This is a genomic window from Pseudomonas shirazica, from assembly GCF_015168335.1.
GTDB classification, from domain to species: domain Bacteria; phylum Pseudomonadota; class Gammaproteobacteria; order Pseudomonadales; family Pseudomonadaceae; genus Aquipseudomonas; species Aquipseudomonas asiatica.
Genome location: NZ_CP063456.1, coordinates 4,962,633 through 5,018,561 on the forward strand (window position 1 = coordinate 4,962,633; position 55,929 = coordinate 5,018,561).

Annotated in this window: 52 protein-coding genes and 2 tRNA genes (2 of these 54 running past the window's edge); 33 read left to right on the forward strand and 21 right to left on the reverse strand. The window is 63.1% G+C overall.

The annotated features are described in order from the left end of the window. The 3 genes from IMX18_RS22915 to choV all read left to right on the forward strand — a co-directional run. A protein-coding gene (locus IMX18_RS22915) for a choline ABC transporter substrate-binding protein (RefSeq protein ID WP_015268637.1) crosses the window boundary here: on the forward strand, window positions 1–314 show its final stretch. 634 nt of this gene lie to the left of the window's left edge; 314 of the gene's 948 nt are visible here — the last part of the coding sequence; its start codon lies off the left edge, out of view; it ends in the stop codon at window positions 312–314. 81 nt (window positions 315–395) lie between these two features. Further along, the gene (gene choW / locus IMX18_RS22920; protein ID WP_169774667.1) at window positions 396–1,244 is read left to right on the forward strand and encodes a choline ABC transporter permease subunit; all 849 of its coding nucleotides are present in this window, start codon (window positions 396–398) and stop codon (window positions 1,242–1,244) included. Then, the gene (choV, locus tag IMX18_RS22925) at window positions 1,241–2,419 is read left to right on the forward strand and encodes a choline ABC transporter ATP-binding protein (RefSeq protein ID WP_003257485.1); all 1,179 of its coding nucleotides are present in this window, start codon (window positions 1,241–1,243) and stop codon (window positions 2,417–2,419) included. The genes choW and choV overlap by 4 nt, the downstream gene beginning before the upstream one ends. 120 nt (window positions 2,420–2,539) lie before the next feature. Here choV and hisF read toward each other — a convergent pair whose 3' ends face one another. The 6 genes from hisF to IMX18_RS22955 form a co-directional block, all read right to left on the reverse strand. Beyond that, window positions 2,540–3,310 carry an imidazole glycerol phosphate synthase subunit HisF gene (gene hisF / locus IMX18_RS22930; RefSeq protein ID WP_013970495.1) on the reverse strand — a complete coding sequence of 257 codons (771 nt, stop codon included), beginning with the start codon at window positions 3,308–3,310 and terminating at the stop codon, window positions 2,540–2,542. Between the two features lie 10 nt (window positions 3,311–3,320). Next, window positions 3,321–4,058 (reverse strand): 1-(5-phosphoribosyl)-5-[(5-phosphoribosylamino)methylideneamino]imidazole-4-carboxamide isomerase, encoded by a 738-nt coding sequence (gene hisA, locus IMX18_RS22935; protein WP_015268636.1) that lies wholly within the window; start codon window positions 4,056–4,058, stop codon window positions 3,321–3,323. 27 nt (window positions 4,059–4,085) lie between these two features. Next, window positions 4,086–4,346, reverse strand: coding sequence for a DUF2164 domain-containing protein (locus IMX18_RS22940; protein WP_003257483.1), 261 nt, complete (start codon window positions 4,344–4,346; stop codon window positions 4,086–4,088). Beyond that, the gene (gene hisH / locus IMX18_RS22945) at window positions 4,347–4,985 is read right to left on the reverse strand and encodes an imidazole glycerol phosphate synthase subunit HisH (protein ID WP_013970493.1); all 639 of its coding nucleotides are present in this window, start codon (window positions 4,983–4,985) and stop codon (window positions 4,347–4,349) included. Next, window positions 4,986–5,579 (reverse strand): imidazoleglycerol-phosphate dehydratase HisB, encoded by a 594-nt coding sequence (gene hisB / locus IMX18_RS22950; protein ID WP_003255736.1) that lies wholly within the window; start codon window positions 5,577–5,579, stop codon window positions 4,986–4,988. A gap of 283 nt (window positions 5,580–5,862) precedes the next feature. Continuing rightward, complete coding sequence (locus tag IMX18_RS22955) at window positions 5,863–7,524, reverse strand: OFA family MFS transporter (protein ID WP_061303823.1); 1,662 nt, start codon at window positions 7,522–7,524, stop codon at window positions 5,863–5,865. Window positions 7,525–7,829: 305 nt separating this feature from the next. On the opposite strand from IMX18_RS22955, the gene IMX18_RS22960 reads away from it, so the two are divergent. The 4 genes from IMX18_RS22960 to IMX18_RS22975 all read left to right on the forward strand — a co-directional run bounded on the left by IMX18_RS22960 (window position 7,830) and on the right by IMX18_RS22975 (window position 11,575). After that, entirely contained in the window at window positions 7,830–10,076 is a 2,247-nt protein-coding gene (locus IMX18_RS22960; RefSeq protein ID WP_191472015.1) for an AsmA family protein, read from the forward strand. Then, complete coding sequence (gene mutY, locus IMX18_RS22965) at window positions 10,073–11,140, forward strand: A/G-specific adenine glycosylase (RefSeq protein WP_015268633.1); 1,068 nt, start codon at window positions 10,073–10,075, stop codon at window positions 11,138–11,140. The genes IMX18_RS22960 and mutY overlap by 4 nt, the downstream gene beginning before the upstream one ends. Next, window positions 11,137–11,409, forward strand: coding sequence for an oxidative damage protection protein (locus tag IMX18_RS22970; RefSeq protein ID WP_003257478.1), 273 nt, complete (start codon window positions 11,137–11,139; stop codon window positions 11,407–11,409). Before mutY ends, IMX18_RS22970 begins: the two co-directional genes overlap by 4 nt. 90 nt (window positions 11,410–11,499) lie before the next feature. Further along, window positions 11,500–11,575 (forward strand) — tRNA-Phe (locus IMX18_RS22975). A 138-nt stretch (window positions 11,576–11,713) separates the two neighbouring features. Here IMX18_RS22975 and IMX18_RS22980 read toward each other — a convergent pair. After that, a complete protein-coding gene (locus IMX18_RS22980) occupies window positions 11,714–12,016 on the reverse strand; it encodes an addiction module antidote protein (RefSeq protein ID WP_015268632.1) in 303 nt (100 codons plus the stop codon). Window positions 12,017–12,259: 243 nt separating this feature from the next. Between IMX18_RS22980 and ppk2 the strand changes: the two genes are divergently transcribed. Continuing rightward, window positions 12,260–13,240 (forward strand): polyphosphate kinase 2, encoded by a 981-nt coding sequence (ppk2, locus tag IMX18_RS22985; RefSeq protein ID WP_015268631.1) that lies wholly within the window; start codon window positions 12,260–12,262, stop codon window positions 13,238–13,240. A gap of 57 nt (window positions 13,241–13,297) precedes the next feature. After that, window positions 13,298–13,741: a hypothetical protein gene (locus IMX18_RS22990; RefSeq protein WP_013970488.1), complete on the forward strand. Its 444-nt coding sequence runs from the start codon at window positions 13,298–13,300 to the stop codon at window positions 13,739–13,741. Between the two features lie 179 nt (window positions 13,742–13,920). Here the strand turns inward: IMX18_RS22990 and gabP are convergent, their stop codons facing one another. Next, window positions 13,921–15,306, reverse strand: a complete 1,386-nt coding sequence (gene gabP, locus IMX18_RS22995; RefSeq protein ID WP_013970487.1) for a GABA permease — start codon at window positions 15,304–15,306, stop codon at window positions 13,921–13,923. 664 nt (window positions 15,307–15,970) lie between these two features. On the opposite strand from gabP, the gene IMX18_RS23000 reads away from it, so the two are divergent. The 5 genes from IMX18_RS23000 to IMX18_RS23020 all read left to right on the forward strand — a co-directional run bounded on the left by IMX18_RS23000 (window position 15,971) and on the right by IMX18_RS23020 (window position 20,281). After that, entirely contained in the window at window positions 15,971–16,744 is a 774-nt protein-coding gene (locus IMX18_RS23000; RefSeq protein ID WP_003257472.1) for an ABC transporter ATP-binding protein, read from the forward strand. Window positions 16,745–16,755: 11 nt separating this feature from the next. Next, window positions 16,756–17,511, forward strand: coding sequence for an ABC transporter substrate-binding protein (locus IMX18_RS23005; protein WP_015268630.1), 756 nt, complete (start codon window positions 16,756–16,758; stop codon window positions 17,509–17,511). A 54-nt stretch (window positions 17,512–17,565) separates the two neighbouring features. Further along, window positions 17,566–18,258, forward strand: a complete 693-nt coding sequence (locus IMX18_RS23010) for an ABC transporter permease (protein WP_015268629.1) — start codon at window positions 17,566–17,568, stop codon at window positions 18,256–18,258. Next, window positions 18,258–18,947, forward strand: coding sequence for an ABC transporter permease (locus IMX18_RS23015; RefSeq protein WP_015268628.1), 690 nt, complete (start codon window positions 18,258–18,260; stop codon window positions 18,945–18,947). Before IMX18_RS23010 ends, IMX18_RS23015 begins: the two co-directional genes overlap by 1 nt. Window positions 18,948–19,075: 128 nt before the next feature. Next, the gene (locus IMX18_RS23020; protein ID WP_217190241.1) at window positions 19,076–20,281 is read left to right on the forward strand and encodes a methyltransferase; all 1,206 of its coding nucleotides are present in this window, start codon (window positions 19,076–19,078) and stop codon (window positions 20,279–20,281) included. A 351-nt stretch (window positions 20,282–20,632) separates the two neighbouring features. On the opposite strand, the gene IMX18_RS23025 is transcribed toward IMX18_RS23020, so the two are convergent. Beyond that, window positions 20,633–20,908, reverse strand: coding sequence for a DUF3077 domain-containing protein (locus IMX18_RS23025; protein ID WP_015268626.1), 276 nt, complete (start codon window positions 20,906–20,908; stop codon window positions 20,633–20,635). 564 nt (window positions 20,909–21,472) lie between these two features. Between IMX18_RS23025 and IMX18_RS23030 the strand changes: the two genes are divergently transcribed. From IMX18_RS23030 to IMX18_RS23040, 3 genes are all read left to right on the forward strand, one after another. Next, entirely contained in the window at window positions 21,473–21,721 is a 249-nt protein-coding gene (locus tag IMX18_RS23030) for a hypothetical protein (protein WP_015268625.1), read from the forward strand. Window positions 21,722–21,819: 98 nt separating this feature from the next. Further along, a tRNA-Thr gene (locus tag IMX18_RS23035) sits at window positions 21,820–21,895 on the forward strand. 152 nt (window positions 21,896–22,047) lie between these two features. Next, on the forward strand, window positions 22,048–22,254 hold the full coding sequence (locus IMX18_RS23040; protein ID WP_015268624.1) for a DUF3079 domain-containing protein: 207 nt from the start codon (window positions 22,048–22,050) through the stop codon (window positions 22,252–22,254). A gap of 281 nt (window positions 22,255–22,535) precedes the next feature. Here IMX18_RS23040 and IMX18_RS23045 read toward each other — a convergent pair whose 3' ends face one another. Further along, the gene (locus IMX18_RS23045; protein ID WP_217190243.1) at window positions 22,536–24,833 is read right to left on the reverse strand and encodes a TonB-dependent siderophore receptor; all 2,298 of its coding nucleotides are present in this window, start codon (window positions 24,831–24,833) and stop codon (window positions 22,536–22,538) included. Window positions 24,834–24,973: 140 nt separating this feature from the next. On the opposite strand from IMX18_RS23045, the gene IMX18_RS23050 reads away from it, so the two are divergent. The 3 genes from IMX18_RS23050 to IMX18_RS23060 all read left to right on the forward strand — a co-directional run bounded on the left by IMX18_RS23050 (window position 24,974) and on the right by IMX18_RS23060 (window position 28,970). Further along, window positions 24,974–25,693 carry a response regulator gene (locus IMX18_RS23050; RefSeq protein WP_054573664.1) on the forward strand — a complete coding sequence of 240 codons (720 nt, stop codon included), beginning with the start codon at window positions 24,974–24,976 and terminating at the stop codon, window positions 25,691–25,693. Between the two features lies 1 nt (window position 25,694). Continuing rightward, a complete protein-coding gene (locus IMX18_RS23055; RefSeq protein ID WP_100413109.1) occupies window positions 25,695–27,062 on the forward strand; it encodes an ATP-binding protein in 1,368 nt (455 codons plus the stop codon). Window positions 27,063–27,302: 240 nt separating this feature from the next. Next, window positions 27,303–28,970 carry an FMN-binding glutamate synthase family protein gene (locus tag IMX18_RS23060; protein WP_054573663.1) on the forward strand — a complete coding sequence of 556 codons (1,668 nt, stop codon included), beginning with the start codon at window positions 27,303–27,305 and terminating at the stop codon, window positions 28,968–28,970. A gap of 117 nt (window positions 28,971–29,087) precedes the next feature. On the opposite strand, the gene IMX18_RS23065 is transcribed toward IMX18_RS23060, so the two are convergent. Then, window positions 29,088–30,407 carry an OprD family porin gene (locus tag IMX18_RS23065; RefSeq protein WP_015268619.1) on the reverse strand — a complete coding sequence of 440 codons (1,320 nt, stop codon included), beginning with the start codon at window positions 30,405–30,407 and terminating at the stop codon, window positions 29,088–29,090. Between the two features lie 502 nt (window positions 30,408–30,909). Between IMX18_RS23065 and IMX18_RS23070 the strand changes: the two genes are divergently transcribed. Further along, complete coding sequence (locus IMX18_RS23070) at window positions 30,910–32,988, forward strand: TonB-dependent receptor (protein ID WP_217190245.1); 2,079 nt, start codon at window positions 30,910–30,912, stop codon at window positions 32,986–32,988. 516 nt (window positions 32,989–33,504) lie between these two features. Here the strand turns inward: IMX18_RS23070 and aguA are convergent. After that, complete coding sequence (gene aguA, locus IMX18_RS23075) at window positions 33,505–34,611, reverse strand: agmatine deiminase (protein ID WP_054573395.1); 1,107 nt, start codon at window positions 34,609–34,611, stop codon at window positions 33,505–33,507. A 279-nt stretch (window positions 34,612–34,890) separates the two neighbouring features. Between aguA and rfbC the strand changes: the two genes are divergently transcribed. The 4 genes from rfbC to IMX18_RS23095 are packed head-to-tail and all read left to right on the forward strand — an operon-like array spanning window position 34,891 to window position 39,151. Beyond that, window positions 34,891–35,436 carry a dTDP-4-dehydrorhamnose 3,5-epimerase gene (gene rfbC / locus IMX18_RS23080; RefSeq protein ID WP_015268616.1) on the forward strand — a complete coding sequence of 182 codons (546 nt, stop codon included), beginning with the start codon at window positions 34,891–34,893 and terminating at the stop codon, window positions 35,434–35,436. Window positions 35,437–35,478: 42 nt separating this feature from the next. After that, a complete protein-coding gene (locus tag IMX18_RS23085) occupies window positions 35,479–37,293 on the forward strand; it encodes a sensor histidine kinase (protein ID WP_054573394.1) in 1,815 nt (604 codons plus the stop codon). Beyond that, window positions 37,290–38,696: a sigma-54-dependent transcriptional regulator gene (locus tag IMX18_RS23090; protein ID WP_015268614.1), complete on the forward strand. Its 1,407-nt coding sequence runs from the start codon at window positions 37,290–37,292 to the stop codon at window positions 38,694–38,696. Before IMX18_RS23085 ends, IMX18_RS23090 begins: the two co-directional genes overlap by 4 nt. Beyond that, the gene (locus tag IMX18_RS23095) at window positions 38,696–39,151 is read left to right on the forward strand and encodes a thioesterase domain-containing protein (RefSeq protein WP_217190246.1); all 456 of its coding nucleotides are present in this window, start codon (window positions 38,696–38,698) and stop codon (window positions 39,149–39,151) included. The genes IMX18_RS23090 and IMX18_RS23095 overlap by 1 nt, the downstream gene beginning before the upstream one ends. Window positions 39,152–39,364: 213 nt before the next feature. On the opposite strand, the gene cysQ is transcribed toward IMX18_RS23095, so the two are convergent. Both cysQ and nudE read right to left on the reverse strand, forming a co-directional pair. Continuing rightward, a complete protein-coding gene (gene cysQ / locus IMX18_RS23100) occupies window positions 39,365–40,183 on the reverse strand; it encodes a 3'(2'),5'-bisphosphate nucleotidase CysQ (RefSeq protein WP_100413088.1) in 819 nt (272 codons plus the stop codon). Further along, entirely contained in the window at window positions 40,180–40,746 is a 567-nt protein-coding gene (gene nudE / locus IMX18_RS23105; protein WP_015268611.1) for an ADP compounds hydrolase NudE, read from the reverse strand. The genes cysQ and nudE overlap by 4 nt, the downstream gene beginning before the upstream one ends. Before the next feature lie 64 nt (window positions 40,747–40,810). On the opposite strand from nudE, the gene yrfG reads away from it, so the two are divergent. Continuing rightward, window positions 40,811–41,473, forward strand: a complete 663-nt coding sequence (gene yrfG / locus IMX18_RS23110) for a GMP/IMP nucleotidase (protein ID WP_003257447.1) — start codon at window positions 40,811–40,813, stop codon at window positions 41,471–41,473. Between the two features lie 112 nt (window positions 41,474–41,585). Here yrfG and lysM read toward each other — a convergent pair whose 3' ends face one another. Continuing rightward, window positions 41,586–42,026 carry a peptidoglycan-binding protein LysM gene (lysM, locus tag IMX18_RS23115; protein WP_100413090.1) on the reverse strand — a complete coding sequence of 147 codons (441 nt, stop codon included), beginning with the start codon at window positions 42,024–42,026 and terminating at the stop codon, window positions 41,586–41,588. A gap of 185 nt (window positions 42,027–42,211) precedes the next feature. Here lysM and fdhD point away from each other — a divergent pair, with 185 nt between their 5' ends. The 3 genes from fdhD (at window position 42,212) to IMX18_RS23130 (ending at window position 46,193) form a co-directional block, all read left to right on the forward strand. Further along, window positions 42,212–43,042, forward strand: coding sequence for a formate dehydrogenase accessory sulfurtransferase FdhD (gene fdhD / locus IMX18_RS23120; RefSeq protein ID WP_015268609.1), 831 nt, complete (start codon window positions 42,212–42,214; stop codon window positions 43,040–43,042). A 5-nt stretch (window positions 43,043–43,047) separates the two neighbouring features. After that, window positions 43,048–45,393, forward strand: a complete 2,346-nt coding sequence (locus IMX18_RS23125; protein ID WP_015268608.1) for an FdhF/YdeP family oxidoreductase — start codon at window positions 43,048–43,050, stop codon at window positions 45,391–45,393. Between the two features lie 317 nt (window positions 45,394–45,710). Further along, window positions 45,711–46,193, forward strand: a complete 483-nt coding sequence (locus IMX18_RS23130; RefSeq protein ID WP_015268607.1) for a glycine zipper domain-containing protein — start codon at window positions 45,711–45,713, stop codon at window positions 46,191–46,193. A 55-nt stretch (window positions 46,194–46,248) separates the two neighbouring features. Here the strand turns inward: IMX18_RS23130 and IMX18_RS23135 are convergent, their stop codons facing one another. The 3 genes from IMX18_RS23135 to hslO all read right to left on the reverse strand — a co-directional run bounded on the left by IMX18_RS23135 (window position 46,249) and on the right by hslO (window position 49,486). After that, window positions 46,249–46,689 carry an acyl-CoA thioesterase gene (locus tag IMX18_RS23135; protein ID WP_015268606.1) on the reverse strand — a complete coding sequence of 147 codons (441 nt, stop codon included), beginning with the start codon at window positions 46,687–46,689 and terminating at the stop codon, window positions 46,249–46,251. 176 nt (window positions 46,690–46,865) lie between these two features. Beyond that, the gene (locus IMX18_RS23140; protein WP_015268605.1) at window positions 46,866–48,407 is read right to left on the reverse strand and encodes a phosphoenolpyruvate carboxykinase; all 1,542 of its coding nucleotides are present in this window, start codon (window positions 48,405–48,407) and stop codon (window positions 46,866–46,868) included. A gap of 179 nt (window positions 48,408–48,586) precedes the next feature. After that, window positions 48,587–49,486 (reverse strand): Hsp33 family molecular chaperone HslO, encoded by a 900-nt coding sequence (gene hslO, locus IMX18_RS23145; RefSeq protein ID WP_015268604.1) that lies wholly within the window; start codon window positions 49,484–49,486, stop codon window positions 48,587–48,589. 122 nt (window positions 49,487–49,608) lie between these two features. Between hslO and IMX18_RS23150 the strand changes: the two genes are divergently transcribed. After that, window positions 49,609–50,403 (forward strand): phosphatase PAP2 family protein, encoded by a 795-nt coding sequence (locus IMX18_RS23150; RefSeq protein ID WP_015268603.1) that lies wholly within the window; start codon window positions 49,609–49,611, stop codon window positions 50,401–50,403. 194 nt (window positions 50,404–50,597) lie between these two features. Here the strand turns inward: IMX18_RS23150 and IMX18_RS23155 are convergent, their stop codons facing one another. Beyond that, the gene (locus tag IMX18_RS23155; RefSeq protein WP_013970457.1) at window positions 50,598–50,999 is read right to left on the reverse strand and encodes an RNA-binding S4 domain-containing protein; all 402 of its coding nucleotides are present in this window, start codon (window positions 50,997–50,999) and stop codon (window positions 50,598–50,600) included. A gap of 109 nt (window positions 51,000–51,108) precedes the next feature. Here IMX18_RS23155 and rimB point away from each other — a divergent pair, with 109 nt between their 5' ends. Beyond that, a complete protein-coding gene (gene rimB / locus IMX18_RS23160; protein ID WP_003257436.1) occupies window positions 51,109–51,591 on the forward strand; it encodes a retropepsin-like aspartic endopeptidase RimB in 483 nt (160 codons plus the stop codon). Continuing rightward, window positions 51,588–52,493, forward strand: a complete 906-nt coding sequence (rimK, locus tag IMX18_RS23165; RefSeq protein ID WP_013970455.1) for a 30S ribosomal protein S6--L-glutamate ligase — start codon at window positions 51,588–51,590, stop codon at window positions 52,491–52,493. Before rimB ends, rimK begins: the two co-directional genes overlap by 4 nt. 114 nt (window positions 52,494–52,607) lie before the next feature. Here rimK and IMX18_RS23170 read toward each other — a convergent pair whose 3' ends face one another. After that, entirely contained in the window at window positions 52,608–53,921 is a 1,314-nt protein-coding gene (locus IMX18_RS23170) for an ATP-binding protein (RefSeq protein ID WP_013970454.1), read from the reverse strand. Window positions 53,922–53,934: 13 nt separating this feature from the next. Further along, window positions 53,935–54,675 (reverse strand): osmolarity response regulator transcription factor OmpR, encoded by a 741-nt coding sequence (gene ompR, locus IMX18_RS23175; RefSeq protein WP_012270052.1) that lies wholly within the window; start codon window positions 54,673–54,675, stop codon window positions 53,935–53,937. A 217-nt stretch (window positions 54,676–54,892) separates the two neighbouring features. Between ompR and IMX18_RS23180 the strand changes: the two genes are divergently transcribed. Next, window positions 54,893–55,929: the 5' portion of a Tex family protein gene (locus IMX18_RS23180; protein ID WP_217190248.1), read on the forward strand. Its footprint extends 1,288 nt past the window's final position; the window shows 1,037 of its 2,325 coding nt (coding positions 1–1,037); it begins with the start codon at window positions 54,893–54,895; the stop codon falls past the right edge of the window.

Consider the following 55,929-nt stretch of genomic DNA (forward strand, 5'->3'; position numbering starts at 1 on the left):
AGATGCAGTACCTGACCGGCGGAGACGAATTCTTCGGCCCCGACTTCGGCAAGGCGACCGTATTGACCAACACCCGCAAGGGCTATGTGCAGGAATGCAGCAACGTTGGCCAGCTGTTGAAGAACCTGTCGTTCGAGCTCAAGGATGAAAGCACCATGATGGGCTATGTCCTGGACGACAAGATGAAACCCGAGGCGGCTGCCAAGAAGTGGCTCAAGGACAACCCTGGCAAACTGGATGCCTGGCTGGCCGGCGTAACCACCGTGGATGGCAAACCCGGCCTTGAGGCGGCCAAGGCCAAGCTGACGCAATAACGAAATACGCAATAGCGCTACCTCGGGGCAGGACCGTGCCTGCCCCGGGTTGAGTTCAATCTATGCAGGTGGAAGCTCGCTATCATGCTTATCGATCAGAAAATACCCCTGGGCCAGTACATCGCGTCGTTCGTCGAGTGGCTGACCCAGAACGGCGCGAATTACTTCGACGCCATCGCGCAAGGCCTGGAGTTCATGATCCATGGCGTAACCAGTGCCCTGACTTTCTTCAATCCGTTCGTGCTCATCGCTCTGTTCGCCGCCCTGGCGCATTTCATCCAGCGCAAGTGGGCGCTGACCGCATTCGTCGCCCTGTCGTTCCTGCTGATCCTCAACCTGGGTTACTGGCAGGAAACCATGGAAACCCTGGCGCAGGTCACCTTCGCCACGGTGGTTTGCGTGGCCATCGGCGTGCCACTGGGCATCGTCGCCGCGCACAAACCGATGTTCTATACCGCCATGCGCCCGGTACTCGACCTGATGCAGACGGTACCTACCTTCGTCTACCTGATCCCCACCCTGACCCTGTTCGGCCTGGGTGTGGTGCCGGGGCTGATCTCGACAGTGGTGTTTGCCATCGCCGCGCCAATCCGTCTCACCTATCTGGGCATCTGCGACGTCCCGCAGGAGCTGATGGATGCCGGCAAGGCCTTTGGCTGCTCACGGCGCCAGCTGCTCACCCGTATCGAACTGCCGCACGCGATGCCAAGCATCGCCGCCGGCGTTACCCAGTGCATCATGCTGTCGCTATCGATGGTGGTGATCGCCGCCCTGGTCGGCGCTGACGGCCTGGGCAAACCTGTGGTCAACGCACTGAACACCGCCGATATTTCCCTGGGCTTCGAAGCGGGCCTGGCAATCGTGCTGCTGGCGATCATGCTCGACCGTATCTGCAAGCAACCGGACCTGCCGGTAAGGGGTGAAGCATGAGCATCATTCGTTTCGAAGACGTCGACGTCATCTTCTCCAACAAGCCGCGCGAAGCGCTGGCACTGCTCGACCAAGGCCAGACCCGCGAGCAGATTCTCAAGCAGACCGGCCTGGTGGTGGGTGTCGAGAAGGCCAACCTGGATATCCAGAAGGGCGAGATCTGCGTGCTGATGGGCCTGTCCGGCTCGGGCAAGTCGAGTTTGCTGCGCTGCATCAACGGCCTCAACACCGTCAGCCGCGGCAAGCTGTTCGTCGAGCACGAAGGCAAGCACATCGATATTGCCCACTGCACCCCGGCCGAACTGAAGATGATGCGCACCAAGCGCATTGCCATGGTGTTCCAGAAATTCGCCCTGATGCCCTGGCTGACGGTGCGCGAGAACATCAGCTTTGGCCTGGAAATGCAGGGCCGCCCCGAGAAGGAACGACGCAAGCTGGTAGACGAGAAGCTCGAACTGGTGGGCCTGACCCAGTGGCGCAACAAGAAGCCGGACGAACTGTCTGGCGGCATGCAGCAGCGCGTGGGCCTGGCCCGGGCGCTGGCGATGGATGCCGACATCCTGCTGATGGACGAACCGTTCTCGGCACTGGACCCGCTGATCCGCCAGGGCCTGCAAGACGAGTTGCTGGGCCTGCAGGCCAAGCTGAGCAAGACCATCGTGTTCGTCAGCCACGACCTGGACGAGGCGCTGAAACTGGGTAGCCGCATCGCCATCATGAAGGACGGGCGGATCATCCAGTACAGCAAGCCGGAAGAGATCGTGCTCAACCCGGCCGACGAGTATGTGCGTACATTTGTCGCCCATACCAACCCACTGAACGTGCTGTGCGGGCGCAGCCTGATGCGCAGCCTGGACAACTGCAAGCGGGTGAACGGTTCGGTGTGCCTGGACCCGGGCATCGACTCGTGGCTGGACCTTGGCGAAGGTGGCTCGATCAAGCGCGCACGCCAGGGGCAGAACGGGCTTGACCTGCAGAACTGGGCACCAGGGCAGGATGTGGAGCTGCTGGGCCGCCGCCCAACGTTGGTAAATGCCGATATCGGAATGCGCGAGGCGCTACAGATTCGTTATCAGACCGGCAACAAGCTGGTGTTGCAGGATAACGACAAGGTGGTGGGGATACTTGGGGATACCGAGCTTTATCACGCATTGCTCGGCAAGAACCACGGCTGATGCCATTGGGGCCGCTTTGCGGCCCTTTCGCGACACAAGGCCGCTCCTACAGGGGAACGCATATCCCTGTAGGGGCGGCCTTGTGTCGCGAAAGGAGGGCAAAGCCCTCCCAACAATGGGTCAGCGAACGACGATCCCGCGCGAAGCCATGTAGGCCTTGGCTTCCGGCACCGTGTACTCACCGAAGTGGAAGATACTGGCAGCCAGCACCGCACTGGCATGCCCTTCCAGAATGCCGTCAGCCAAGTGCTGCAGGTTACCCACACCGCCCGAAGCAATCACCGGAATACCCAGCGCATCACTGATCGCACGGGTAACACCCAGGTCGAAGCCGTTCTTCATGCCGTCCTGATCCATGCTGGTCAGCAGGATCTCGCCAGCACCCAGGCCTTCCATCTTCTTCGCCCATTCAACGGCATCCAGCCCGGTCGGCTTGCGCCCGCCGTGGGTGAAGATTTCCCAGCGTGGTTCTTCGCCAGGCCCGGACACCTTCTTGGCATCAATGGCGACGACGATGCACTGCGAACCGAAACGGTCCGCGGCCTCGCCGACAAACTCTGGGTTGAACACCGCGGCCGTGTTGATCGAGACCTTGTCGGCACCGGCATTGAGCAGGTTGCGGATGTCCTGCACGGTGCGCACGCCACCGCCCACGGTCAGCGGGATGAACACCTGGCTGGCCATGCGCTCGACGGTATGCAGGGTAGTGTCGCGGCCGTCGACGCTGGCAGTGATGTCGAGGAAGGTGATTTCGTCGGCACCTTGCTCGTCGTAGCGACGGGCGATTTCCACCGGGTCGCCAGCATCACGGATGTTCTCGAACTTGACGCCCTTGACCACCCGGCCGTTGTCCACGTCCAGGCAAGGGATGATGCGCTTGGCCAGTGCCATGGTTCAGTCCTCAGCCTTGGTAGTTGTCGCAGAAGGTCTGGGCCTCGGCGACATCGAGGGTGCCTTCGTAGATGGCACGGCCGGTGATGGCGCCGATGATGCCCGGGGCCTTGGCGTCCAGCAGGGCCTTGATGTCGCCCAGATTGTGGATGCCGCCCGAGGCGATCACCGGGATCGAAGTGGCTTCTGCCAGCGCCTTGGTGAACGGCACGTTGCAGCCTTGCATCATGCCGTCCTTGGCGATGTCGGTGTAGACGATCGCCGAGACGCCATCGGCCTCGAAACGCTTGGCCAGGTCGATGACCTGAACCGAGCTCACTTCAGCCCAGCCGTCGGTGGCGACAAAGCCGTCCTTGGCGTCCAGGCCAACGATGACCTTGCCCGGGAAGGCCTTGCACGCTTCGGCAACGAACTCTGGCTGCTTGACCGCCTTGGTGCCGATGATCACGTAGCTGACGCCAGCCTTGACGTAGTGCTCGATGGTTTCCAGCGAGCGGATGCCACCGCCGATCTGGATCGGCAGGGTCGGGTAGCGCTTGGCAATGGCGGTGACCACTTCACCGTTGACCGGCTGGCCTTCGAAGGCGCCGTTGAGGTCGACCAGGTGCAGGCGGCGGCAGCCACCCTCGACCCACTTGGCGGCCATGCTCACCGGGTCGTCGGAAAATACCGTGGAGTCTTCCATGCGGCCCTGGCGCAGGCGCACGCAGGCACCGTCCTTCAGATCGATAGCGGGGATAATCAGCATCTTGGGAACCTGTCTGTTCTTGGGGTTTCAGGGCTTCTCGAGCGCCCACAGATCGCTTTCGATGCTCTCGAACCGCTCCTTGAGGTGCAGCTGAACATCGGCAATCGCCCTGTTGTAGTAAAGGGGTGCAATTTCTTTGCTGAACAGTTCGAGGACTTCGGCCACTTCGAACGACCCCAGCTCCAGCTCGAAACGATCTTCGAGGAAGCGCTTGAGCGTGTGCAGCGCTTCGCGCTCCTGCTCGGGGGCCAGGGTGATGACCGGGGCCTTGGTCTTCGACCTGCTCATTTACCAGCGCCCGTCCCAGGCGACGAAGTTCTGCAGCAGCTGCAGGCCATGGGTATGGCTCTTCTCCGGGTGGAACTGCACGGCAAAGCGCGAGCCATCGGCCAGTGCAGCGGCGAAATCGACACCGTAATGGCCGCGGCCGACCACCTGGGCCGGCTTGCCGGCATTGATGTAATAGCTGTGCACGAAGTAGAACCGCGCACGGTCGGGGATGTCGTGCCACAGCGGGTGGTCGTTGGTCTGGCCGACTTCGTTCCAGCCCATGTGCGGCACCTTCAGGTGCTCGCCGTCTTCCTGCAGGTCTTTGCCGAAGAAGCGAACCTGGCCGGGGAACAGGCCGATACAGTCGACACCGTCGTTTTCTTCGCTGTGGTCGAGCAGTGCCTGCATACCCACGCAGATGCCGAGGAACGGGCGGTCCTGGCTGACTTCACGCACCAGGCTGTCGAAGCCCAGGCGGCGGATTTCTGCCATGCAGTCGCGAATCGCGCCCACGCCCGGGAATACCACGCGGTCGGCTTCGCGGATGACCGTGGCATCACTGGTGACCAGTACCTTGCCGGCACCTACATGCTCGAGCGCCTTGGCCACCGAGTGCAGGTTGCCCATGCCATAGTCGATTACGGCTACCGTCTGCATTTACAGGCACCCTTTGGTGGAAGGCATCTGCCCGGCCATGCGCTCGTCGAGGGTAATGGCCATGCGCAGGGCGCGGCCGAAAGCCTTGAACACGGTCTCGATCTGGTGGTGGGTGTTGTGGCCACGCAGGTTGTCGATGTGCAGGGTGACCAGGGCGTGGTTGACGAAGCCCTGGAAGAACTCCTGGAACAGGTCGACATCGAAGCCACCGACGCTGGCGCGGGTGTACGGCACATGCATCTGCAGGCCCGGGCGACCGGAGAAGTCGATGACCACGCGCGACAGCGCTTCGTCCAGCGGCACATAGGCGTGGCCGTAGCGGAAGATGCCCTTCTTGTCACCGATGGCCTGGGCAAATGCCATGCCCAGGGTGATGCCGACGTCTTCGACGGTATGGTGATCGTCGATATGCGTGTCACCCTTGCACTCGATATCCAGATCGATCAGCCCATGGCGGGCAATCTGGTCCAGCATGTGTTCAAGGAAAGGCACACCGATATCGAATCGGGCCTTGCCACTGCCATCGAGGTTGATCGAGCACTTGACCTGGGTTTCCAGGGTATTGCGCTCGACGGAAGCCTTACGTTCGACCATCACCAGCTCCGCAAAATCATTAGGCGAAAAGGGCTTCATTATAGGCCTAGAACGCGCCGGCTTGAAACGCGGATGACATATGGCAAAACGCGGAATTACGCAGGCTGGATACCGTTACAGGTCTATACAACCGCATGGCTTGGGGCTGCTTTGCAGCCCATCGCCGGCAAGCCAGCTCCCACAGGGGCCTCACAATCTTCCAGGCCTGTAGCATACCTGTGGGAGCTGGCTTGCCGGCGATAGGGCTAGTACAGCCAGCAAAGTCAGCCGGTTTTACCACTGATCAATGGAACAGCACAGCCGTCTTCTGCAGGGTAATCCAAACGCCCCAGGCCAACGGCACGACCACCACTGCCCAGGCCAGCAGCACCAGCGGCAGGCTACCCGGCGCCGCCTTCCACTCCAGCGAGCGCGCCCCGTCGGCGCCCTTGTCATGGCTCAACGCCCGCTCGGCAGCCAGTTCGGCATCGCTCATGAAATGCTTGTCGGCCACCGGTCGCACCAGCATGTTGCAGACAAAGCCCAGCACCAGCAGGCCGGCGAGGATGTACAGGGTCATGTCATAAGCAGCCGCACGCTCCACCCCGGCCGCCAACTGGTACTCGCGCAGGTAGGTGATAAGCACCGGCCCCAGCACCCCCGCCGCCGCCCAGGCGGTCAGCAGGCGGCCATGAATGGCGCCGACCATCTGCGTGCCGAACAGGTCGGCCAGGTAGGCCGGTACCGTGGCAAAACCACCACCGTACATCGACAGGATGATGCAGAACGCCGCCACGAACAGCGCCACGTTACCCAGGTGCCCCATGTTCGGCACCAGGCTGTACAAGCCCACGCCCAGGGCAAAGAAGGCGAAATAGGTGTTCTTGCGGCCAATGTAGTCCGAGAACGACGCCCAGAAGAACCGGCCGCCGATGTTGAACAGGCTCAGCAGGCCGGTGAAGCCGGCGGCGATCGCGGCAATCTGCGCCAGCTGGGCGCTGTTCAGCTCGCTGAAGCTCAGCCCGTTGCCCAGCAGCTTGCCGGCGAACACTTCCTGCAGCAACGGCGAAGCCATGCCGAGGATGCCGATACCCGCTGACACGTTCAGGCACAGCACCAGCCAGATCAGCGCGAACTGCGGGGTCTTCCAGGCCACGCTGACGTGCACGTGGCGGTCGGTGACCATGGTGTTGCCAGCTTTCTTCACTGGGGCGCTCCAGCCTTCGGGCTTCCAGCCGGTTGGCGGTACGCGATACGCCAGGGCACCGGCGGTCATGAACACGAAGTAGATCGCCGCCATGACGACGAAGCTCTGCCACACGCCCACTTCCTGCGCATTGCCGAAATGGCCCATCAGCGCGGTGGCCAGTGGTGCACCGACCATGGCCCCGCCACCGAAGCCCATGATCGCCATGCCGGTGGCCATGCCGCGCTTGTCCGGGAACCACTTGATCAAGGTCGACACCGGCGAGATGTAGCCCAGGCCCAGGCCGATACCCCCGATTACGCCGGAACCCAGCCACATCAGCCACAGCTGATGGGTTTTCACGCCAATCGCCGAAATCAGCATGCCACCGCACCAGCACAGCGCCGACACCAGGCCGGCCTTGCGCGGGCCGGCGTGTTCCAGCCAACCACCCAGCACGGCCGCCGAGCAACCGAGGAAGACGAAGAACAGGGTGTAGATCCAGCTCAGCATGGAAATCGGCCAATCGCATTCGGCGCTGAACATACGGGCCATGAAGCCCATGTCCGCCGCGCAGACGACCGGGGCGGTGATGCCTAGGGCTTGCGACAGCGGCAGCCAGAACACCGAGAAGCCATAGGCCATGCCGATGCACAGGTGGATGGCAAGGGCGGCCGGTGGGACCAGCCAGCGGTTGAAGCCCGGACGGGCGATGATGCGCTCCTTCGACAGGAAGCCTGGCGCACTGGCCAAGGTCCCCGCCGCGACGGTACTGCTCATGGATCAGATCCTTCTTATAGGGAGGGTGCAGGCAAAGCGGCGCAAGGGTAGCAGTATCAAATAGCGTGAAAGCAATCTGATATCGTTAATTTTTGCTCGGCTGAAACGGTCATGTTGCCTATACCGGCGATAGGGCCAGTACAGGCCACACATTCGGAACTGACAAAATCATGGCTGTCGAAAGCCGTACCATCTGCTGTACGCGTAGGAAATGCCCCGTATCTCTAGTCGAATACGCAGGGGTAACCACTGCGGCGCTATACTCTGGCGCTTGAATTTAAAAAACGGACTACAAGGACTCGCCCATGAAAGCGTTCGGCAAAATCCTGGGACTTGGGCTTCTCGGGTTGCTGCTGATCATCGTGGCGCTGGGCTTCGCCCTGACCCACCTCTTCGATCCCAACGACTACAAAGACGAGATTCGCCAGCTGGCACGTGACAAGGCTCACGTCGAGCTGACCCTCAACGGTGACATTGGCTGGAGTCTGTTCCCGTGGCTGGGCCTGGAGTTGCACGATGCGAGCATCGCCACCTTGAACAAACCCAAGGAGCCCTTCGCCGACCTGCAGATGCTCGGGCTTTCTGTACGTGTGCTGCCACTGCTGCGCCGCGAAGTGCAGATGAGCGACGTGCGCGTCGAGGGCCTGAACCTGACCCTGGCCCGTGACGAACAGGGCCATGGCAACTGGGAAGACATCGGCAAGCCGCTGCCCACGCAGAACGGCGCCAGTGCCGATGGGCAGGCCAGTGCTCCAGCCCAGGCACCGGCCGAACAGGCGTCGGCACCAGTCGCCAGCAATGAACGCGCCGTCAAGCTGGACATCGACAGCCTGACCGTGAACAACGCCCGCGTGCAATACACCGATGCCAAGACCGGCCAGAGCTACAGCGCCGAAAGCATCCAGCTGAGCACCGGCCCGGTCCACGAAGGGGCGAACATTCCACTCAAGGCCAGCGCCTTCCTCAGCGCCAGCCAGCCGAACATCAAGGCCCGCACCGAACTGGCCGGCGAGCTGCGCTTCGACCGCAAGCTCAAGCGCTACAACTTCGAAGACATGCGCCTGTCGGGCGAAACCTCGGGTGAGCCCACCGGCGGCAAGACCGTGACCTTCGCCGCCCAAGGCCAATTGCTGGTCGACCTGGCCGCCAATGTCGCCTCGTGGAACGGCCTGAAAGTCTCGGCCAACCAGCTGCGCGCCCTGGGCGAGCTGAACCTGCGAGACCTGGACAAGGCACCGCAGCTGAGCGGCGGCCTGTCCATCGCCCAGTTCGACCTGCGCACCTTCCTCGACAGCATCGGCCGCCCGCTGCCGGCCACCAACGACCCGGCGGCCTTCGCCAAGCTGGAACTGGTCACCCGCCTGCAGGGCACGCCGAACAGCCTGGCCCTGGAAGACCTGGCGGTGAAGCTGGACGACAGCACCTTCACTGGCCGCGTGGCCGTCGAAGACTTCGCCAAACAGGCCCTGCGCCTGCAGCTCAAGGGTGACACCTTCAACGCCGACCGCTACCTGCCGGCCAAGAGTGAAGAGGCCAAGGGCGCCACCGCCGCGCGTCAGGCCGAGGTCAAGCAACAGGAAGCCACCGCGGTCGCCGGCCCTGGCACCACGCCACTCCCCAACGCCCCGACCCAGGTCGCCTGGAGCGACGACAAGCTGCTGCCGGTCGACCGCCTGCGCGTCCTCGACCTGCAAGCCGACCTGGCCTTCGGTTCGCTGACCCTGGACAAACTGCCGATCGAAGACGCCCAGCTCAAGGCGATCGGCCAGGGCGGCCTGCTGACCCTGCAAACCCTGCGCGGTGAACTGTACAACGGCACCTTCGAGGCCAAGGGCACGGTCGATGTGCGCCCTGCCGTGCCGCAACTGGGCGTCAACACCAGCATCCAACGGGTGCCGGTGGAACACTTCATCAAGACCGAGGGCAAAGAGCAGACGCCACCGGTCAAAGGCCTGCTGACCCTGACCAGCGACCTGACCGCCACCGGCAACAGCCAGAAGGCCCTGGTCGACACCCTCAACGGCAACGCCAACTTTGTCATCAATGATGGCGTGCTGGTCAATGCCAACCTGGAACAGCAACTGTGCCAGGCCATCGCCACACTGAACCGCAAGCCCCTCAGTGGCGAGCCACGTGGCAAGGACACCCCCTTCCAGGAACTGCGAGGCAGCCTGGTGGTACGCAATGGCGTTGCCAGCAACCCGGACCTCAAGGCGCGTATCCCGGGCCTGACCGTCAACGGCCATGGTGACCTCGACCTGCGTGTACTGGGCATGGACTACAACGTCGGCGTGATCGTCGAGGGCGACCAGCGCGCCATGCCGGACCCGGCCTGCCAGGTCAATGAGCGCTTTGCCGGTGTCGAGATTCCGTTGCGCTGCCGCGGGCCGCTCGAGCTGGGCGCCAAGGCATGCCGCATGGACCGTGACGGCCTGGGCAAGGTAGCCGCCAAGCTTGCAGGCAACCGCCTGCAAGAAAAGATCGATGAGAAACTCGGAGACAAAGTGAATCCCGAACTGAAAGATGCGCTCAAGGGGCTGTTCAAGCGATGAGCCCCGAGCAGTTCTCCAGCGCTGTGCTGGATTGGTATGACGAACACGGCCGGCACGACCTGCCCTGGCAACAGGGCATCAACCCGTACCGGGTGTGGGTGTCGGAAATCATGTTGCAGCAGACCCAGGTCAGCACCGTACTCAACTACTTCGACCGCTTCATGCAGGCCCTGCCGACCGTGCAGGCCCTTGCCGAAGCGCCGGAGGACGAAGTGCTGCACCTGTGGACAGGCCTGGGTTATTACACCCGGGCACGCAACCTGCAAAAGGCCGCCAAGATCGTGGTCGCACAGCATGGCGGCGAATTCCCGCGGAGTGTCGAGCAGCTCACCGAGCTGCCCGGCATCGGCCGCTCCACCGCCGGCGCCATCGCCAGTATCAGCATGGGCATCCGCGCACCGATCCTCGACGGCAACGTCAAGCGCGTGCTCGCCCGCTACACCGCCCAGGCCGGCTACCCCGGCGAGCCCAAGGTGGCCAACCAGCTGTGGGCCACGGCCGAACGCTTTACCCCACAGCAGCGCGCCAACCACTACACCCAGGCGATGATGGACATGGGTGCCACGCTGTGCACCCGCAGCAAGCCCAGCTGCCTGATCTGCCCGCTGCAGCGCGGCTGCGAAGCGCACCTGCACGGTGAAGAAACCCGCTACCCCGAGCCCAAGCCGCGCAAGGCACTGCCGCAACGCCGCACGCTGATGCCGCTGCTGGCCAACAACGAAGGCGCCATCCTGCTTTACCGTCGCCCGTCCAGCGGCCTGTGGGGTGGTTTGTGGAGCCTGCCGGAACTGGACGACATTGCCCAGCTCGACGACCTGGCCTACCAGCACGGCCTGCGCCTGGCTGACAGCCGCGCCATGGACGGCCTGACCCATACCTTCAGCCACTTCCAGCTGGCGATCGAACCCTGGCTGGTGCGCGTCGACCCGGTCGGCCAGCACGTGGCCGAGGCCGACTGGCTCTGGTATAACCTCGCCACCCCGCCGCGCCTGGGCCTCGCCGCCCCGGTGAAAAAGCTGCTCAAACGCGCGGCCGACGAACTGATTGCAGGAGATGCCCGATGACCCGCACCGTGATGTGCCGCAAGTACAAAGAAGAACTGCCAGGCCTGGAGCGCCCGCCCTACCCCGGCGCCAAGGGCCAGGACATCTTCGAACACATCTCGCAGAAAGCCTGGGCCGACTGGCAGAAGCACCAGACCATGCTGATCAACGAAAAGCGCCTGAACATGATGAACGCCGAGGACCGCAAATTCCTCCAGGGCGAGATGGACAAGTTTTTCGCCGGCGAAGAATACGCCCAGGCGGAAGGCTACGTTCCACCCTCGGAATGACCCCACGGAACGTAAGCGACGGAATTAATTTAAAATTTTTTCAAAAAGTCGTTGACGAGCGGTCTGAAAGTCTATTTAATTCACCTCGTCGCCCAGATAGCTCAGTCGGTAGAGCAGAGGATTGAAAATCCTCGTGTCGGCGGTTCGACTCCGTCTCTGGGCACCACCTTCAAGCTTCTGGTGGTTGCAAAGTTACCCGAAGCGACAACAAGAAACCCGCCTAGTGCGGGTTTTTTGTTGTCTGTCATTTTTGCTGGAGGCTTGGCAGTTACCTGCCGTTACTGCCCTTCCCGATCGCTAAACCTTACCCCGCCGCGCGCGGCAGCACCTCGGCATGAAGCCTGACCCCGAGGGCCGCCATCACCTTCATGATGGTCGCCAAACTCGGGTTACCCTCCGCAGACAACGCCTTATACAGCCCTTCTCGTGTCAGGCCGGTATCACGCGCCAACTGAGCCATACCCCGGGCACGAGCGATATCACCAAGGGCAGCAGCAAGCAGTGCTGGATCGTTTTCTTCAAGACAGGCCTCAAGGTAGAGGGCCATGTCTTCCTCTGTCTTCAAATGGTCTACAGCGTCCCATTTGGTCAGCTTGATATTTGTCATGGCGGCCTCCTAAAGGTCGCGTGCCAGCTTGAGGGCAGATTTGATATCGCTGGCCTGGCTGGTTTTATCGCCACCCGCCAGGAGGGTGTGCACATAAAAAAATGTGAACCACAGTTCACACTACATTCAATTTTTCGCTGTTTCGAACTGTTTGTGGAAGCGCCGTTGACCGATATCAAAGTGCCGCCAATCGCTCGACTTAAAATGCCAGATGGACATCCGACCCGACCCGCAAGGACCTCCATGAGCGAAGAATCCCCCCTCCTACTCCCCGCCCCCAGCGAGCCCGCCATCACCCCAGCCCGCACGCGCCGCCCACGCCAGCGCAAGCCGGAGCCGACGATCACCAGCATCAGCCAGCAACCTGCTGCACTGGAAGTCGCCACCGCCCCCAAGGGCAGCAACGAAGACAGCACCTCGGCCCGCTTGCCCACCAGCTACCCGTACCGCACCCGCATGCGTCGCCAGGACTACGAGAAGGCCAAGCATGCGCTGCAGATTGAGCTGCTCAAGGTACAGAGCTGGGTGAAGGAAACCGGCCAACGCGTGGTGATCCTGTTCGAAGGGCGCGATGCCGCAGGCAAGGGCGGCACCATCAAGCGGTTCATGGAGCACCTCAACCCACGCGGCGCGCGCATCGTGGCCCTGGAGAAGCCTTCCGAGCAGGAAAAAGGACAGTGGTACTTCCAGCGCTACATCCAACATCTGCCCACGGCAGGTGAAATGGTGTTCTTCGACCGCTCCTGGTACAACCGCGCCGGTGTCGAGAAGGTGATGGATTTCTGCTCGCCACTGCAATACCTGGAGTTCATGCGCCAGGCGCCGGAGTTGGAGCGCATGCTGTGCAACAGCGGCATCCTGTTGTTCAAGTACTGGTTCTCGGTGAACCGAGAAGAGCAGCTGCGCCGCTTCATCTCGCGCCGGGACGACCCGCTCAAACACTGGAAGCTGTCCCCCATCGACATCAAGTCGCTGGACAAGTGGGAGGACTACACCGCAGCCAAGGAGGCGATGTTCTTCCATACCGACACGGCCGATGCACCTTGGACGGTGATCAAGTCCGATGACAAGAAGCGTGCGCGGATCAATTGCATCCGGCACTTCCTGCATTCGCTGGACTACCCGGGCAAGGACCGCAGCGTGGCGCATGCGCCGGATGCGCTACTGGTCGGGCGAGCGTCCCACGGCTTCGAGGAAGATGAGGCAGAGCCGCAGGCCAGTTGAATCGGCGTGCCTGCTGCGCTTCAATACGCGCAATTTCCGCCCCACCAAGGATTCACCATGGCCACCCCAACCAAGCAACAGAAACGCGCCAAGCGCGCCGCCAGCAAGGCCAAGCAGAACCGCATGGTACGCAGCGGCCAGGCGGTCAAGGCCAGTGCCGGTGACAGCGCCAGCATCGAGCAGGTGTACAACAAGGCCATGGAGTCGGGCAGCTACGACCCGCTGTTCAAGAAGATGAAGGAAGCCCAGGAAGGCGGCCTGGTACCGATGATTTCGGTGTTCCTGGTAGACCCTCTGCTGGCCCTGGTGCTCAAGGGGCACAAGGAAGAGCACGCCACCGATTACATCGTGCTGGTGTTCAATGCCTACCGCAAATGGCTGGATGGGGCCGACGAAGAAGCCACCATGGCCTGGCTGGAGAGCGATGAGTTCCAGGCCGCCTACGTGGCGGCTTCGGAGCTGGTTGCCAAGCAGCAACAGCAGCAGAAGCAATTTGGCTGACAGGGCTGTGTAGCCTGCCCGGGCCCTATCGCCGGCAAGCCGGCTCCCACAGGTACACCCCAGGCTTAAAGGCAATGCCGTCCCTGTGGGAGCGGGCAAGCCCGCGAAAGAGCCGGAACAGGCAACAAAAAGGCCGCGCCCTTCACAGGACGCGGCCTTTTCATTTCAGCCAGCGCGGGTCAGTTATCCAGCGCCACCCGCCCGGCAGCTTCACGCTTGCGGTGCACCAGCAAGCCAGCCGCCACCACACCAATGCTCAGCAGCGCGGTCGCGATGATTTCGGCGCGGTGGTCCTCACGCAGCGCCATTACCACCAGAATGGCAATGATGAAGGCAATGGTCGCCCAGGTAAGGCCCGGGAACAGCCACATCTTGAAGGTGATCTTCTCGCCGCGTGCCTCACGCTGGGCGCGCATGCGCAGCTGCGATACGGCAATCACCAGGTACACCAGCAGCGCAATGGCACCAGAGCTGGCCAGCAGGAACTCGAACACCTGGGCCGGGGCCACGAAGTTGGCGAACACACAAAGGAACGCTGCTGCGGTAGACAGCAGAACCGCCACATGCGGGGTAGCCGACTTGGTGGTGCGCTGGGCAATGGCCGGGGCGTCACCACGCTTGCTCAGCGAGAACAGCATGCGCGACGAGGTGTACAGCGCCGAGTTCAGGCAGCTGGTCACGGCGATCAGCACGACGATGTCGACAATCAGCTTGGCATTCGGCACGCCGATGCGGCTCAGCACGGTCTGGTAGGAACCGGTCTCGGCCAGGGCCGGGTCGTTCCACGGTACCAGGGCCACGACCAGAAAGATCGACACCAGGTAGAACAGGCAGATACGCCAGATCACCGAGTTGGTGGCGCGGCTGATCTGCTTGCCCGGGTCCTTCGACTCGGCAGCGGCAATGGTAACGATTTCGGTACCCATGAACGAGAACATGGTGGTCAGCATGGCTGCCAGCACCGCGCCCAGGCCGTTAGGCATGAAGCCCTGGGTGTCGAACAGGTGGCTGGCACCGCTTACCTGGCTACTCGGCACAAAGCCGAACAAGGCAGCACAACCCACAGCGATGAAGCCGATGATCGCCAGAACCTTGAGCAGAGCGAACCAGAACTCGAACTCGCCGTAGTTCTTCACGCTGCACAGGTTGGTCAGGGTCAGCGCCAAGGTGATGACCAGGGAGAACGCCCACAGGTCGACCGCAGGGAACCAGGCATGCAGGATGGCCGCTGCGGCGTTGGCCTCCAGCGGAATTACCAGCACCCAGAACCACCAGTACAGCCAGCCAATGGTGAAACCGGCCCAGCGCCCGATGGCGCGGTCGGCATATGTAGAGAACGAACCGGTGTCAGGCGAGGCGACAGCCATTTCACCCAACATGCGCATCACCAGCACGACCAGCGTACCGGCGGCAGCGTAAGCCAGCAGCACGGCTGGGCCGGCAGCAGCGATGGCGTGGCCGGAGCCAACGAACAGGCCGGCACCGATGACGCCAGCGATGGACAGCATGGTCACATGCCGTTGTTTGAGCCCCTGAGCGAGGTCATTGGAATTGTTACCGCTCATTAAAACTACCTTTGTAAGGAGTGGACCACTCCGACTGCGGTTACGGAGCGCGCCTGGGGTTGACCCGGGCGTCGCTGCAATCGGCGGTTTCCTGCTGGCAATAAGCGCGCCATGTGCAGAATACATTCGTCAGAAATGCCGACAGGCCTTTTACCGCGCGGTTTGGAGGGCTTTCGGCCAATGGCTGACCGAAAGGCCACCAAATCATCGGATTACTGAAATACCCACTTACAAACGCACCAAAGGCGCTCCCCGGTAACACCTGTGCACCGCTGCAATGCAAAAAAGTGCAACCTGGAGGTACAACCTAAAGACCTGACCGCACCCGTTCGCGGGCATGCCCGCTCCCACAGGTCAGGTGCAACCATTTGAGCTTTTCAAAGAACCTGTGGGAGTGGGCGTGCCCGCGAAAGGTCTAAAACCGCTTCCATGAGCGGGCCAAAGCTGGCACCATCGCGCCTTTTTTCATCAAGGCTCTGGTGCTGGGCGACACCTTCGCGGACATCCGCGCGACGTTGCGCTGCAACGATGCGACAAACTGCCCCACCAGCGCCCCGAGTCCCCAGCGACCCTGTTGGCCGTGATAATGCCGCTATGCTAGCGTGGCGCACGCCAGGAAGGCCGCCAACAGCTGGGAACGCACCCGTACACATGAGGACCGCACATGGCTCAGGCCACGCCCGCGCTGGAAATCCGCAATCTGCACAAACGCTACGGCGAGCAGGAAATTCTCAAGGGCATTTCGCTGACCGCACGCGACGGTGACGTGATCTCCATCCTGGGGTCGTCCGGCTCCGGCAAATCCACCCTGCTGCGCTGCATCAACCTGCTCGAAAACCCGCACCAGGGCGAAATCCTGGTTGCCGGTGAAGCCCTCAAGCTCAAGGCCGCCAAGAACGGCGACCTGGTCGCCGCCGACAACCGCCAGATCAACCGCCTGCGCAGCGAGATCGGTTTCGTCTTCCAGAACTTCAACCTGTGGCCGCACATGTCGATCCTCGACAACATCATCGAGGCGCCACGCCGCGTGCTCGGCCAGAGCAAGGCCGAGGCCATCGAAGCCGCCGAAGCCCTGCTGAACAAGGTCGGCATCTACGACAAGCGCCACAGCTACCCCGCCCAGCTTTCCGGTGGCCAGCAACAGCGCGCCGCCATTGCCCGTACCCTGGCCATGAAGCCCAAGGTCATCCTGTTCGACGAGCCAACTTCGGCGCTCGATCCGGAAATGGTCCAGGAAGTGCTAAACGTTATCCGCGCATTGGCCGAAGAAGGCCGTACCATGCTGCTGGTGACGCACGAGATGAGCTTTGCCCGCCATGTGTCCAGTGAAGTCGTCTTCCTGCACCAGGGCCTGGTCGAAGAGCAGGGATCGCCGCAGCAGGTCTTCGAGAACCCGACCTCGGCGCGTTGCAAGCAATTCATGTCCAGCCACCGCTAACGGAGCAATACATGCACACTTACAAGAAGTTCCTCCTGGCAGCTGCTGCCACGCTGGTGATGTCGGCCAACGCCCTGGCCGCAGAAAAACTGCGCATGGGTATCGAAGCCGCCTACCCACCGTTCAACAACAAGGATGCCAGCGGTAACGTGGTCGGCTTCGACAAAGACATCGGCGACGCCCTGTGCGCCAAGATGAAAGTCGAATGCTCGGTCGTCACCTCCGACTGGGACGGCATCATCCCGGCCCTGAACGCCAAGAAGTTCGACTTCCTGGTGTCGTCGCTGTCGATCACCGACGAGCGCAAGCAGGCCGTGGACTTCACCGAGCCGTACTACTCCAACAAGCTGCAGTTCATCGCGCCGAAAAACGTCGACTTCAAGACTGACAAGGCCTCGCTCAAGGGCAAGGTAATCGGTACCCAGCGCGCCACCCTGGCTGGCACCTGGCTGGAAGACAACTACGGTAACGACGTAGAGATCAAACTGTACGACACCCAGGAAAACGCCTACCTCGACCTGGTTTCCGGCCGCATCGACGGCATCCTGGCCGACAAGTACGTGCAGTACGAGTGGCTGAAGAGCAAAGACGGCTCGAACTTCGAGTTCAAGGGCGAGCCAGTGATGGACAGCGACAAGATCGGCATCGCCGTTCGCAAGGGTGACACCAAGCTGCGCGACGACCTGAACAAGGCCCTGGCAGAAATCAAGGCCGACGGCACGTACAAGAAGATCAACGACAAGTACTTCCCGTTCAGCATCGAATGATCCGCCCCGACCGGCGCGCCCTTGCGGCGCGCCAGTCCCTAGAATGACCTGCCCATGAATATCGACCTGCACGGATTCGGTCCGGCCATGATGGCCGGCACCCTGATGACCGTAAAACTGGCGCTTTGCGCCTTGCTGCTGGGCCTGGTCCTGGGCCTGCTCGGCGCCCTGGCCAAGACTTCCGCGACCAAGCCGCTGCAATGGCTTGGTGGCTTCTATTCGACCCTGGTTCGCGGCGTGCCCGAACTGCTGTGGGTACTGCTTATCTATTTCGGCACCGTCGGCTTGATGAACGCCCTCGGTGAAGCGCTGAACATGCCGGGCCTGGAGCTCAGCGCGTTCGCTGCGGGCGTGATCGCCCTGGGCCTGTGCTTCGGCGCCTATGCCACCGAAGTGTTCCGTGGCGCCATCCTGGCGATCCCCAAGGGCCACCGTGAAGCTGGCCTGGCGCTTGGCCTGTCCAAAGGCCGCATCCTGTCGCGGATCATCCTGCCGCAAATGTGGCGCATCGCCCTGCCCGGCCTTGGCAACCTGTTCATGATCCTGATGAAGGACACCGCCCTGGTGTCGGTAATCGGCCTGGAAGAAATCATGCGCCACGCACAAATCGGCGTGACCGTGACCAAAGAGCCGTTCACCTTCTACATGGTCGCGGCCTGCATCTACCTGAGCCTGACCATCATTGCCATGACCGGCATGCACTTCATGGAAAAACGCGCCGCTCGCGGCTTTGCGAGGGCTGAATAATGAATTGGGAAGTCATCATCAAATGGCTGCCACGCCTGGCCCAGGGTGCGACCCTGACCCTGGAGCTGGTAGCCATCGCGGTGGTTGCCGGGTTGATCCTGGCCATCCCGCTGGGCATCGCCCGCTCCTCGCGCCATTGGTATGTGCGCGCGGTGCCGTTCAGCTACATCTTCTTCTTCCGTGGCACGCCGCTGCTGGTGCAGCTGTTCCTGGTCTACTACGGCCTGGCGCAGTTCGACGCGGTGCGTTCGAGTTCGCTGTGGCCGTACCTGCGCGATCCGTTTTGGTGCACCGTGCTGACCATGACCCTGCACACTGCTGCCTACATCGCCGAGATCCTGCGCGGCGCGCTGCAGTCGATCCCCAAGGGTGAGATCGAGGCGGCGCGGGCGCTGGGCATGTCGCGAGGCAAGACGCTGTTCTACATCATGCTGCCACGCGCCGCGCGCATCGGCCTGCCGGCGTACAGCAACGAAGTGATCCTGATGCTCAAGGCCAGCGCCCTGGCCAGTACCGTGACCCTGCTGGAACTGACCGGCATGGCCCGTACCATCATCGCCCGCACCTACTTGCCGGTAGAGATCTTCTTTGCCGCCGGGGTGTTCTACCTGGTGATCTCGTTCGTGCTGGTGCAGGGCTTCAAGCTGCTGGAGCGCTGGTTGCGCGTGGATGCGTGCCAGGGCCGCTGAGACCTCACTGACTGCTTCGCGGGCACGCCCGCTCCCACAGGTGTAGCGCCTACCTTGAATGTGGCGCTATACCTGTGGGAGCGGGCGTGCCCGCGAAGAGGCCCTCAAAACCACCACACATCCTTGCCATGCCCAACCACCTCCACAGCCCCCACCTAAGCACCCGCTTCCAGGCCCTCGACCAGTTCCTGATCGAGCACCAGCAGCTGTGGAAACCCCGCCCCTTCACCAGCCTGAAGCTGGCTTGGGAAACCGCCCACCCCGAGCTTGCCGCCCACCTGCGCCAATGCTCCCTGGCAGACGCCGAAACCGACACCACCGCTGCCCCGTTGCCCGCCCCATTCCCGCAACTGGCCCAGCAAGCCCGACAGCTTTCGGCACTCGGCAACCTCCCGGAAACCGACCTGCCCCCCGCCGCGCACCGCCTCGACGTAGCCGTCCCCGGCCGCAAATGGCAGCAGATCGAAGCGTTCGCCAGCCACCTGGCCTTCCGCGAACAGCCCCGTCACTGGCTGGACTGGTGCTCCGGCAAAGGCCACCTGGGCCGCCGCCTGCTGCAACCCGGCCAACAACTGACCTGCCTGGAATACGACGCCGAACTGGTCGCCGCCGGCCAGGCCCTGAGCGCGCACCACCACTTGCCGGCGCAGCATGTGCACCAGGATGTGATGGCCAACGACAGCGCCCGCCACCTGGCTGGCGACAAAAGCGTGGTTGCCCTGCACGCCTGTGGCGACCTGCATGTGCGCCTGATGCAACTGGCCAGCCAGCAAGGTTGCCGACAACTGGCCGTGGCGCCCTGCTGCTACAACCGCATCGCGGCGCAGCAATACCAGGCGTTATCCACAGCCGCCCAAGCCTCCGGCCTGCGGCTGTCACTGGACGACCTGGGCCTGCCCCTGAGCGAAACCGTTACCGCCGGCGCCCGTGTGCGGCGCCAGCGCGACACCTCGATGGCCCGGCGCCTGGGCTTCGACCTGCTGCAACGCCAGCAGCGCCAGACCGACGAGTACCTGCCGACACCGTCGCTACCCGTGGCCTGGCTGGAGAAGCCCTTCGAGCAGTACTGCCGCGACCTGGCCGAACTCAAGCAATTGCAGCTGACTGGCAACCCGGACTGGGCTGCCCTGGAAGCCGCCGGCTGGCAACGCCTGGCCGAGGTCCGCAACCTGGAGCGCGTGCGCAAACTGTTCCGCCGGCCGCTGGAGCTGTGGCTGGTACTCGATCGGGCCCTGTTCCTCGAAGAACAAGGCTACAACGTGCGCCTTGGCTTGTTCTGCGACTACCCACTCACCCCGCGCAACCTGCTAATCCTTGCCGAACGCGACCGTTAGCCGCAGCACAACCTGTGGATAACTCTGTGAACAAGCTTGTGATTACCTGTTGGATCCAAGCGCTATTTCAAGCGTTTGGCTTATTCCGGCTTGCGCGTCAAGGCCAGTAAAAACAGGCGTTTGCGCAAAGACCGGCGGTGTATCGATCCGGCATGCCTTTCGCGCACGTCGCCGATGCCACTTGTGCATAAACATTTCTTGTGGTTGGCGCAAGCATTGTTTGCACGGCCTTTGTGGGTTCTTTTTCTTGCTCAGAAATCTGCAGGTTTACGCGATTCCTGTGGGAGCGGGCGTGCCCGCGAACACGGGCGAAGCCCGTGCCATGCGATGCGGTACCCGCTCCTACGACTTTCAATGCACCTTGTTCTTGGCAATCTCGATATCGTTCATCAGCGCCTTGGCCATGTCGCACAGATAATCGGCGGCGCCCAGGAATTTATGGTCATCCTCCATATCCCCCTCGCGCACCAGATGCTTGATGTAGCCCATCAGGATCGAGACATGCTCATAGGCAGCATCGACGGGGACGCCAGGCTCCACGCGTAGCAGATTGAGGGATGGGTTACCGGCTGCGAGGAAGGTTTCCACGCCTGCGGTAGTGATGGGTTCGATGATGGTTTTCTTCATGGCATAAATCCTTACTCGAGGAGGGGACTGCCAGAAATCTTTCTCACGGATTTGGGTGGCAGCCGTACGCGGGGTGAGAAACCGGTCGAATAAGGAAGCCCGGCCAGACCGAAGTCTGCCCGCGTACGGCCACCATAAATGGGTAGCGCTTATTCGATCAGGGTTCTCACACCCGGTCGCCAGAGCGACCCGAAAACGGTATCCGTGAGCCATTTCCCCGACAACAGCGATACTTCGGCGGCGCGCGTAGGATAGTTCCGAAGCCACCAACCCCTGAAGCTGTTAGCCCTAAAGTTCAGAATCTTCGTACAGCTGATGGCCTATTCGCGGGCGCGCCCGTTCCCACAAGTACTACACAGTTTCAAGGCTTGTGGAGATCCTGTGGGAGCGGGCAAGCCCGCGAATAGGCCATCACAAGCAACACAAAGCTAATGCCCGACCGCCGCAACGGTGTATCATCCGCCGCCCCAAATGATTAAAAAGTGACGTCGCGCGCTACCCGCCAGCCCCGCGACCTTCTGGCGTTGCGCCAGAACCGACAATGGACTAACGGACCCGACCATCGTGACCCAAGCCAAGCCCCTCGCCCTGCTGACCCTCGCCCTGGCCCTGACCGGCTGCGCCAGCGGCACCGCTCCCCACCCCACCAGCAGCCTGGGCTGGAACCACCCCGGCATGCAGCTGGGCGGCGACAACGGCCTGCCCCTGCGCACCGAAAGCCCCTGCCGCAAGCGCGGCTGCGACAACGACAAGCTGTTCTTCAACCCGGGTAAAACCGAGCCAAGCGTCACCACCATCCATCGCGGCTGGTAGGAAAATTCTTCTTTCAGGTCGGTGACTTAGGTCATTTGCGAACATTCGCAACGAAGTGGTTTACAGGCGCCAACCGATCGTTATAATGACGCCCCATTGCCGGTATAGCTCAGATGGTAGAGCAACTGACTTGTAATCAGTAGGTCCCGGGTTCGATTCCTGGTGCCGGCACCATACGCAGTATCAAAATAGGCTCACCGAAAGGTGGGCCTTTTTTGTTTCCAGCACGCTCTGCATGATCCCTTCCCCCAAGATTGATCTCAATCAAGCCTGACGCCGGCACGCAGCTTAGCCTGAGATCAGTCAGCCCTTGAGGGAAGGAAACCATGGCCAAGAAATTCCCCAAAACCCCCAGCCACCCGGAGCGCATCTGCTGGGGCTGCGACCTGTACTGCCCGGCCAAGTCATTGGCCTGTGGCAATGGGGCGAGTCGGACCATGCACCCAGCGGAACTGTTTGGCGAGGACTGGGACAGTTTCGAGGACCGGCTGGAGAAGCCGGTTGATCGCCAGCAAGAGACTGGCCCTAGGTGAAACAGGGCAGCTTTGCGGCCCATAGCCGGCAAGCCGGGCTCCTACAGGTACAGCGCATGCCTTGAGGCCGATGCGGCCCAGCGAATGAGGTGCTGCGGTGGATGGCACGGGCTTCGCCCGTGTTCGCGGGCGCGCCCGCTCCCACAGGGATCGCGCCACCTGTTAGAAATTGAGCACGGCAGTTGCTACCAACGGGGCGCGCCGGATTCAAGATGTGCGCTGTATATGTGGGAGCCCGGCTTGCCGGCGATGGGCTGCGCAGCAGCCCCAGGTGCGGTTGATCAGAACGCTGTGCTGACCGTCAGCGACAGGTTGCGTGGGTCACCATAAATTGCCCCGGCATAGAACCCGTAGCGGGTGTAGTAGTGCTTGTCGAACAGGTTGTTGGCGTTAAGGCTGACGCTGGTGTCGTCGGTCAGCTGGTACTTGGCCATGGCATTCCAGATGGCATAACCGGACCAATTCACGTCAGTGGCACCGGTGCTCACACCATTGCTCGGCTGGCCTGCCGGGCTGGAGATTGCGCGGATGTTGCTCTGCGCAGTAACCCCGGCGCCCAGGGTCAGGCGGTCGAGAGGGCCGGAAAGGCGGTAGGTGGTCGAGGCCTTGAACAGGTGCGATGGGTCGCTGCGGCCGTCGCTGTCGACGCGGCGGAAGTGCAGGTAGGTGTAGCCGGCGTACACGTTCCAGCTGGGGGTCAGGGCGCCGGCGATTTCCAGGTCGATACCGTCGGTTTCCTGGCCGGAGCCGGCTTTGTAGGCGTCGCCACCGGTGGGCGTGGTCAGGTCGCCGTCGAGCACTGCCTTGTTTTCCTGCTTGGTGCGGAAGTACGCCGCCGAGGCGTTCAGGCGGCCATCGAACCACTCTCCCTTGATACCCGTCTCGTAGCTTTGCCCGCGAATCGGCTCGACCTTGCTGCCGCTGCTGGTTTCAGCGGTTTGCGGGGTGAAGATGTCGGTGTAGCTGGCATACAGCGAGTAGTTGTCGTTGAGGTCGTACACGGCCCCCAGGTACGGGGTGACGATGCCGTTCTCTTCCTGGCTGGTACGTGCGCCAGCCACGCTGCGGGTGGTGGCCGAGTAGTTGCTGGTGCGCACGCCGAGGATGACCGACAGTGGGTCGGTGATGCTCAGGCGGGTTGCCGCGTACATGCCCTGCAGGCGGGTGGTGGTCTTGCTGTGGCGGCCGGTGCGCGAGGCGATGATGTTGTAGTCGTCATCCACGCCATTGCGCCAGTCGGTCAGCGGGAAGCCGTTGTTGGCGCGGAACTGGCAACCCAGCGCAGGCGCACTGGCCATGCCGTCGCCAACCATGGTGCAGGTGTATTCCGGCGACCAGGCCACGGTGCGGCTGTCGTTGTAGCCAACCATCGCCTGGTGGGTACGGCCGAACAGCTGGAACGGGCCGGACAGGTCGATCTGCGCCGACTGCTGGGTGGTGTCGGTGGAGCTGTGCAGGCCGTTGAGCACGGCGCCGCTGCCATCCTGGTCCCAGTAGCCGCCGTAGCTGCCACGGCCCGCCGAGTTGACCTTGGCCAGGCCGCGGTGGTTGAGGGTTTCGGCGGTGCTCTGGGCGGCTTTCAGGTCCAGCGTCCAGTCGTTGTCGAAGCGGTGCTCCAGCGAGCCGAACGCGGTGCGGGTGGTGTACTCGCCAAAGCTCCAGCTGGGTACCACGTTGGTGCTGCGCGGCAGGTCGGTCTTGCTGCCATCGCTGTACCAGATCGGGATGTTCGCACCCCAGCCACCGCCAACAATCTTGTTGTACTCGTACTGGTAGCCGGCACCAAGGGTGGTGGCGTCGTCCAGGTCGAACTCGAAGTTGGCCAGCGCGGCGCGGGAGCGCTCGGACTGGTTGTCGCGGAATGAGTTGGCGTCCTGCTGGGTCATCACGAAGCGCGAACGCAGGCGGCCGTCTTCGGACAGCGGCAGGTTGAGGTCGGCGCCCAGGCGGCGCTTGTCCCAGCTGCCGTAGGTGGCATAGGCACTACCGCCGAACGTCCTGGTCGGTGCCTTGCGGATCAGGTTGACGGTGGCCGACGGGTCGCCGGTACCACCCAGCAGGCCGTTGGCGCCGCGCACGATGTCGATGCGCTCGTACAGGTCCATGTTCAGTGCGTTGCCGCCGCCACTGAAATCGGACCCGCCCTGGAACTGCAGGCCATCGACCTTCCAGTTGCTGATCGAGTAACCACGGGCACGGTAGTCGGTACGCCCGCCCACTTCGGACTTGCTCGCGGTCACGCCTGGGGTGGTTTCCAGCGCTTGCTCGATGGTGTGGATGTCGTGGTCATCCATCTGCTGGCGGGTAATGGTGGTGACCGACTGCGGCGTCTGGCGCGGCGTCAGGGCCAGGCCGGTGGAGCTGCGGGTGCTTTCGACGGTGTAACCCAGCTGACCAGCTTCGTCGGCAGGCAGCAGGGCGCTGTCTTCGATCTGCGTGGCCTCCAGTTCCAGGGGCTTGCTGTCGGCAGCCATCGCGCCACCGCTGACGGCCACGGCAATGAACAGGGCCAGCGGTTTGAGGCGTGTGCCGCCTCGGCTGATGGAGGGGAAGGCGTTCGGGGTGCTCTCGGAGTTCATTTGGGAAGGCTTCGTATTTGCAGATGATTTTTTGTTAGGATTCTAGGGATCGGCCCCCCCGGCTCCAGACCCGGCTTGTACGGGGATGTAATCGAACGTAACGAGCGCCACCGGCCCTCACCGAACAGGTGTTTTTCTGCATGAGCACAACTTTGCTTGTTGTCGACGATGACGACGAGATCCGCGAACTTCTTTGTGATTACCTGACAGATGCCGGCTATAACGTACTGGCAGCGGCTGACGGCGAGCAGATGCGCGAGCAACTGGCCCGGCACAAGGTGGAGCTGGTGGTGCTGGACCTGATGCTGCCGGGCGAAGATGGCCTGAGCCTGTGCCGCCAGCTGCAAGCCACGCCGGGGCTGGCGGTGATCATGCTGTCGGCCAAGGGCAGCACGCTGGACCGCATCATCGGTCTGGAGGTGGGTGCCGATGACTACCTGGCCAAGCCCTTCGAGCCACGCGAGCTGATCGCCCGGATCAAGGCCGTGCTGCGTCGTCCGCAACGCCTGGATGCGCCCGCCGAAGAGCCGGTAGAAGATGCCCAGCTGTTCGCCGGCTTCCGCCTGGAACACGTGAAACGCCTGCTCACCCGCCCCGATGGCGAGACCCTGACCCTGCCCCGCTCCGACTACCGCGTACTGCGCGAGCTGCTGGAAGCCAACAACCGTGTGGTGTCCCGCGACCAGCTGACGCGCAGTGCGTTCGGCCGCGACCACCTGCCAGACGACCGTTCGGTGGACATGTGCGTCAGCCGCCTGCGCCAGCACCTGCGCCACGCGCCGGCGGGTGCCGCGCAAATTCTCACTATCCGCAACGAAGGCTATTTGCTGAGCATCGCCGCCAACGGGGCCGATGCCTGACATGCGCTGGCTGCGCCGGCTGTGGCCACGCACGTTGTTCGGCCAGTTGCTGCTGATAATGGTCAGCGGCACCGTGCTGATCCAGTTGATGTCCAGCAGCATCTGGTTCGATGTGCGTTTTGCCCAGGTTCTCGAGGCCCCTGTCCGGCTGATTGCCGCACGCAGCGCGCCGTTGATCGCCCAGGCTGACTGCCGTGCCGGTGCATTGCAGGCGCCAGCGCATTACCAAGTGCGTTGCAGCGAAGCCCTGCCCACGCCGGTGCAGGACGAGCGCCGCGGGCGCAGGCGTGTCGAGCTGTTGCTGCACCAGGCCCTCGAGTACGAGTTGGGGCATGCCCAGGACGTGCGCCTGATGAAGGTGCAGCTGACCGACGAACAGGGCCAGCCGATCGTCTGGCGCAGCCTGTTCGGCCTGCGCACGGCCCAGGCGCATCTGCAGTTCGCGGTACCGTTGGCCGATGGGCATTGGCTGACCATCGAGGGCCAGGAACTGCAAGGCTGGAGCGGCGAGTCGGCCTGGGTGCTGATCAGCGATTACCTGTTGCGGGTGTATGCGCTGCGCATCGTCGCGGTATTGCTGGTGTGCCTGATAGCCGTGCGCCTGTGCCTGCGCCCGCTGCGGCGCCTGGCCGATGCCGCGCGCGGCCTGGGCAGCAACCTCGAGCAGCCGCCCTTGGCGCTGGATGGCCCGGAGGAAGTGCGCCAGGCGGCCCAGGCCTTCAACGCCATGCAGCAGCGGCTGATCGCGATGGTCAACGACAAGGCCTACTTCCTGGCCGCCGTATCCCACGACCTGCGCACCCCGCTGACGCGCATGCGCCTGCGCCTGGAGCGCCTGCCGGACGACGACAACCGGCAGCGCCTGCGGCAGAACATTGCGCAGATGGACAACATGATCGGCCAGGTGCTCGATTACCTGCGCGCGGGGGAGCAACAGAACTTGCAGCAGGTAGACCTGGACCGGCTGGTGGTGCGCCAGTGCGCGGAGCTGGCCACTGCCGAAGAGCCGTTGCCGGTGCATGGCCAGGCGGGCAGCCTGCGGGTCGATGCCCTGCTGCTGCAGCGCTGCCTGCAGAACCTGCTGGTCAATGCGTTGCGTTATGCCAAGGAGGTTTCGGTCACGCTGGAACAGGCGAGCACAGGGGTGTTCATCCATATCGATGACCGCGGCCCGGGGATTGCGCCGAGCCTGCTGGCGACCATCATCGACCCGTTCGTGCGTGGTGAAGGGTCGCGCAACCAGGCGTCCGGGGGGTATGGGCTGGGGTTGAGCATCGCCCAGCGGATTGCTGCCAGCCATGGGGGCGAGTTGCTGCTGGCGAACCGCGAGGGGGGTGGGTTGCGGGTCAGCGTGTTGCTGCCTCGCTAACACTTTTGTGGAGGAGGGACTGTGCCGCCTGTGCTGGCCTCATCGCCGGCAAGCCAGCTCCCACCGGAACTGCGCATGGCTTGAAATCGGTGCGGTCGAGGTGGGAGCAGGCTTGCCGGCGATGAGGCCAGCACAGGCAACACAACCACAATCAGGTAACAGTCTTTTACCGATTACCCAGGTTTTCCCCTCCCCGCCTTTGCCTATCCTATGCCCGGTCATCCTGCCTGCGATGGACCCATGAAACACTCTCTACCCAGCCGCTACGCCTGCCTCGCCCTCTGCCTGCTGTTCACCTTCGCCAGCCTGCCGCTGCTACCCCAGCATGCCTGGCTGTGGCCGTTGACACTGATCACCGCGCTGCTCAGCCTGGTCGGCCTGAACGACCTGCGGCAAAGCCACCACGCCGTGCGCCGCAACTACCCGATCCTGGGCAACATCCGCTACCTGATCGAAACCATCCGCCCGGAGATCCGCCAGTACCTGATCGAGGGCGACGACGACAAGCTGCCGTTCTCCCGCTCGCAGCGCTCGCTGGTCTACGCCCGGGCCAAGAACGAAAGCGCCGAGAAGGCCTTCGGCACCCTCAACGATGCCTACAAGCCCGGCTTCGAGTTCATCAGCCATTCCATGCTGCCAGTGGCCACGCCAGACCCGGCATCGTTCCGCATCGCCATTGGCGGGCCGCAATGCCGCCTGCCCTATTCGGCATCTATCTTCAACATCTCGGCCATGAGCTTCGGCGCCCTCAGCGCCAACGCCATCGCTGCCCTGAACCGCGGTGCACGCATGGGCCGTTTTGCCCATGACACCGGCGAAGGCAGCATCAGCCCGTACCACCGCGAACATGGCGGTGACCTGATCTGGGAAATCGGCAGTGGCTACTTCGGCTGCCGCACCGAGGACGGCCGCTTCGACCCACAGCGATTCGCCGAGCAGGCGCGCTCGCCACAGGTGAAGATGATCGAGATCAAGCTCAGCCAGGGCGCCAAGCCGGGCCACGGCGGCATCCTGCCGGGGCACAAGGTCAGCCCCGAAATTGCCGCAACCCGTGGCGTGCGCGTGGGCGAAGATTGCATCTCGCCAGCGGCGCACAGTGCCTTCCGCACGCCAGTCGAGTTGCTGCAGTTCGTGGCCAGCCTGCGCGAGCTGTCGGGCGGCAAGCCGGTGGGGTTCAAATTCTGCCTGGGCCACCCTTGGGAGTTCATGGGCATTGCCAAGGCCATGCTGGCCACTGGCATCACTCCAGACTTCATCGTCGTCGATGGCAAGGAGGGCGGCACCGGTGCGGCGCCACGCGAGTTCAGCGACAACATGGGCGTGCCGATGCGCGAGGGCCTGATGTTCGTGCACAACACCCTGGTCGGCCTGAACCTGCGCGCCGGCATCCGCATTGGCGCGGCGGGCAAGATCGTCAGCGCCTTCGACATCGCCAGCGTGCTGGCCATCGGGGCGGACTGGGTCAACTCCGCGCGCGGCTTCATGTTCGCCATTGGCTGCATCCAGTCGCAGAGCTGCCATACCAACAAATGCCCGACCGGCGTGGCCACGCAAGACCCGCTGCGCCAGCGCGCCCTGGTGGTGCCGGACAAGGCCGAGCGGGTGGCCAGCTTCCACCGCAACACGCTGCATACGTTGGCCGAAATGTTGGCTGCCGCGGGCCTGGAGCACCCTTCGGAACTCAAGCCCAAGCACCTGGCGCGGCGTATCAGCCCTAGCGAAATCGGGCTGTTCTCGGACCTGCACACGTTCCTCAAGCCGGGCGAATTGCTCAGTGGCTCGATTGAAAGCGAGTTTTATGCGCGGATGTGGCGGATGGCGCGTAGTGACAGCTTTGCGCCGGAGACTGGGGAGGGAGAGGTGAAGGTTGTTGGTGTGCGGCGCAGGGAAGTGGTGGAGACGGCTTGAAAGCCGGGGGCCGCTTTGCGGCCCTTTCGCGACACAAGGCCGCTCCTACAGAATCGTGTGGGAGCGGCCTTGTGTCGCGATGGGCTGCAAAGCAGCCCCTAGGCCATCAGATCAGGATCAGAAGATGCTGATCGGGTACTCGACGAATACGCGGACTTCGTTGCCGTCGTCGTTGTAACCGTTCTGCTGCACGGCGTTGTTGGTCCGCACGAACGAGCTACGCAGCTTGATCGACAGGTCCTTGGCCGGGCCATCCTGCACCACGTAACGGATCTGGTTGAAGATCTCGCGCTCTTTACCTTCACCGAAGCCCTGCGGGTTGTCGACGTTGCGGGTGTTGATGTTGTCACCCACCACGTAGGCCAGCTTGTAGGTCAGGCCCGGAATGCCGTAGGCACCGAAGTCCAGGCCGTAGCCCAGCTGCCAGGAGCGCTCGTCTTCGGCGTTGAAGTCGGACCAGTACGAGTTGGCCAGGTAGATGGTCGAACCACCGTCACCCACGCCACCCTCGTTCTGGTACCAGCCGTAGTTGTAGCCGGTGCTGCCGGTGCTGCGCTGGTGGGCGATGGTGAACGAGTGCGCACCGAACGCGTAGGTCGCTGCCAGGCTCCAGATGGTGTTGGAGTCGCCGTTGAGTTTGGCGCTCTTGACGAACTTGTTGTCGATGTCCGACTTGTAGCCGTTGAAGTCCAGGGTCAGGGACTGGTCGTTGGCAATCGGGAAGACGTAGTTCAGGCCCAGGTAGTGCTTCTTCATCACGTCTTCGTTGTCGGCGGTGTACAGCGAAGCGGTGAAGTTGTCGGTGAACTTGTAGCTACCACCGAGGACGTTGATCGACTTCAGGCCACCACCGTCACGGCGCTCGGCGCTCTTGCGCGCTTCCTGGGTGAAGCGGCCGGCGTTCAGTTCCAGGCCCTGGATCTCTTTGGAGGTGATCAGGGTACCGGTGAAGCTTTCTGGCAGCAGACGGGCGTCGTCGTACTGCAGCACTGGCAGTGCCGGCATCTGGTCACCGTACTTGAGCACGGTGTTGGAGATGCGGAACTTCACTGCAGCGCCACCACGGGCCAGGTTGTGCGGCGAGTTGGCGTTGCCGTTCTCGTCCTTGAAGTCCGAAGGCTTGAAGAAGTCGACACCGGCGCCACCGTTGTGGCCCTTGCCGCCATCCAGACGCACGGCGTACAGGCCGAATGCATCGACGCCGACACCGACGGTGCCCTGGGTGAAGCCGGAGGAGAAGTTGGCGATGACGCCCTGGCCCCATTCGATCTGGTCGTCGGTGCCGTGCTTCTTGTCACGATTGATGTAGGCGTTACGCAGCAGGACGTTGGCGTGGCTGTCCTCGATGAAGCCTTTGCTGTCGGCCTGATCATTGGCCTGTGCCTGGGTCGCGGCGATCATCGCCAGGGCGACCAGGCTGATCCTGGTTTTCAACATGTTGTTTTCCTTATTTCTTAATCAAAAACGCTCTGCAATATGACGCCAGGAACCAACGCCCCTTCGTAGGTTCGACGCTATGCGGATCCAGACTGGAAGGCCTGCCGGAAATCACACGGCGGCCTCTGGCAGCAGCATGGCCAAGATCATGGCCAGCAGGCGTTGGCCGAATCCTAGCCGTGTGCGATTACAAATGTCAAAAAGTCGTGAAATGCAGGTTGATATAACCAAAATCGCGCGCTTGCCTGGTGCATTTCCATGCAGGTTTGCGCTATCAGCGGACAATTTATCTCGTGTGAGAAATAGCCTTTTGATCGAATGGACAATTTCCTGCGAGGGCTTTCGCAGCACAAGGCTGCTCCTACAGGGAAACGCGGCGCGGTGGAGACCGTAACAAACTGACACAGATGTAATGACAAGCCTTTACAAATACTCAAGCAATAGCAAATAACAAGCATTACCATCCGCATCTCTTTTTCACCTGCTCGATCCGGATGTGCCCATGCTTGTACCCTGCCGTCTTTCACCCCTGACGCTTGGCCTGTCGCTGCTGTTCGGCGCCAGCCTGGCCAGTGCCGCCACCACCACCCTGCCGGAACTGTCGGTAACCGCCGACAGTGAGCGCGAAGAGGACAACCCGCGAGTCAAGGAGGTAAGCACCGCGACCCGCACCTCGACGCCGGTACGCTATGTGCCGCAGGCCATCGACACGGTAAAGACCGTCAACGTGCTGGATTACGGCAGCAACACCCTGGGCAAGGCGCTGGAAGGCATCCCCAACGTCAGCAGCGGTGCCGACACCCGCTTCGACAGCGTGCGCATCCGCGGCTTCGAAGCCAGCAACGACTTCTACCTGGACGGCATTCGCGACGACAGCCAGTACATCCGCGACCTGCATAACATCGAGCGGGTCGAAGTGCTCAAGGGGCCGGCAGCGGTGCTTTATGGCCGTGGCAGCCAGGGCGGTATCGTCAACCGGGTGAGCAAGGCGCCGGAGCACGGCCGCCGTTCGAGCATCGAGGCGCAGGCAGGCAGCGAAGACCTGCACAGCCTGTATGCCGACCTCAGTGCCGACCCCAGCGACACCGTCAGCCTGCGCCTGAACATGGGCAACCAGGACAACAACAGCTTCCGCGACGGCATCGACGGCAACCGCCAGCTGTTCGCCCCGTCGATCAGCTGGCAGGTCACCCCCGACCTGAACTGGCTGGTGCAATACGAATACAGCCGCTACAACCGCACCCCGGACCGAGGCATCCCCGGGGTCAACGGCCGCCCGGCCGATGTCGGCCGCAGCACCACTTATGGCGACACACAGCGCGACTATATCGACGACCGCGCCCAGTCGCTGCGCTCGCGCCTGAACTATCAGCTGAACGAAACCTGGCAGTTGCGCCATACCCTTGGCCTGTTCAAGCTCGACAGTGAGTTCGACAACACCTACGTCACGGGCTACGACGCCAGCACCGACACCTTGACCCGCCAGCGCTGGCAGCAGGACCTGAACACCAGAAACCTGTTCAACACCCTGGAGGCCGAGGGCGACTTCGACACCTTGGGCCTGGAGCACAAGCTGTTGCTGGGCCTGGAGTTCGGCAACCAGAAGCGCGACCCGGTGCTGTACAAAGCGGTCGACCAGAAACTCCAGGGCCTGGGCAAGCCCGGCCGCAACCAGCAGCTCAATGGCCCAATGACGTTGTTTAGTGACAACCATACCGTGGTCGATAGCCGCGGCCTTTATCTGCAAGACCAGATCCGCCTGAACGATCAGTGGCAGGTTCTTGCCGGTGTACGCTTCGACCAGTTCGACGTGCAGACCACCAACAAGGATGGCGTGCGCGAAACACAGGACAGCAACAGCACCAGCCCACGCTTGGGTGTGGTCTATACACCGTGGCGCGACCATTCGTTCTACGCCTCGTGGAGCAAGACCTTCTCGCCGGTTGGCGGCGGGCTGATCGGCATCACCCCAGGCGCAAAAGGCAACGGTAACGACGCCAAGCCGGAAGAAACCCGTCAGAAGGAAATCGGCGTGAAGAGCGACTGGCTCGACCAGCGCCTGACCACCACCCTGGCCATCTACGAGCTGGAGCTGTACAACCGCCGCACCCGCGACCCGCTTGTCCCGGAAAACATCTTGCTCAGCGGCATGCAGCGTTCGCGCGGTATCGAGCTGACCGCCACCGGCAACATCGTTGGCAACTGGTACGTGCGCGGTGGCATCGGCCTGCAGGACGCGACCATCGTCAAGGACAACAACGGCCAGGAAGGCAACCGCATCAATGACGTGGCCAAGCGCAACGGCAGCCTGTTCGTGACCTGGAAACCGGAACTGGGCTGGTACGCCGAAACCGGCCTGACGTTGGTAGGCGAGCGTTATGCGGACAACCAGAACACCACGGTGCTGCCGGGGTATGGCCGCTGGGATGCACTGGCGGGGTACCGCACGCATGACTGGGATGTGCGGGCGGCGCTGAGCAACATTGCCGACAAGACCTACTACAGCTCGGCGACCAGTGCGGCGCAGATCCAGGTGGGTGACCCGCGCAGCCTGGTGGTGACTGGCAGCTACAGCTTCTGATCTTTAATGCCTGTGCCGGCCCCTTCGCGGCTAAAGCCGCTCCCACAGCTACCCCACATGCATCGAGCCCAGTGGGGTACCTGTGGGAGCGGCTTTAGCCGCGAAGGGGCCAGCACAGGTTGAAGCAATCGATCAGTGCCACACCGCCATCAGCGCCTGCATTTCTGCTTCGCTGATCAGCCCTTGGGGGTATCGTCCGGCAAGCAGACGTCGTGGGTCGGTCGTCCTGACCCTGATGCTTCCATGGTGTTTCAACCACTTCGCCACAAGTCTGAGCGATTGGTGATTCACTGCCGATGGGCGCAAAGCCGACTCACTTGCTGCATTCATTTCTACACGTACTCCCTGGCCCGTGAGCGGCTAATCTACGTAAGGATTGTTACAGATTCGAGAGCTCAGCATGGCCGAGCTATCTGTCTGAAAAACAATACAAAACATATGCCAGTACAGGCCTGCGGACGGCCCCTGGAAACAAAAAAGCCCGTCATGTGACGGGCCTCTTCATTCACCGTGCGCTCAACGCTTGAACGGCGCCGGCTGCTGCTGTGTCAGGCAGTGGATGTTGCCACCGCCCAACAGCAGCTCACGACCAGGGATCATCACCACCTCGTGGTCGGGGAAAATCTTCGCCAGGATCGCTCTGGCCTCGGCATCTGCCGGGTCGTCGAAGCTAGGCGCAATGATGCCGCCGTTGACGATCAGGAAGTTCACGTACGAGCCGGCCAGGCGCACCGATGGGTCACGCTCCTGGCTGCCTGCCACCTGATCGACCCCGGCGCACTCTTCGGCAGTAGCGAACAGCGGGCCCGGGATCGGCATTTTGTGCACGATGAACTCGCGGCCCTTGGCATCGCGGGTGTTCTTCAGCACCTCCATGGCGGCATGGCAGCGTGCATAGTTGGGGTCGTTGGAATCATCGGTCCAGGCCAGTAACACTTCGCCCGGGCGCACGTAACAGCAGAAGTTGTCGACATGGCCATCGGTCTCGTCGTTGTACAGGCCATCCGGCAACCAGACCACGGTGTCCACCGCCAGATGATCGCGCAGCACCGCTTCGATCTGCTCGCGGTTCAGGTGCGGGTTGCGGTTGCGATTGAGCAGGCATTCTTCGGTAGTAATCACCGTGCCTTCGCCGTCCACGTGGATCGAGCCGCCCTCGAGCACGAAGCCTTCGGTGTGGTAGCGCTGGCAGCGCTCCATTTCCAGGACCTTGGCCGCCAGCTCCTCGTCACGGTTCCACGGTGCGTACAGGCCGCCGTCGAAGCCGCCCCAGGCATTGAAGCCCCAGTCCACACCACGCACTTCACCCTGGTCGTTGATGACGAAGGTCGGACCGGTGTCACGCACCCAGGCATCGTCATTGCTGATCTCGACCACGCGAATGTTCGGCTGGTCGAGCTGGCGGCGGGCATTCTCGTACTGGCCAGCGGAAACCGCGACGGTTACCGGCTCGAAGCGGGCAATGGCCTTGGCCAGGGTCACATGGGCAGCCTGCGCCGGCTTGCCGCCCAGGCGCCAGTTGTCCGGGCGCTCCGGCCAGACCATCCACACCTGGGTTTGCGGGGCCCACTCGGCGGGCATGTGGAAACCATCGGCACGGGGAGTGGAGTTGAGGGTTTTCATGATTGACCTCTGTGATGGCCCTGAGCCGGACTGTGCTGGGGCGTTTGTCAATTTATAACCGATATATATCGATATTTGAAGCCCGATAATCGGGAAAATCATGAGCGATCAAGGAAATTAAATCGATAAGAATCGATACAACCCCAACCTTGGCCGAGGAGCGAAACGGCACGACATCTACCATAGCCAGCCCTTGTGAATGCCGTTGAAGCCCGAGGCGGAAAAAACGGCCAGACCGGCTAGGGTCAATACATGAGCAGAACGGGCCAGCGAACCGCCATGAACATCATCCCTACCGCGATCCCTGAAGTACTGATCATCGAGCCGAAGGTTTTCGGTGACAGCCGTGGTTTTTTCTTCGAGGCATTCAACGCCCGCGAGTTCGCCCGGCAAACCGGCGTGAAGGCCGAGTTCGTCCAGGACAACCACTCGCGCTCCATCAAGGGTGTGCTGCGTGGCCTGCACTACCAGGTGGAAAACACCCAAGGCAAGCTGGTGCGCGTGGTGCAGGGGGAAATCCGTGATATTGCCGTGGACGTGCGCAAGAGCTCGCCAACCTTCGGCCAATGGGTCGCGGTGCAGCTGTCGGCCGACAATCATCGCCAGTTATGGATTCCACCAGGCTTTGCCCACGGCTTTGCGGTGATGAGCGAGTCGGCCGAGTTCCTCTACAAGACCACCGACTACTACAACCCGGGTGCCGACCGCTGCATCCGCTGGGATGACCCGACGCTGGCCATCGACTGGGGGCTGCAGCAGCCACCGGTGCTGTCGGACAAGGACAAGCTCGGCCTGCCGCTGGCAGAGGCGGAACTGCTACCTTAACTAGCGCATAATTGCGGCAGACTTTTCTGGCGCATTTACGTGATGATTGCAAAACCCACGCCCCCACGCCGTCCCCGCTGGCGCAGCCTGGCCCTGTTGGCCGTGTGCCTGGTCCCGTTATTGTGGCCCCTGCATCACCTGGCCGAACGTTACTACCAGGAAGAACTGGCCTCGCAGAACCGCCAGACCCTCGACCTGTATGTCGCCAACCTGCTCGGTACCCTGCACCGCTATGAAACCCTGCCGCAGATACTCGGCGACCTGCCGGCGCTGCGCGGGGTGCTGGCCGACCCGTTCCGCCTGGAAGCGGTGACCAATGCCAACCGCCTGCTCAAGGACATCGTCCAGCAGACCGGCGCCGAGGTGATGTACCTGATGGACGTCAGCGGCAACACCCTGGCCGCCTCCAACTGGGACAAGCGTGACAGCTTCGTCGGCCGCAACTTCGCCTTCCGCCCGTATTTCAACGAAGCCATGGCCGGCCGCCTGGGGCGCTTCTTTGGCCAGGGCACCACATCGGCCAAGCGCGGTTACTTCTTCGCCGCCGCCGTGCGAGACCGTGAACGCATCGTTGGCGTACTGGTGGTCAAGGTCGACCTCGACCACACCGAAACCTTGTGGGGCCGCACCCCCGAGCAGCTGTTGCTGACCGACCACAATGGCGTGGTCATCCTGACCTCGCGGCCCGACTGGCGCTTCCGCGCGACCCGTGCGCTGACCGAGGCCGAGCGCCAGGCCATCATCGCCATCCAGCCCTACCCGACCCAAGCCCCGCAACCGCTGGTACTCAACCCGGACGCCTGGATCAGCCAGACCCGCGACATCAAGGAAACCGGTTGGCAGGTCAGCATCCTCGCTCCGCGCATGCTGGTCGACCGTTCGGTGCAAACCGTCATGGCCATCGGCGCTGGCACCCTGCTGGTGCTGATACTGCTGGCTGGCCTGGTGATGCAGCGGCGCCGTCACTACATCGACCGCATCGACTTCGAGGCACGCGGCCGCCAGGAACTGGAAAAACGCGTGGCCGAGCGCACCGCCGACCTTGAAGGCCTGAACACCCGGCTCAAGAGCGCCGTACTGGAGCGTGAGAACGCCCAACAGGAGGCCGTGCGCGCCCAGGACGAACTGGTACAGGCCGGCAAGCTGTCGGTGCTCGGCACCATGTCGGCCAGCATCAGTCACGAACTCAACCAGCCGCTGGCCGCCATCCGCAGCTACGCGGAAAACGCCGAGATCCTGCTCGACCACCAGCGAACCGAAGAAGCCCGCGGCAACCTCAAGCTGATTGGCGAGCTGACCGGGCGCATGGCCTCGATCATCGCCCACCTGCGCGCCTTCGCCCGCCGTGACCGCCATGCCCCGGAGAGCGTGGCCTTGCAGCCAGCCCTGGACGACGCCCTGGCGCTGCTGGCCAAGCGCCGCCGGGCAATGGCCGTGGAGCTGATCCGCGACCTGCCGGAGGCCACCTTGTGGGTACAGGCCGGCGAGACCCGCCTGCGCCAGGTGCTCGGCAACCTGCTGGCCAATGCCCTCGACGCCCTGACCGAAAAAGCCAACCCGCGCCGCCTGTGGCTAAGTGCCGAACAGCGCGATGACTGCGTCTACCTGTACATTCGCGACAACGGCCCCGGCTTCAGCCGCCAGGCCCTGGAGCACGCCAAGGAGCCGTTCTTCACCACCAAGACCCGCACCCAGGGCCTGGGCCTGGGCCTGGCCATCTGCGAAAGCCTGATGCGTGCCCTGGGCGGTGAACTGCTGCTGGCCAACCACCCGGAAGGTGGCGCACTACTGACCCTGCAGCTGCGTGTGGCCGCGCCTGGCGCTACTTTGCCCAATTCGGAGGACCCCTCGGCATGACCACCGAGACACTGATCGACAGCCGAGCCCAGGTCATCTTGGTCGATGATGACCCGCACTTGCGCCAGGCCCTGAGCCAGACCCTGGACCTGGCCGGGCTCAAGGTGGTCGCCCTGGCCGACGCCCAGGGCCTGGCCGAACGCATCGAGGCCGACTGGCCCGGGGTGGTGGTCAGCGACATCCGCATGCCGGGTATCGATGGCCTGCAGCTGCTGGAACAACTGCACGGCCGTGACAACGAGCTGCCGGTATTGCTGATCACCGGCCACGGTGATGTGCCGCTGGCGGTGCAGGCAATGCGCGCCGGGGCTTATGACTTCCTGGAAAAACCCTTTGCCAGCGACGCCCTGCTGGACAGCGTGCGCCGCGCCCTGGCCCTGCGCCGCCTGGTGCTGGACAACCGCAGCTTGCGCCTGGCCCTGAGCGACCGTCAGCAATTGGCCACCCGCCTGGTGGGCCAGTCGCCGTCCATGCAGCGCCTGCGCGAGCAGATCGGCGCCCTGGCCGGCACCCGCGCCGATGTGCTGATCCTGGGTGAGACCGGTGCCGGCAAAGAGGTGGTGGCCCGCGCCCTGCACGACCTGTCCAGCCGCCGCGACGGGCCGTTCGTGGCGATCAATGCCGGCGCACTGGCCGAGTCGGTGGTCGAAAGCGAGCTGTTCGGCCATGAGCCCGGGGCGTTCACCGGCGCGCAGAAACGCCGCATCGGCAAGTTCGAGTTCGCCAACGGCGGCACACTGTTCCTCGACGAAATCGAGAGCATGAGCCTGGATGTGCAGGTGAAACTGCTGCGCATGCTTCAGGAACGGGTGGTTGAGCGCTTGGGTGGCAACCAGCTGATCCCGCTGGACATCCGCATCATCGCCGCGACCAAGGAGGACCTGCGCCAGTCCGCTGACCAAGGGCGGTTCCGCGCCGATTTGTATTACCGCCTGAACGTGGCGCCGCTGCGTATTCCACCGCTGCGCGAACGCGGCGATGACATCCTGGTGCTTTTCCAGCACTTCGCCGACGCCGCCAGCGAGCGCCATGGTCTGCCGCCACACGCCCTGCAGCCGGCCCAGCGCGCCATGCTGCTGCGTCACGACTGGCCCGGTAACGTACGCGAGCTGCAGAACGCCGCCGAGCGTTTCGCCCTTGGCCTGGAACTGGCTCTGGACGGTCAGGCGCCGCCGGCGGCAATGCCTTCGGTACCGATGCCGAGCGGCAACCTCAGCGAACAGGTCGAGCAGTTCGAGCGCTCGCTGATCGCTGCCGAACTGGCCCAGCCACACAGCTCCATGCGCAGCCTGGCCGAGGCGCTGGGCATCCCCCGCAAAACCTTGCACGACAAGCTGCGCAAGCATGGCTTGAGCTTTGATGGCGGTAGCGGCGGACATGACGATCAAGAGGACAACCGTTAATGAACACCGATAGCCAGTACCTGCAGACCGTCCTGCACGGCGACATCCCCCTGACCCGCGAGATGGGCCTGGAAGTGCTCGATTGGCAGCAGCACACCCTGCGCCTGCAATTGCCGCTGGCGGCCAACGTCAACCACAAGAGCACCATGTTCGGCGGCAGCCTGTACTGCGCCGCGGTGCTGGTGGGTTGGGGCTGGCTGCACCTGCGCCTGCGCGAGTCGGGTATCGATGACGGGCATATCGTCATCCAGGAAGGGCAGATCAGTTATCCGCTGCCGGTTACCGGGGCGGCGGTGGCGCGCTGTGCGCCGCCGGATGAGAAGACCTGGGAGCGGTTCCTGACCATGTACCAGCGGCGCGGGCGGGCACGGTTGACGCTGGAGACCACGGTGAGCAATGCCGGTATTGACGAGCCTGCTGTTACCTTCAGCGGCCAATACGTGCTGCACCGCTGACCGCGGGCAAGTACTGATGCCAGTCAGTTAGTGCTGTTGGGTCTGCTGCGCAGCCCATCGCCGGCAAGCCAGCTCCCACAGGTGCAGCGCCATGCTGAAGGTCTGCGCAGTACTTGTGGGAGCTGGCTTGCCGGCGATGGGCCGCAAAGCGGCCCCGGCGATATAGGCGGCGAAGCTGAAGTCCTGAGCTCCAACAGAGTGTGATGATACCCGTCAGATCAGGCTCAGGAAGGCTTCGCGCCAAGCAGCATTTGCCGGCAACGCCAGGAAATGCGGGTTGAGCAACAACTCCCGCGCCGGGTACCGGAACGGCAAGCCATCCAGCCCGATTACCTCCCCACCAGCCCCTTCCACCACCCCCTGCGCCGCCGCGGTATCCCACTGCGAGGTCGGTGCCAGGCGGGGATAGCAATCGGCGCTACCCTCGGCCAACAGGCAGAATTTCAACGAACTGCCGATATTGGCCAGCTCCAGTTCACCCACCGCCGCCCCCAACCCGGCCAACAGCGCTTCCTGTTCCGGGCTGGAATGGCGACGGCTGGCAACCACGGTGAAACGCCCACCTGCCGGCGGCGCGTCGCGAACCTGGATCGGCTGCGGAGCCTCACCCGCTTCCGCACGCCAGGCGCCCAACCCACGCCCACCGAAGTAGCAGCGCCCGTTGGTCGGCATGGATACCACGCCGAACACCACCTCGCCGTTTTCGACCAGGGCGATGTTGACCGTGAACTCCTCGCTGCCGGCGATGAATTCCTTGGTGCCGTCCAGCGGGTCGACCAGCCACCAGCGGCTCCAACCCTGACGCTCGGCCAGCGGAATGTTGCAATCCTCTTCAGACAGCACCGGGATCTGCGGCGCCAGCGCCAGCAGGCCATCGGCAATCACCCGGTGCGCCGCCAGGTCGGCGGCGGTGACCGGTGAATCGTCGGCCTTGTTGGTCACGGCCACATCGGCGCGCCAGAACGGCAAGATCGCTTGGCCCGCCGCAAGGGCCAGCTTGACCACTTCGTGCATCAATTGCAGGTCGTTCATGCTTCCAGCAGCCCCCGCTGAATCAGTAGGTCACGCGCCAGATACAACGCCGCCAAGGCACGCCCCTCGGTGAACTGTGGGTGCATGGCCAGGGCCGAGAGTTCGCGCAGGTTAACCTTGTCGACCCGCATCGGCTCCGGCTCATCGCCCTCCAGGCGCTCCTCGTACAGGTCGCTGGCCAGCACCACCTGGATCTTCTGGCTCATGTAGCCCGGCGACAGCGACAGCTCGGTCAGGTGCTCCAGCTGGCGCGCGCCAAAACCGGCCTCTTCCTTGAGCTCCCGGTCGGCTGCCGCCAGCACGTCCTCGCCCGGCTCGATCAGGCCTTTGGGCAACGACAGCTCGTATTCGTCGGTGCCGCCGCAGTATTCCTCTACCAGCACCGCGTGCTCGGCATCGAGCATGGCCACGATCATCACCGCGCCGTAACCATTACCCCGGCCCACCAGGCGCTCGTAGGTACGCTCGTTGCCATTGCTGAAGCGCAATTGCACGGCTTCGACGCGAAACAGGCGGCTGCTGGCGACGATTTCGCGGCTGAGGACGGTGGGTTTCTGGCGCATGGGGCGGCTCCTTGGCGTGAACGGGTTACTATACCGTGGCTTGCCGACTGATCGAGAGTTTCCCATGCCTGTTCTTCCCTGGTCCGCCATCGATACCGTCCTGCTGGACATGGATGGCACCCTGCTCGACCTGCATTACGACAACCGCTTCTGGCTGGACCACCTGCCCCAGCGCTATGCCGAGCTGCACGGGGTGAGCCGTGCCATGGCGGAAATGGAACTGCAGCCGCTGTTCGAACGCAATGCCGGCACGCTTAACTGGTATTGCCTGGACTTCTGGAGCCGCGAATTGCGGCTGCCGATCCGTGAGCTGAAACAGGAAATCGCCGACCTGATCGCCCTGCGCCCGGATGCCGATACTTTCCTTGCCGCGATCCGCGACGCGGGCAAGCGCGTGGTGATGATCACCAATGCGCACCGGGATTCGCTGTCACTGAAGCTGGAGCGGGTGGAGCTGGCGCCGTACTTCGAACGGCTGATCAGCTCGCATGACTACGGCTACCCGAAGGAAAGCCCGCAGTTCTGGGACGCGTTGCAGGCGGACATCGGCTTTGAACCGGAGCGCAGCCTGTTCATCGATGACACCTTGGCGATTCTGCGCAGTGCGCGACGGTTTGGCGTGGGGCATCTGCTGGCGGTGCGCCAGCCGGATAGCCAGGCAGGGCCGCGGGATACCGAGGAGTTTGCGGCGGTGGAGGATTACCGGGAATTATTGGTAGGCCTGTGAGGGCCCTTTCGCCGGCAAGCCAGCTCCCACATGTACCTCGCAGGCCCTCAGGCCTGTGGTAATCCTGTGGGAGCTGGCTTGCCGGCGATAGGGCCGGTACAGGCTGCAGAGATCAGTCAGGAATACGCAACACCTGCCCCGGATAGATCTTGTCCGGGTGCTTGAGCATCGGTTTATTGGCCTCGAAGATCTTCTGGTACTTGTTGGGGTCGCCATACACCTTCTTCGCAATGGCACTCAACGTATCACCCTTCTCCACCGTCACGAACCGCGCCGCCTGGGCCACCGGTCCGGTCACGGTGATCTGGTCATCCACACTGGCAACGCCTGCGACGTTACCCGCCGCCAGGATGATCTTCTCCTTCTCCTCCTGGCTGGCCACCTCACCCTTGAGGATGATCGTGTCTCCCTCTACAGTGGCCGTGATATTCGGGTTGCCCAGGCCGACACTTTCCACGTGTTTCTTCAGTTGCTCTTCGGCATTGGCATTGCCGGGGGTCAGCAGGTCGATCAACTTCTCGCCCGCTTCCTTGACGAAACTGAACAAGCTCATAACGCTCTCCTTGTTGACGAAACCTCGGACACAGCAGTCTAGGCCAGCTTTTCCCCTGGCGCCCCATGCGACCAATCGACGCGGTCTATCAAGGCATAGACCCTAGCGATTAGACGCCGCCAGCCCGCACGCCTAGGCTTGTGCTATCTGAAAGTTGCCGATAGCCCGATGAACAGTCAGCTCCGATGAACAGCAAGCCTCCGGTCTGCGCGGCCTCATCGCCCTTGACCATGCCCGCCGCCAGCAACACCTACGATTACGTCCAGCTCAACGATGCCAGACGCGACAGCACGCCCCTGGCCGAAGAAGTGGCCCTGGCCATTGCCTACAACGGCCTGAACCAGGCGGTGATGCTGGTCAGCCCCACCGACCTGGAAGACTTCGCCGTCGGCTTCAGTGTCGGCAGCGGCATAGTCGAAGGCACAACGGAAATCTACGACCTGAAACTCTCCGGCAGCGGCTCGGCAATGTACGCCGACCTGGAGATTTCCAGCCGTGCGTTCTGGAACCTGAAAAACCAACGCCGCCAGTTGGCCGGCACCAGTGGTTGCGGCCTGTGCGGGGTCGAAGCGCTGGAGCAGGCACTGCCAGAGCTGGCCAAGCTGCCTGGCGCACCTTTGCCACCCGCGCAATGGTTGGTCGGCCTGCGTGAGCGCATCGATGCCTTCCAGCCCCTCGGCCAACACTGCGGCGCGGTGCATGCGGCGCTGTTCATGGACCGCCACGGCGAACTGCTGCTCGGCCGCGAAGACATCGGCCGGCACAACGCCCTCGACAAGCTGATCGGCGCCTTGCTGCGCCAAGACATCGACAGCCAGGGTGGCCTGGCCATCGTCACCAGCCGCTGCAGCCTGGAGCTGATCCAGAAGGTGCTGCGGGCCGGTATCCAGACCCTGGTCAGCCTGTCGGCGCCCACCGGCCTTGCCCTGCAATGGGCGCGCAAGCACAACCTCAACCTTATCCATCTGCCCAAGCACAGCGCACCGCGGGTCTACAGCCCAGCGGCGGAGTCGTAACAGTCGTGACCTCGTACCAACACCTCCCGGACAACGCCCCAGCCTCTCCACCTCGTTACAAGCCCTACCACGGCCCCGCCGGTGGCTGGGGCGCGCTGCGCAGCGTGGCCAAGGCCTGGGTTGGCAGCGATAACGCGCTGAAGAACATTCGCGCGCTGCTCAAGACCAACCAGAACGGCGGCTTCGATTGCCCCGGCTGTGCCTGGGGCGACTCGCCGGAAAGCGGCATGGTCAAGTTCTGCGAGAACGGTGCCAAGGCAGTGAACTGGGAGGCGACCAAGCGCCGCGTCGATGCCGCCTTTTTCGCCCGCTACAGCGTCACTTCGCTGCTGCAGCAGAGCGACTACTGGCTGGAGTACCAGGGGCGCCTGACCGAGCCGATGGTCTATGACGCGTCCAGCGACCGCTACCGGCCGATCAGCTGGGAAGCCGCCTTCACCCTGATCGCTCGCGAGTTGAACAAGCTGGCCAGCCCTGACCAGGCCGAGTTCTACACTTCGGGGCGCGCCAGCAACGAAGCAGCGTACCTGTACCAGCTGTTCGTGCGGGCCTACGGCACCAACAACTTCCCCGACTGCTCGAACATGTGCCACGAGGCCAGCGGCGTGGCCCTGGGGCAAAGCGTCGGGGTCGGCAAGGGCACCGTCACCTTCGACGACTTCGAGCACGCCGACGCGATTTTCGTCTGGGGCCAGAACCCCGGTACCAACCACCCGCGCATGCTCGACCCGCTGCGCGATGCGGTAAAGCGCGGTGCCCAGGTGGTGTGCATCAACCCGCTCAAGGAGCGTGGCCTGGAGCGCTTCCAGCACCCGCAGAACCCGCTGGAGATGCTGACCAACAGCGACCGGCCGACCAACACCGCATTCTTCCGCCCGGCCTTGGGCGGCGACATGGCGCTGCTGCGCGGCATGGCCAAGTTCGTCCTGCAATGGGAACGCGAAGCCCAGGCCAACGGCGAACCGGCAGTCTTCGACCACGCCTTCATCGCCGAACATGGCCATGGCGTCGACGACTACCTGGCGGTAGTGGATGCCACCCCGTGGGAGCACATCCAGACCCAGTCCGGCCTGGCGCTGGCCGACATCGAACTGGCCGCGCGCATGTACTGCCGTGGCAAGCGGGTGATCATGTGCTGGGCGATGGGCATTACCCAGCACCGCCACTCGGTGCCGACCATCCAGGAAATCGTCAACCTGCAGATGCTGCGCGGCAATATCGGCGTGCCAGGCGCAGGACTGTGCCCGGTGCGTGGCCACAGCAACGTGCAGGGTGACCGCACCATGGGCATCAACGAGCGCCCGCCGGTGGCCCTGCTGGACGCCATCGAGCAGCGCTTCGGCTTCCCCGTGCCCCGGCACAACGGCCACAACACCGTCGAGGCGATCCATGCCATGCTCGACGGCCGGGCCAAGGTATTCATCGGCCTGGGCGGCAACTTCGCCCAGGCAACGCCGGACACCGAGCGCACCGCCCAGGCACTGCGCAACTGCGAGCTGACCGTGCACATCAGCACCAAGCTCAACCGCAGCCACCTGGTGCACGGCAAGCAGGCACTGATCCTGCCGTGCCTGGGGCGCACTGACATCGACCTGCAGGCAGAAGGGCCACAGGCGGTAACGGTAGAGGACTCGTTCAGCATGGTCCACGCCTCCAATGGCCAGCTGAAGCCGCTGTCAACGCAGATGCGCTCGGAGCCGGCGGTCATCGCCGGTATCGCCGCCGCCACCCTGGGCAAGAAGCCCGTGGACTGGCACTGGCTGGTGGCTGACTACGACCGTATCCGCGAGCTGATCGGCGACACCATCGCCGGCTTCAGCGGCTTCAACCAGCGCCTGCGCGAGCCGGGCGGTTTCTACCTGGGCAACAGCGCCGCCAGCCGCGAATGGAATACCAGCACCGGCCGCGCGAACTTCAAGGCCAACCTGCTGCCCGACACGCTGCTCGACGAGCGTGTACGGGCCAGCGGCCAGGTGCCAGACCTGATCATGCAGTCAATGCGCTCGCACGATCAGTACAACACCACCATCTACGGCCTGGACGACCGCTACCGTGGCGTGCGTGGCCAGCGCGAGGTGCTGTTCGCCAACGAAGCCGACATCATCCGCCTGGGCTTCCAGCCGGGGCAGCAGGTCGACATCGTGTCGTTGTGGGGGGATGAGCATGTGCGCCGTGTGCACGGCTTCACCCTGCTGGCCTTCGACATCCCGGCCGGGCAGGCGGCGGCGTACTACCCGGAGGTGAACCCGCTGGTGCCGCTGGAGAGCATTGGCGATGGCAGCCATACGCCGACGTCGAAGTTCATTGCCATCAAACTGGAGCGGGCGCGGGACGACGGGCGCATCCTGTAGGAACGGTGTTGGCCTCTTCGCGGGTAAACCCGCTCCCACAGAGGCAACTCAAGGACCGAGAGCGGTGATATCCCTGTGGGAGCGGGTTTACCCGCGAAGAGGCCGGAAGCCCCTGCGCAAAAATCAAAAAAGCCCTGTTCCATAGCGGTTCAGGGCTTCGTCATAAAGGTCTCAGACAGCGAAAAAACGATAAAGTTTCACAGTAAATACAGTAAGTTAGAGAATTGTGTACAACTCGTGTTACTCGTCGGATTTCCGTTGCCAGCCGCGCCTGTAAGGCTCAAAAATCGCCCCGTCATCCTAATGAGGCTCTCTTGATGAAGAAGTACTCCTCGATACTGTTGTTGTCTTTCAGCTTGCTCAGCGGCGTTGCCATGGCAGGCGGCACCACCGAGGCCGGCATTGGCGGCGCATTGGGTGGGGTACTGGGCTCCGTGGTGGGCAACTCCATCGGTGGTAGCACCGGCGGCGCCATTGGTGCCGGCCTGGGCGGCGCGGCTGGCGGTGCCCTGGGTGCCGACAAGCGTCAGCGTGGGGAAGCCGCAATCGGCGGCGCGCTGGGCGCAGCAGGCGGTAACGTGGTCGGCCGCTCCGTGGGCGGCACTACCGGTAGCTACATTGGCGCAGCAGCCGGCGGTGGTGCCGGTGGCGCACTGGGTAACTACCTTGGTAAAGAGGCCGACAGAGACGATTACCACGATGGCCGCCGTTACCGTCGTGGTTATGACGACGACCGCCGCCACTGGGACCGCGGCCATCATTACGGCCATCGCAAGCACAAGCGCCACTGGCGCGACTAACGCCTGAGGGCCCTGCCCCGGCAACAAAAGCCCCGCCCCTGCCAGCGGGGCTTTTTTATGCCTGCTGTTCCAGCACTACACCAGACAGGATCACCTGCAGCGTCTCTGGCAATGCCACTGGCCGGCCACTGGCGCGTTCGATGAACACCTGCACCACCGTGCCTGCCGCACACGCCTCCGGCTCCCCTGGGCGGAACAGGGCCAGGCGGTACTCCACCGTGCTGCCCGCCAGGCGCGTCACCCCCAGCCCCACTTCCAGTACATCCGGGAACCCTGGCAGCGCGTAGAAATCCGCCGCCGAACTGACCACGAAGGCCGCCAGCTCGCCGTCACGCAGGTCCAGTTCGGCCTGTTCGACGAGGAACGCTTGGATGGCGGTTTCGAAAAAGCCATGCACGGTGGCACCGGCGACGTGGCCATTCAGGTCATTGTCCTGGGGGCGAGTGAGGATGGGGTGGAAGTGGGAGAAGGCAGTGCGCTGAGGGGATTCGGTCATCTGGCTGGCTCTTGTCTTCGCAATGAATGCTGACAGTGAAACAGAAAAACCGGATTTCCGCTGCTTGTGCCGGCCTCTTCGCGGGTCACGCTCCTACAAGAGACTGCACTCGCCGGGAATCAGAAAACAAAAAAGCCGCCCCAAGGGGCGGCTTTCTCGTTGCGGGCGGGTGCAGCTTACAGCTGCGGGCCAGCGGCCTTGATGGCGTCGGAAACTTCGAACTTCTTGAAGTTTTCGATGAACAGCTTGGCCAGGCCTTTGGCGGCCTCGTCGTAGGCAGCCTTGTCAGCCCAGTTGGTGCGCGGGTTGAGCAGCTCGGTATCAACGCCCGGAACGGCCTTAGGCACGTCCAGGTTGATGATGTCCAGGTGCTCGGTTTCGGCACCGATCAGCGCGCCGCTCTGGATCGCAGCGATCACGGCACGTGTGGTCGGGATGCTGAAGCGCTTGCCAACGCCGTAGCCACCGCCGGTCCAGCCGGTGTTGACCAGGTAGACCTTCGAGTCGAAGCCCTTGATACGCTTGATCAGCAGCTCGGCGTACTCGCCAGCCGGGCGCGGGAAGAACGGGGCGCCGAAGCAGGTGGAGAAAGTCGACTTGATGCCGCTGCCCGAACCCATTTCGGTGGAACCGACCAGCGCGGTGTAGCCGGACAGGAAGTGGTAGGCAGCCTGCTCGTTGTTCAGGATCGAAACCGGAGGCAGAACACCAGTCAGGTCGCAGGTCAGGAAGATGACTGCGTTCGGCTCGCCGCCCAGGTTCGCTGCGGAACGCTTGGCAACGTGCTCCAGCGGGTAGGCCGCACGGCTGTTCTGGGTCAGGCTGACATCGGTGTAGTCGGCGTGCTTGTTGGCGTCGAGGACGACGTTTTCCAACACGGCGCCATGCTTGATGGCTTTCCAGATGACCGGCTCGTTCTTCTCGGACAAGTCGATGCACTTGGCGTAGCAGCCGCCTTCGATGTTGAAGACCACGCCCTCGCCCCAGCCGTGCTCGTCGTCACCGATCAGGTAACGGCTTTCGTCGGCCGACAGGGTGGTCTTGCCGGTGCCGGACAGGCCGAAGAACAAGGTCACATCGCCTGCTTCGCCGATGTTGGCGGCGCAGTGCATCGGCAGCACGTCGGCAGCCGGCAGCAGGAAGTTCTGCACCGAGAACATGGCTTTCTTCATTTCGCCGGCGTAGCGCATGCCAGCGATCAGCACCTTCTTCTGGGCGAAGTTGATGATCACGCAACCATCGGAGTTGGTGCCGTCACGCTCAGGCTCGCACACGAAGTTGGCGACGTTGAGGACCTGCCACTCGCCACGGCCAGCCGGGTTGTACTGCTCCGGGTTGATGAACAGGCAACGACCGAACAGGTTCTGCCAGGCAGTCTGGGTGGTCATCTTCACCGGCAGGTAGTGCTCGGCGGCCGCCCCTACGTGAACGTAGGAAACGAAGTGATCCTGGGCGTTGTTGAACGCCTCGACGCGGTCCCACAGGGCATCGAACTTGTCGGCCGGGAACTTGCGGTTGATCGGGCCCCAGGCAATGGCGTCCTGGGTGGAAGGCTCTTCGACGATGAAACGGTCAGCCGGCGAACGGCCAGTACGGTGACCGGTCTCCACGACCAGTGCGCCAGTATCGGCTAGTACGCCTTCACCGCGTTGCAGCGCTTCTTTTACCAGCTCATCGACGCTCAGGTCGGTGTACACGGTGTTGTTGGCTTGCGTCATGAGATACCCCATCCGGCCCGAGGCCGAGTGCTCCAAACGTTTTGTAGTTGTCTTGAAAAAACTACTACAGCGAAAAAAGTGGCCGGATTATGCCAGAAACGCCCAAAAAAAGTAGGCCCCTCCTGTCAGAACTGCGCTTTTGCGCAATTCGACAGGAGATTGTCCTGTAGTTAAACGTTTCAGTGACGAGTTTCTGAGGCTACGTCAGTGCCGCCACCGGCAAACAGTTGCGCCACATCGCTGGCGTCGAAGAAATAGCGCTCGTTGCAGAACTGGCAATCGATCTCCACCTGCCCGCCGCATTCTTCCACCAGCGCCTTGGCATCGTGCTCGCCCAAACTGACCAGCGCATTGCCGGAACGTTCGCGAGAGCAGCTGCAGTTGAAGCGCAACGGCTGGATATCGAACAGGCGCACGGCATCTTCGTGGTACAGGCGGTGCAGCAGGGTTTCGTTGTCCAGCGCCCACTCATCGGCCTTGAGCGTGGTGGCCAATGCCACAACGTGCTGCCAGCTTTCTTCACGCTCTTCATCGTCCGGCTGGCGATCGCGCGGCAGTTGCTGCAGCAGCAGACCACGGGCCTTGCCGCCTTCGGCGTTGAGCCAGAAGCGCGTGTTGAGCTGTTGCGACTGGACGAAGTAGTTGGTGAAGCACTCCGACAGGGTGGCGCCGTCGAGGTCGACGGTGCCCTGGTAGCGCTGGCCCTTGACGGGATCGATGGTCAGGGTCAGGTGGCCGTCGGGCATCAGCTGCGACAGGGTAGCATCCGCCGGGATCTGGTCCGCTTCGTAACGGGCCATGCCACGGATGTCCCGGTCACCCGAACATTCGACCATCAACAGCGGGATCGGCCCTGCGGAACGCGCCTGCAGAATCAGCAGGCCGTCGAACTTCAGCGCCCCCACCAGCAAGGCGGTGGCGGCCATCAGCTCGCCCAGCAGTGCCTGCACCGGCTGCGGGTACTCATGACGCGCCAGCACCGCGGCGTAGCTGTCATCGAGAGACACCCACTCGCCGCGCACATCGCGCTCGTCGAAGATGAAACGTTGGGTGAAATCGGTATCAGGCAAGTCGCTCATAGGTTTTGGCTATCTGAAAAATGATGACAAAATGGTTACAAGGGTTGTCGGAAAACATGCGAGAACCCCGTGACAGAGCGCTCACAAGGCGCTCCGATTCCTGTTTGCAATAGAGGTATTTTATGGACAATCGACCACTGTTCCAAGCAAGGTGGTCCTGGGGGCCATTGGCAGCCTGTACGCTGCTTCCTATCGCTCTACTGTGTTTCTGGTTATGGCCCATTGGCCAGATCTTGTGCCTGACTTTCGACGAGTGGCTGTTCCACAGCCTGAATGCGCCGCTGGCCGACAACACCACCTGGCGCTACATCTGGACCGTCGGTAGCCTGCGCCCATTCGACATCGTCGTCGGCCTGATCCTTCTGGCAGTGCTTATCCGTGGTGACTGGGTGTTCAAGGCAACCCAGGTGCGCCAGGCCTTTTTCGGCTTCCTGGTCACGCTAATCCTCTTAGTGGTGATTCGCGCGCTGTTTTCCAAGTGGGTGGATGCAGCCGGCTGGCAGCACAAGAGCCCGTCGATGATGTTCGACGAGGTGGTGCACCTCAGCGACTACTATCCGAACCTGGAGGCGGCCTGGGAGCTCAAGGACCGTTCCAGCAAGAGTTTCCCGGGGGATCATGCCTCGGTACTGCTGGTCTGGGCGCTGTTCATGAGCGTGTTCAGCCGCCGCCTGGTGCAGTACCTGGTGGTCTGGGGGCTGGCGGTATTGTTCATGTTGCCGCGTCTGGTGGCCGGTGCCCACTGGGGGCAGGATGACTACATCGGCGGGCTGCTGATGGCGGTGCTGGCGTTGGGCTGGAGCTGCTATACGCCGCTGGCGGCCAAGGGGAGTGCAGTGCTGCTGCGCTGGACGGCGCCGTTGTTCGCGATAGCGGCCAAGTTACCGTTGGTCGGGCGCTTGGCGGTGACCCGCTAGATCCTTGGGGCTACTGCGTAGCCCATCGCGGCACAAGGCCGCTCCTACAGGGGGGCGCAGGCCTCAGGCCTTGTGCTGGCTGCCGTGGCCTCATCGCCGGCAAGCCAGCTCCCACAGGGATTGCACAAGTTTCAGGGCTTGCGCAGTACCTGTGGGAGCTGGCTTGCCGGCGATGGGCCGCAAAACGGCCCCGGCTATTCGAAGCTCCCATGCAACTGGTGAATCTGCCGCCGCTGCTTCTTGGTCGGCCGCCCATCGGTGGTCACGCCCATCGCCCCGGCCTTGCGCAGTTCCGCCGCCTGTTCACGCCGGCGCACGCTGTCCTCGGTCTCTTCGTACAACGTCTGCGCCTCTGGCGCCCCACGCCGCACCACCGACAGAGCCTTCACCACCACGGTGCGCTCGTCGAATCCGGTGCGCAGCACGAACTCGTCACCCACCCGCGGCTCCTTGCCCGGCTTGCAGCGCTCACCCCGGCAATGCACCTTGCCGCTCTCGATCGCAGCCTTGGCCAGCGCGCGAGTCTTGTAGAAGCGTGCCGCCCACAGCCATTTGTCCAGGCGGACCTTGTCGTCGTCTTCGGCTTTTTGTGCCATCCCGTTACCTCGAACGCTGTGTTTCATCGAACTGTACTACCGTAACGATCGGATGCAAAAAATCCCCGCCGTGCTTACAGTTCACCACCTCATCCGCAGGGTGCGTTTCGTGAAGACATTTGACCATTTGACTGTGATCGGCCTGCGCGAGTGGGTCGCCCTGCCCGACCTTGGAGTGGCCGGGCTGCGCGCCAAGATCGACACCGGTGCCAGCACCTCCAGCCTGCACGCCACCGAAGTGGAACCGTTCGAGCGCGACGGCCAGCCCTGGGTCCGCTTTACCGCACATCTTGGCTCGGTGGTGCAGTTGCGCCACCGCCGCTGCGAGGCACCGCTGGTGACCATGAAAACCATCAAGAGCTCCAACGGCCAGGCCCAGACCCGCTATGTCATCCGCACGTCACTGGCCCTGGGCGACGGTGTGTGGGAAGTGGAGTTCACCCTGGCCTGCCGCAAGAACATGCGTTATCGCCTGTTGCTGGGTTCCAAGGCCCTGATCCATGGTCAGCTGGTGGTCAACCCTGGCCTCAAATACGTACAAGACAAACCGGCCTTCCCGGCCACCCTTTCTACTGCCACAGGTGCTGCATGAAGATCGCTGTGCTGTCGCGCAATCCGCGTCTGTATTCCACCCGCCGCCTGGTCGAAGCCGGTACCCAGCGGGGCCACGAAATGGTGGTGATCGACACCCTGCGGGCCTACATGAACATTGCCAGCCACAAACCGCAGATCCACTACCGCGGCAAGCCGCTGGAAGGCTTCGATGCGGTGATCCCGCGCATCGGTGCATCGGTGACCTTCTATGGCTGCGCAGTGCTGCGCCAGTTCGAGATGATGGGTGTGTATCCGCTCAACGAGTCGGTAGCGATAGCCCGCTCCCGCGACAAGCTGCGTTCACTGCAATTGCTGTCGCGGCGCGGCATCGGCCTGCCGATTACCGGCTTCGCCCACTCGCCGGACGACATCCCCGACCTGATCCAGATGGTCAACGGCGCCCCGCTGGTGATCAAGGTGCTGGAAGGCACACAGGGCATCGGCGTGGTGCTGTGCGAAACCACCAAGGCCGCCGAATCGGTGATCGAGGCGTTCATGGGGTTGAAGCAGAACATCATGGTGCAGGAATACATCAAGGAAGCGGGTGGCGCGGATATCCGCTGCTTCGTGGTCGGCGACAAGGTCATCGCGTCGATGAAGCGCCAGGCCAAGCCGGGGGAATTCCGCTCCAACCTGCACCGAGGTGGGGTGGCCAGCCTGATCAAGATCACCCCGGAAGAACGCATGACCGCCATACGCGCGGCCAAGGTGATGGGCTTGAGTGTGGCGGGTGTGGATATCCTGCGCTCCAACCACGGGCCGCTGGTGATGGAGGTGAACTCGTCGCCGGGGCTGGAGGGGATTGAAGTGACCACCGGCAAGAACGTGGCCGCCATGATCATCGAGCATCTCGAGAAGAATGGCGGGCCTAATCAGACTCGGACCAAGGGTAAGGGCTGAGATTTTGGGGCTGCTGCGCAGCCCATCGCGACACAAGGCCGCTCCTACAGGATTACGCGATCCTCTTTAGGAGCGGCCTTGTGTCGCGAAAGGGCCGCAAAGCGGCCCCGGCAATCACACGGCATTACGCGGCAGCAACAGCCCCAAAGGCAACCGTACCCGCGCCTCGATCCCACCCCCGGACCGATTGCGCAACTCCACATTCCCGCCATGCTGCGCCGCGATCCGCTTGACGATCGCCAGCCCCAGCCCGGTGCCCTTGCCCCCCCGGGCCCGGTCACCACGAATGAACGGGTTGAAGATGGTCTCCAGCTCCGACTCGTCGATCCCCGTCCCGCGGTCCAGTACGCTCAGCACCACATACGGTGCACTCTCGTCGCCCGACACATAGGCGGCCACCTCGACCCCCTTGCCGGCGTGGTGCAGGGCATTGCCGATCAGGTTGCCCAGCATGCGCTTGAGCGAAACCCGGCGCAGCGGGAACGGTGGGATCGGCTCCAGGCACAGCCGCACCCGTTCTTCCGGCTGGTTGTACGGCGCCACCACTTCGCGCACCAGGTCGGCCAGGTCGACCTCCTCAACCGGCTCGTCACGGCCGTCGCGGATAAAGGCCAGGAACTGGTCGAGGATCGCGTCCATGTCCTCGATATCGCGGACCATGTCGTCACTCAGTTCGCTGTCGCTGTCCAGCAACGACAACGACAGGCGCAGGCGCGTCAGCGGTGTGCGCAGGTCGTGGGAAACCCCGGCCAGCATCAGCTCGCGCTCGCGCCCGGCCTGCTCGACATCCTCAGCCATCTGGTTGAAGGCCTTGTACACCTCGGTCATCTCGCTGGGCGTATCGCTGATCGGCAGGCGCACGCTGCGCCCCTGGCCCAGTTGCCGGGCGGCGAACACCAGGCGCTTGAGCGGCTGGTTCAGCTGGCGCACGAAGATCCAGGCCGAAGCTGTGGACAACAGGCCGATGGCCAGGAACCAACCCAGCACGTTCCAGATCTTCTGCCCACGCAGCGGGTGCGGGTACAGCGGTACCTTCAACCAGCCCGGCCCCAGGCTTGGCGCATTGACCCACAACGCCGGCGGTGCATGAATGCGCAACCGTACCTCGGTGTCTTCGCCCAACTCGGCCTGCATCTGCCGTTGGTAGATTTCGCTGTAGGGCCAGTGCTGCTCACCCTCGGGCACGCCCGAGCCGGTGACCCGGATAAGGCCTGCCGCTTCGGCGATCTTGTCGCGGTTTTCTTCGTCGGCTGCCCAATAGGCGCGCAGGGTCAGCGCAACACCGTGGCTGTACTGACGGTCGACCAGCACGTCCTCGTTCATCAGCAGGTAGACCAGGGTCAAGGCCTTGGAGAACAAGACGACGATCAACACCAGCCACAGGGTGCGGGCGAAGAAACTTTGCGGAAACCAGAGCGGTGTTTTCATCGACGGCGCGGCATCATTTACCGGCGTTTCCGTCCGGCACGAACACGTAGCCCACGCCCCACACGGTCTGGATATAACGCGGCTTGGACGGGTCCGGCTCGATCATGCGGCGCAGACGCGAGATCTGCACGTCGATGGAGCGTTCCAGCGCATCCCATTCACGGCCACGCGCCAGGTTCATCAGCTTGTCGCGGGTCAGCGGCTCGCGCGCGTGCATCACCAGCGCCTTGAGCACGGCGAACTCGCCGGTAGTGAGCATGTGCACTTCGTCGCCACGCTTGAGTTCGCGGGTGGCCAGCGACAGCTCGTAGTCGCCGAAGGTGACCGACTCGTCTTCGCTACCCGGCGCACCCGGCACGCTCGGTGCCTGGCGGCGCAGCACGGCCTTGACCCGGGCCATCAGCTCGTCGGGGTTGAACGGCTTGCCCAGATAATCGTCAGCGCCCAGCTCCAGGCCCTTGATACGGCTGAGCTCGTCGCCCTTGGCGGTGAGCATGATGATCGGGATCTGGTTGTTCTGCTGGCGCAGGCGCTTGCACGCCGACAGGCCATCCTCGCCGGGCAGCATCAGGTCGAGAACCACCAGGTTGAACACCTCACGCTGCAGCAGGCGGTCCATCTGCTCGGTGTTGGGCACCGCGCGGGCACGGTAGCCCTTGCTGGTGAAGAAACGTTCCAGCAGGCTGCTCAGCCCCGGGTCGTCGTCGACGATGAGAATCTTGTCACCTTCAGCGGTGTTTGGCGTGCCGGTCATGAATAACTCCTCTGATATCGCCGCGCATTATGGCGTAGCCATTGCTGCACGTTGCGTGAGCATTGTTAGCAGATTTTTCCCCCGGCGCCAGTTCCGGCTGGCCGGGCGCCATCACCGCAAGCCGTTTGCGATGGGTATAATGCGCGGCTTTCATCCAGCGCCGCCGGGCGACAGGCCCACAGGCGACCCCCGTATTCACAAATGTCAGGTGGTTTACATGGACAGCATCAACAGCCGTATCGCCGAGGAACTGGGCGTACGCCCCCAGCAGGTCGAGGCGGCCGTGGGCCTGTTGGACGAAGGCTCGACCGTGCCCTTCATCGCCCGCTACCGCAAGGAAGTGACCGGTAGCCTGGACGACACCCAGCTGCGCCATCTGGAAGAGCGCCTGCGCTACCTGCGCGAACTCGACGAGCGCCGTGCCAGCATCCTGGCCAGCATCGAGGAGCAGGGCAAGCTGACCCCGGAACTGGCCCGCGAGATCAAGCTGGCCGATACCAAGACCCGCCTCGAAGACCTGTACCTGCCGTACAAGCAGAAGCGCCGCACCAAGGGCCAGATCGCCCTGGAAGCCGGCCTCGGCGAGCTGGCCGACGGCCTGTTCAACAACCCAGACCTTGCCCCGGAAAGCGAAGCCGCACGCTTCGTCAACGCCGACAAGGGCGTGGCCGACGTCAAGGCCGCGCTGGAAGGCGCCAAGTACATCCTCATGGAGCGCTTCGCCGAAGACGCCGCCCTGCTCGACAAGCTGCGCAGCTTCCTCAAGCAGGAGTCGGTGCTCAGCGCCCGCGTCGTGCCTGGCAAGGAAGAGGAAGGCGCCAAGTTCCGTGACTACTTCGCCCATGACGAACTGCTGCGCAACGCGCCGTCGCACCGCGCCCTGGCAATTTTCCGCGGGCGTAACGAAGGCGTGCTGAGCGCCTCGCTGAAAGTCGGCGAAGAACTGCCCGGCACCCTGCACCCGTGCGAACTGATGATCGGCAACCACGTCGGCATCGAGAACCGCAACCGCCCGGCCGACAAGTGGCTGGGCGAAGTGGTGCGCTGGACCTGGAAGGTCAAGCTCTACACCCACCTGGAAACCGACCTGTTCGGCGAGCTGCGCGACAACGCCGAAGGCGAGGCGATCAATGTGTTCGCCCACAACCTGCACGACCTGCTGCTGGCCGCCCCGGCCGGCCCGCGCGCCACCCTGGGCTTCGACCCGGGCCTGCGTACCGGCTGCAAGATCGCCGTGGTCGATGCCACAGGCAA

What these genes read in the sequence shown, in the direction of transcription:
- IMX18_RS23005 (WP_015268630.1), top strand. Translation starts at nt 16,756, where the DNA reads ATGCACACTTACAAGAAGTTCCTCCTGGCAGCTGCTGCCACGCTGGTG.
- choV (WP_003257485.1), top strand. Translation starts at nt 1,241, where the DNA reads ATGAGCATCATTCGTTTCGAAGACGTCGACGTCATCTTCTCCAACAAG.
- IMX18_RS22955 (WP_061303823.1), bottom strand. Translation starts at nt 7,524, where the DNA reads ATGAGCAGTACCGTCGCGGCGGGGACCTTGGCCAGTGCGCCAGGCTTC.
- hisF (WP_013970495.1), bottom strand. Translation starts at nt 3,310, where the DNA reads ATGGCACTGGCCAAGCGCATCATCCCTTGCCTGGACGTGGACAACGGC.
- IMX18_RS22970 (WP_003257478.1), top strand. Translation starts at nt 11,137, where the DNA reads ATGACCCGCACCGTGATGTGCCGCAAGTACAAAGAAGAACTGCCAGGC.
- hisA (WP_015268636.1), bottom strand. Translation starts at nt 4,058, where the DNA reads ATGCTGATTATCCCCGCTATCGATCTGAAGGACGGTGCCTGCGTGCGC.
- IMX18_RS23150 (WP_015268603.1), top strand. Translation starts at nt 49,609, where the DNA reads ATGGACAATCGACCACTGTTCCAAGCAAGGTGGTCCTGGGGGCCATTG.
- lysM (WP_100413090.1), bottom strand. Translation starts at nt 42,026, where the DNA reads ATGAGCTTGTTCAGTTTCGTCAAGGAAGCGGGCGAGAAGTTGATCGAC.
- IMX18_RS22990 (WP_013970488.1), top strand. Translation starts at nt 13,298, where the DNA reads ATGGCCACCCCAACCAAGCAACAGAAACGCGCCAAGCGCGCCGCCAGC.
- ppk2 (WP_015268631.1), top strand. Translation starts at nt 12,260, where the DNA reads ATGAGCGAAGAATCCCCCCTCCTACTCCCCGCCCCCAGCGAGCCCGCC.
- IMX18_RS23090 (WP_015268614.1), top strand. Translation starts at nt 37,290, where the DNA reads ATGACCACCGAGACACTGATCGACAGCCGAGCCCAGGTCATCTTGGTC.
- IMX18_RS23020 (WP_217190241.1), top strand. Translation starts at nt 19,076, where the DNA reads ATGCCCAACCACCTCCACAGCCCCCACCTAAGCACCCGCTTCCAGGCC.
- IMX18_RS23170 (WP_013970454.1), bottom strand. Translation starts at nt 53,921, where the DNA reads ATGAAAACACCGCTCTGGTTTCCGCAAAGTTTCTTCGCCCGCACCCTG.
- nudE (WP_015268611.1), bottom strand. Translation starts at nt 40,746, where the DNA reads ATGCGCCAGAAACCCACCGTCCTCAGCCGCGAAATCGTCGCCAGCAGC.
- IMX18_RS23140 (WP_015268605.1), bottom strand. Translation starts at nt 48,407, where the DNA reads ATGACGCAAGCCAACAACACCGTGTACACCGACCTGAGCGTCGATGAG.
- IMX18_RS23050 (WP_054573664.1), top strand. Translation starts at nt 24,974, where the DNA reads ATGAGCACAACTTTGCTTGTTGTCGACGATGACGACGAGATCCGCGAA.
- IMX18_RS22940 (WP_003257483.1), bottom strand. Translation starts at nt 4,346, where the DNA reads ATGAGCAGGTCGAAGACCAAGGCCCCGGTCATCACCCTGGCCCCCGAG.
- yrfG (WP_003257447.1), top strand. Translation starts at nt 40,811, where the DNA reads ATGCCTGTTCTTCCCTGGTCCGCCATCGATACCGTCCTGCTGGACATG.
- IMX18_RS23025 (WP_015268626.1), bottom strand. Translation starts at nt 20,908, where the DNA reads ATGAAGAAAACCATCATCGAACCCATCACTACCGCAGGCGTGGAAACC.
- aguA (WP_054573395.1), bottom strand. Translation starts at nt 34,611, where the DNA reads ATGAAAACCCTCAACTCCACTCCCCGTGCCGATGGTTTCCACATGCCC.
- IMX18_RS22960 (WP_191472015.1), top strand. Translation starts at nt 7,830, where the DNA reads ATGAAAGCGTTCGGCAAAATCCTGGGACTTGGGCTTCTCGGGTTGCTG.
- fdhD (WP_015268609.1), top strand. Translation starts at nt 42,212, where the DNA reads ATGAACAGCAAGCCTCCGGTCTGCGCGGCCTCATCGCCCTTGACCATG.
- IMX18_RS23010 (WP_015268629.1), top strand. Translation starts at nt 17,566, where the DNA reads ATGAATATCGACCTGCACGGATTCGGTCCGGCCATGATGGCCGGCACC.
- IMX18_RS22980 (WP_015268632.1), bottom strand. Translation starts at nt 12,016, where the DNA reads ATGACAAATATCAAGCTGACCAAATGGGACGCTGTAGACCATTTGAAG.
- hslO (WP_015268604.1), bottom strand. Translation starts at nt 49,486, where the DNA reads ATGAGCGACTTGCCTGATACCGATTTCACCCAACGTTTCATCTTCGAC.
- IMX18_RS23070 (WP_217190245.1), top strand. Translation starts at nt 30,910, where the DNA reads ATGCTTGTACCCTGCCGTCTTTCACCCCTGACGCTTGGCCTGTCGCTG.
- hisH (WP_013970493.1), bottom strand. Translation starts at nt 4,985, where the DNA reads ATGCAGACGGTAGCCGTAATCGACTATGGCATGGGCAACCTGCACTCG.
- IMX18_RS23085 (WP_054573394.1), top strand. Translation starts at nt 35,479, where the DNA reads ATGATTGCAAAACCCACGCCCCCACGCCGTCCCCGCTGGCGCAGCCTG.
- IMX18_RS23095 (WP_217190246.1), top strand. Translation starts at nt 38,696, where the DNA reads ATGAACACCGATAGCCAGTACCTGCAGACCGTCCTGCACGGCGACATC.
- rfbC (WP_015268616.1), top strand. Translation starts at nt 34,891, where the DNA reads ATGAACATCATCCCTACCGCGATCCCTGAAGTACTGATCATCGAGCCG.
- IMX18_RS23155 (WP_013970457.1), bottom strand. Translation starts at nt 50,999, where the DNA reads ATGGCACAAAAAGCCGAAGACGACGACAAGGTCCGCCTGGACAAATGG.
- hisB (WP_003255736.1), bottom strand. Translation starts at nt 5,579, where the DNA reads ATGGTCGAACGTAAGGCTTCCGTCGAGCGCAATACCCTGGAAACCCAG.
- IMX18_RS23055 (WP_100413109.1), top strand. Translation starts at nt 25,695, where the DNA reads ATGCGCTGGCTGCGCCGGCTGTGGCCACGCACGTTGTTCGGCCAGTTG.
- IMX18_RS23045 (WP_217190243.1), bottom strand. Translation starts at nt 24,833, where the DNA reads ATGAACTCCGAGAGCACCCCGAACGCCTTCCCCTCCATCAGCCGAGGC.
- mutY (WP_015268633.1), top strand. Translation starts at nt 10,073, where the DNA reads ATGAGCCCCGAGCAGTTCTCCAGCGCTGTGCTGGATTGGTATGACGAA.
- IMX18_RS23040 (WP_015268624.1), top strand. Translation starts at nt 22,048, where the DNA reads ATGGCCAAGAAATTCCCCAAAACCCCCAGCCACCCGGAGCGCATCTGC.
- IMX18_RS23000 (WP_003257472.1), top strand. Translation starts at nt 15,971, where the DNA reads ATGGCTCAGGCCACGCCCGCGCTGGAAATCCGCAATCTGCACAAACGC.
- IMX18_RS23015 (WP_015268628.1), top strand. Translation starts at nt 18,258, where the DNA reads ATGAATTGGGAAGTCATCATCAAATGGCTGCCACGCCTGGCCCAGGGT.
- IMX18_RS23065 (WP_015268619.1), bottom strand. Translation starts at nt 30,407, where the DNA reads ATGTTGAAAACCAGGATCAGCCTGGTCGCCCTGGCGATGATCGCCGCG.
- IMX18_RS23130 (WP_015268607.1), top strand. Translation starts at nt 45,711, where the DNA reads ATGAAGAAGTACTCCTCGATACTGTTGTTGTCTTTCAGCTTGCTCAGC.
- gabP (WP_013970487.1), bottom strand. Translation starts at nt 15,306, where the DNA reads ATGAGCGGTAACAATTCCAATGACCTCGCTCAGGGGCTCAAACAACGG.
- IMX18_RS23060 (WP_054573663.1), top strand. Translation starts at nt 27,303, where the DNA reads ATGAAACACTCTCTACCCAGCCGCTACGCCTGCCTCGCCCTCTGCCTG.
- ompR (WP_012270052.1), bottom strand. Translation starts at nt 54,675, where the DNA reads ATGACCGGCACGCCAAACACCGCTGAAGGTGACAAGATTCTCATCGTC.
- rimK (WP_013970455.1), top strand. Translation starts at nt 51,588, where the DNA reads ATGAAGATCGCTGTGCTGTCGCGCAATCCGCGTCTGTATTCCACCCGC.
- IMX18_RS23135 (WP_015268606.1), bottom strand. Translation starts at nt 46,689, where the DNA reads ATGACCGAATCCCCTCAGCGCACTGCCTTCTCCCACTTCCACCCCATC.
- cysQ (WP_100413088.1), bottom strand. Translation starts at nt 40,183, where the DNA reads ATGAACGACCTGCAATTGATGCACGAAGTGGTCAAGCTGGCCCTTGCG.